At 32.1% G+C, this 57,015-nt stretch carries 64 protein-coding genes (2 of these 64 cut by a window edge); 46 read left to right on the top strand and 18 right to left on the bottom strand.

Annotation, left to right across the window (positions count from 1 at the left end):
* From FOD82_RS08090 to FOD82_RS08080, 3 genes are all read left to right on the top strand, one after another.
* Positions 1-251 carry the 3' portion of an SEC10/PgrA surface exclusion domain-containing protein gene (locus FOD82_RS08090; protein WP_144355925.1) on the top strand. The gene continues 619 nt to the left of window position 1, outside the view, so only the last 251 of its 870 coding nucleotides appear in the window; its start codon lies off the left edge, out of view; the stop codon is at positions 249-251.
* Positions 252-474: 223 nt separating this feature from the next.
* Positions 475-837, top strand: coding sequence for a hypothetical protein (locus FOD82_RS08085; protein ID WP_144355924.1), 363 nt, complete (start codon positions 475-477; stop codon positions 835-837).
* A gap of 10 nt (positions 838-847) precedes the next feature.
* A complete protein-coding gene (locus FOD82_RS08080) occupies positions 848-1,189 on the top strand; it encodes a hypothetical protein (RefSeq protein ID WP_144355923.1) in 342 nt (113 codons plus the stop codon).
* 89 nt (positions 1,190-1,278) lie between these two features.
* Here the strand turns inward: FOD82_RS08080 and FOD82_RS08075 are convergent, their stop codons facing one another.
* Complete coding sequence (locus FOD82_RS08075) at positions 1,279-2,148, bottom strand: helix-turn-helix transcriptional regulator (protein ID WP_144355922.1); 870 nt, start codon at positions 2,146-2,148, stop codon at positions 1,279-1,281.
* 153 nt (positions 2,149-2,301) lie between these two features.
* Between FOD82_RS08075 and FOD82_RS08070 the strand changes: the two genes are divergently transcribed.
* The 10 genes from FOD82_RS08070 to FOD82_RS08030 all read left to right on the top strand — a co-directional run bounded on the left by FOD82_RS08070 (position 2,302) and on the right by FOD82_RS08030 (position 8,729).
* Positions 2,302-2,715 (top strand): hypothetical protein, encoded by a 414-nt coding sequence (locus FOD82_RS08070; RefSeq protein ID WP_144355921.1) that lies wholly within the window; start codon positions 2,302-2,304, stop codon positions 2,713-2,715.
* A gap of 59 nt (positions 2,716-2,774) precedes the next feature.
* On the top strand, positions 2,775-3,587 hold the full coding sequence (locus FOD82_RS08065) for a hypothetical protein (RefSeq protein WP_144355920.1): 813 nt from the start codon (positions 2,775-2,777) through the stop codon (positions 3,585-3,587).
* Positions 3,587-4,165 carry a hypothetical protein gene (locus FOD82_RS08060; protein WP_144355919.1) on the top strand — a complete coding sequence of 193 codons (579 nt, stop codon included), beginning with the start codon at positions 3,587-3,589 and terminating at the stop codon, positions 4,163-4,165. The genes FOD82_RS08065 and FOD82_RS08060 overlap by 1 nt, the downstream gene beginning before the upstream one ends.
* Positions 4,166-4,174: 9 nt before the next feature.
* A complete protein-coding gene (locus FOD82_RS08055) occupies positions 4,175-4,774 on the top strand; it encodes an ABC transporter ATP-binding protein (protein ID WP_144355918.1) in 600 nt (199 codons plus the stop codon).
* Positions 4,767-5,246, top strand: a complete 480-nt coding sequence (locus FOD82_RS08050) for a hypothetical protein (protein WP_144355917.1) — start codon at positions 4,767-4,769, stop codon at positions 5,244-5,246. Before FOD82_RS08055 ends, FOD82_RS08050 begins: the two co-directional genes overlap by 8 nt.
* Before the next feature lie 111 nt (positions 5,247-5,357).
* Positions 5,358-6,002, top strand: coding sequence for a hypothetical protein (locus FOD82_RS09860; RefSeq protein WP_242450208.1), 645 nt, complete (start codon positions 5,358-5,360; stop codon positions 6,000-6,002).
* Positions 5,992-6,267: a hypothetical protein gene (locus tag FOD82_RS09905; RefSeq protein WP_186277725.1), complete on the top strand. Its 276-nt coding sequence runs from the start codon at positions 5,992-5,994 to the stop codon at positions 6,265-6,267. Before FOD82_RS09860 ends, FOD82_RS09905 begins: the two co-directional genes overlap by 11 nt.
* 6 nt (positions 6,268-6,273) lie before the next feature.
* Positions 6,274-6,696 carry a hypothetical protein gene (locus FOD82_RS08040; protein ID WP_144355916.1) on the top strand — a complete coding sequence of 141 codons (423 nt, stop codon included), beginning with the start codon at positions 6,274-6,276 and terminating at the stop codon, positions 6,694-6,696.
* Positions 6,697-6,805: 109 nt separating this feature from the next.
* On the top strand, positions 6,806-7,738 hold the full coding sequence (locus FOD82_RS08035; RefSeq protein ID WP_144355915.1) for an EamA family transporter: 933 nt from the start codon (positions 6,806-6,808) through the stop codon (positions 7,736-7,738).
* Between the two features lie 67 nt (positions 7,739-7,805).
* On the top strand, positions 7,806-8,729 hold the full coding sequence (locus FOD82_RS08030) for a DMT family transporter (protein WP_144355914.1): 924 nt from the start codon (positions 7,806-7,808) through the stop codon (positions 8,727-8,729).
* A gap of 34 nt (positions 8,730-8,763) precedes the next feature.
* Here the strand turns inward: FOD82_RS08030 and FOD82_RS08025 are convergent, their stop codons facing one another.
* The 3 genes from FOD82_RS08025 to FOD82_RS08015 all read right to left on the bottom strand — a co-directional run bounded on the left by FOD82_RS08025 (position 8,764) and on the right by FOD82_RS08015 (position 10,138).
* Positions 8,764-9,450, bottom strand: a complete 687-nt coding sequence (locus FOD82_RS08025; protein WP_144355913.1) for a cobalamin biosynthesis protein CobQ — start codon at positions 9,448-9,450, stop codon at positions 8,764-8,766.
* Positions 9,451-9,527: 77 nt separating this feature from the next.
* The gene (locus tag FOD82_RS08020) at positions 9,528-9,878 is read right to left on the bottom strand and encodes a type II toxin-antitoxin system PemK/MazF family toxin (RefSeq protein ID WP_144355912.1); all 351 of its coding nucleotides are present in this window, start codon (positions 9,876-9,878) and stop codon (positions 9,528-9,530) included.
* A complete protein-coding gene (locus FOD82_RS08015; RefSeq protein WP_144355911.1) occupies positions 9,875-10,138 on the bottom strand; it encodes an AbrB/MazE/SpoVT family DNA-binding domain-containing protein in 264 nt (87 codons plus the stop codon). The genes FOD82_RS08020 and FOD82_RS08015 overlap by 4 nt, the downstream gene beginning before the upstream one ends.
* Positions 10,139-10,241: 103 nt before the next feature.
* Between FOD82_RS08015 and FOD82_RS08010 the strand changes: the two genes are divergently transcribed.
* A complete protein-coding gene (locus FOD82_RS08010; protein ID WP_347337948.1) occupies positions 10,242-11,114 on the top strand; it encodes a helix-turn-helix domain-containing protein in 873 nt (290 codons plus the stop codon).
* Positions 11,115-11,234: 120 nt separating this feature from the next.
* Here the strand turns inward: FOD82_RS08010 and FOD82_RS08005 are convergent, their stop codons facing one another.
* From FOD82_RS08005 to thiD, 3 genes are all read right to left on the bottom strand, one after another.
* On the bottom strand, positions 11,235-11,567 hold the full coding sequence (locus tag FOD82_RS08005; protein ID WP_144355909.1) for a hypothetical protein: 333 nt from the start codon (positions 11,565-11,567) through the stop codon (positions 11,235-11,237).
* A gap of 818 nt (positions 11,568-12,385) precedes the next feature.
* The gene (locus FOD82_RS08000; protein ID WP_144355908.1) at positions 12,386-12,709 is read right to left on the bottom strand and encodes a hypothetical protein; all 324 of its coding nucleotides are present in this window, start codon (positions 12,707-12,709) and stop codon (positions 12,386-12,388) included.
* A 122-nt stretch (positions 12,710-12,831) separates the two neighbouring features.
* The gene (thiD, locus tag FOD82_RS07995) at positions 12,832-13,650 is read right to left on the bottom strand and encodes a bifunctional hydroxymethylpyrimidine kinase/phosphomethylpyrimidine kinase (RefSeq protein ID WP_186277739.1); all 819 of its coding nucleotides are present in this window, start codon (positions 13,648-13,650) and stop codon (positions 12,832-12,834) included.
* Between the two features lie 135 nt (positions 13,651-13,785).
* Here thiD and glpK point away from each other — a divergent pair, with 135 nt between their 5' ends.
* From glpK to FOD82_RS07970, 5 genes are all read left to right on the top strand, one after another.
* On the top strand, positions 13,786-15,288 hold the full coding sequence (gene glpK / locus FOD82_RS07990; protein ID WP_144355906.1) for a glycerol kinase GlpK: 1,503 nt from the start codon (positions 13,786-13,788) through the stop codon (positions 15,286-15,288).
* Between the two features lie 95 nt (positions 15,289-15,383).
* Entirely contained in the window at positions 15,384-16,154 is a 771-nt protein-coding gene (locus FOD82_RS07985) for a tyrosine-protein phosphatase (RefSeq protein WP_144355905.1), read from the top strand.
* Between the two features lie 10 nt (positions 16,155-16,164).
* Positions 16,165-17,115: a LacI family DNA-binding transcriptional regulator gene (locus FOD82_RS07980; protein ID WP_144355904.1), complete on the top strand. Its 951-nt coding sequence runs from the start codon at positions 16,165-16,167 to the stop codon at positions 17,113-17,115.
* 104 nt (positions 17,116-17,219) lie between these two features.
* A complete protein-coding gene (locus tag FOD82_RS07975) occupies positions 17,220-18,887 on the top strand; it encodes an alpha-glucosidase (protein ID WP_144355903.1) in 1,668 nt (555 codons plus the stop codon).
* A gap of 22 nt (positions 18,888-18,909) precedes the next feature.
* Positions 18,910-20,637, top strand: a complete 1,728-nt coding sequence (locus FOD82_RS07970; protein ID WP_144355902.1) for a glycoside hydrolase family 13 protein — start codon at positions 18,910-18,912, stop codon at positions 20,635-20,637.
* Positions 20,638-20,661: 24 nt separating this feature from the next.
* Here FOD82_RS07970 and FOD82_RS07965 read toward each other — a convergent pair whose 3' ends face one another.
* Both FOD82_RS07965 and FOD82_RS07960 read right to left on the bottom strand, forming a co-directional pair.
* Positions 20,662-21,906 (bottom strand): MFS transporter, encoded by a 1,245-nt coding sequence (locus FOD82_RS07965; protein ID WP_144355901.1) that lies wholly within the window; start codon positions 21,904-21,906, stop codon positions 20,662-20,664.
* Positions 21,890-22,870: a ThiF family adenylyltransferase gene (locus tag FOD82_RS07960; RefSeq protein ID WP_144355900.1), complete on the bottom strand. Its 981-nt coding sequence runs from the start codon at positions 22,868-22,870 to the stop codon at positions 21,890-21,892. Before FOD82_RS07960 ends, FOD82_RS07965 begins: the two co-directional genes overlap by 17 nt.
* 392 nt (positions 22,871-23,262) lie before the next feature.
* On the opposite strand from FOD82_RS07960, the gene FOD82_RS07955 reads away from it, so the two are divergent.
* From FOD82_RS07955 to FOD82_RS07920, 8 genes are all read left to right on the top strand, one after another.
* Positions 23,263-24,126: an Rgg/GadR/MutR family transcriptional regulator gene (locus FOD82_RS07955; protein ID WP_144355899.1), complete on the top strand. Its 864-nt coding sequence runs from the start codon at positions 23,263-23,265 to the stop codon at positions 24,124-24,126.
* A 193-nt stretch (positions 24,127-24,319) separates the two neighbouring features.
* Positions 24,320-25,426, top strand: coding sequence for a sn-glycerol-3-phosphate ABC transporter ATP-binding protein UgpC (gene ugpC, locus FOD82_RS07950; protein WP_144355898.1), 1,107 nt, complete (start codon positions 24,320-24,322; stop codon positions 25,424-25,426).
* 109 nt (positions 25,427-25,535) lie between these two features.
* Positions 25,536-26,756, top strand: a complete 1,221-nt coding sequence (locus tag FOD82_RS07945) for an extracellular solute-binding protein (protein WP_144355897.1) — start codon at positions 25,536-25,538, stop codon at positions 26,754-26,756.
* A 61-nt stretch (positions 26,757-26,817) separates the two neighbouring features.
* Positions 26,818-28,176: a sugar ABC transporter permease gene (locus FOD82_RS07940; protein WP_144355896.1), complete on the top strand. Its 1,359-nt coding sequence runs from the start codon at positions 26,818-26,820 to the stop codon at positions 28,174-28,176.
* 5 nt (positions 28,177-28,181) lie between these two features.
* Positions 28,182-29,039 carry a sugar ABC transporter permease gene (locus FOD82_RS07935; RefSeq protein WP_144355895.1) on the top strand — a complete coding sequence of 286 codons (858 nt, stop codon included), beginning with the start codon at positions 28,182-28,184 and terminating at the stop codon, positions 29,037-29,039.
* Between the two features lie 126 nt (positions 29,040-29,165).
* Positions 29,166-29,666 carry an O-acetyl-ADP-ribose deacetylase gene (locus FOD82_RS07930; protein ID WP_144355894.1) on the top strand — a complete coding sequence of 167 codons (501 nt, stop codon included), beginning with the start codon at positions 29,166-29,168 and terminating at the stop codon, positions 29,664-29,666.
* Between the two features lie 320 nt (positions 29,667-29,986).
* Positions 29,987-30,610 carry an ATP-binding cassette domain-containing protein gene (locus tag FOD82_RS07925; RefSeq protein WP_144355893.1) on the top strand — a complete coding sequence of 208 codons (624 nt, stop codon included), beginning with the start codon at positions 29,987-29,989 and terminating at the stop codon, positions 30,608-30,610.
* On the top strand, positions 30,597-31,739 hold the full coding sequence (locus tag FOD82_RS07920; RefSeq protein WP_144355892.1) for a hypothetical protein: 1,143 nt from the start codon (positions 30,597-30,599) through the stop codon (positions 31,737-31,739). The genes FOD82_RS07925 and FOD82_RS07920 overlap by 14 nt, the downstream gene beginning before the upstream one ends.
* A gap of 121 nt (positions 31,740-31,860) precedes the next feature.
* On the opposite strand, the gene FOD82_RS07915 is transcribed toward FOD82_RS07920, so the two are convergent.
* A complete protein-coding gene (locus FOD82_RS07915; protein WP_144355891.1) occupies positions 31,861-33,105 on the bottom strand; it encodes an MFS transporter in 1,245 nt (414 codons plus the stop codon).
* Positions 33,106-33,238: 133 nt separating this feature from the next.
* On the opposite strand from FOD82_RS07915, the gene FOD82_RS07910 reads away from it, so the two are divergent.
* Entirely contained in the window at positions 33,239-34,219 is a 981-nt protein-coding gene (locus FOD82_RS07910) for a cytochrome C5 (protein ID WP_144355890.1), read from the top strand.
* Between the two features lie 66 nt (positions 34,220-34,285).
* On the opposite strand, the gene FOD82_RS07905 is transcribed toward FOD82_RS07910, so the two are convergent.
* Positions 34,286-34,645, bottom strand: a complete 360-nt coding sequence (locus FOD82_RS07905; RefSeq protein ID WP_186277738.1) for an aggregation promoting factor surface protein — start codon at positions 34,643-34,645, stop codon at positions 34,286-34,288.
* 196 nt (positions 34,646-34,841) lie between these two features.
* On the opposite strand from FOD82_RS07905, the gene FOD82_RS07900 reads away from it, so the two are divergent.
* Both FOD82_RS07900 and FOD82_RS07895 read left to right on the top strand, forming a co-directional pair.
* Positions 34,842-37,373 carry a M1 family metallopeptidase gene (locus FOD82_RS07900; RefSeq protein ID WP_144355889.1) on the top strand — a complete coding sequence of 844 codons (2,532 nt, stop codon included), beginning with the start codon at positions 34,842-34,844 and terminating at the stop codon, positions 37,371-37,373.
* 160 nt (positions 37,374-37,533) lie between these two features.
* Positions 37,534-39,030, top strand: a complete 1,497-nt coding sequence (locus FOD82_RS07895) for a peptide MFS transporter (RefSeq protein WP_144355888.1) — start codon at positions 37,534-37,536, stop codon at positions 39,028-39,030.
* Positions 39,031-39,190: 160 nt separating this feature from the next.
* On the opposite strand, the gene FOD82_RS07890 is transcribed toward FOD82_RS07895, so the two are convergent.
* The 3 genes from FOD82_RS07890 to FOD82_RS07880 all read right to left on the bottom strand — a co-directional run bounded on the left by FOD82_RS07890 (position 39,191) and on the right by FOD82_RS07880 (position 42,234).
* Positions 39,191-40,150 carry a helveticin J family class III bacteriocin gene (locus FOD82_RS07890; RefSeq protein ID WP_144355887.1) on the bottom strand — a complete coding sequence of 320 codons (960 nt, stop codon included), beginning with the start codon at positions 40,148-40,150 and terminating at the stop codon, positions 39,191-39,193.
* A 106-nt stretch (positions 40,151-40,256) separates the two neighbouring features.
* A complete protein-coding gene (locus tag FOD82_RS07885) occupies positions 40,257-40,886 on the bottom strand; it encodes an SLAP domain-containing protein (protein ID WP_144355886.1) in 630 nt (209 codons plus the stop codon).
* A gap of 145 nt (positions 40,887-41,031) precedes the next feature.
* Positions 41,032-42,234, bottom strand: a complete 1,203-nt coding sequence (locus FOD82_RS07880; protein ID WP_144355885.1) for a L,D-transpeptidase family protein — start codon at positions 42,232-42,234, stop codon at positions 41,032-41,034.
* Positions 42,235-42,387: 153 nt separating this feature from the next.
* On the opposite strand from FOD82_RS07880, the gene FOD82_RS07875 reads away from it, so the two are divergent.
* Together FOD82_RS07875 and FOD82_RS07870 are read left to right on the top strand one after the other, a co-directional pair.
* Positions 42,388-43,191 (top strand): DUF4931 domain-containing protein, encoded by an 804-nt coding sequence (locus tag FOD82_RS07875; RefSeq protein WP_144355884.1) that lies wholly within the window; start codon positions 42,388-42,390, stop codon positions 43,189-43,191.
* On the top strand, positions 43,181-43,363 hold the full coding sequence (locus tag FOD82_RS07870; RefSeq protein ID WP_144355883.1) for a hypothetical protein: 183 nt from the start codon (positions 43,181-43,183) through the stop codon (positions 43,361-43,363). Before FOD82_RS07875 ends, FOD82_RS07870 begins: the two co-directional genes overlap by 11 nt.
* Before the next feature lie 42 nt (positions 43,364-43,405).
* On the opposite strand, the gene FOD82_RS07865 is transcribed toward FOD82_RS07870, so the two are convergent.
* Positions 43,406-44,050, bottom strand: coding sequence for a hypothetical protein (locus FOD82_RS07865; protein ID WP_144355882.1), 645 nt, complete (start codon positions 44,048-44,050; stop codon positions 43,406-43,408).
* Between the two features lie 63 nt (positions 44,051-44,113).
* On the opposite strand from FOD82_RS07865, the gene yaaA reads away from it, so the two are divergent.
* Positions 44,114-44,875, top strand: a complete 762-nt coding sequence (gene yaaA / locus FOD82_RS07860) for a peroxide stress protein YaaA (protein WP_144355881.1) — start codon at positions 44,114-44,116, stop codon at positions 44,873-44,875.
* Here yaaA and FOD82_RS07855 read toward each other — a convergent pair.
* Positions 44,872-45,627 carry an alpha/beta fold hydrolase gene (locus FOD82_RS07855; protein ID WP_144355880.1) on the bottom strand — a complete coding sequence of 252 codons (756 nt, stop codon included), beginning with the start codon at positions 45,625-45,627 and terminating at the stop codon, positions 44,872-44,874. The two genes, yaaA and FOD82_RS07855, sit on opposite strands and share 4 nt — an antisense overlap.
* A gap of 121 nt (positions 45,628-45,748) precedes the next feature.
* Here FOD82_RS07855 and FOD82_RS07850 point away from each other — a divergent pair, with 121 nt between their 5' ends.
* The 4 genes from FOD82_RS07850 to FOD82_RS07835 all read left to right on the top strand — a co-directional run bounded on the left by FOD82_RS07850 (position 45,749) and on the right by FOD82_RS07835 (position 48,729).
* Positions 45,749-46,348 (top strand): histidine phosphatase family protein, encoded by a 600-nt coding sequence (locus FOD82_RS07850; RefSeq protein WP_144355879.1) that lies wholly within the window; start codon positions 45,749-45,751, stop codon positions 46,346-46,348.
* 112 nt (positions 46,349-46,460) lie between these two features.
* Positions 46,461-46,991, top strand: coding sequence for a TetR/AcrR family transcriptional regulator (locus tag FOD82_RS07845; protein WP_144355878.1), 531 nt, complete (start codon positions 46,461-46,463; stop codon positions 46,989-46,991).
* Complete coding sequence (locus tag FOD82_RS07840) at positions 46,991-48,052, top strand: ABC transporter permease (RefSeq protein WP_144355877.1); 1,062 nt, start codon at positions 46,991-46,993, stop codon at positions 48,050-48,052. Before FOD82_RS07845 ends, FOD82_RS07840 begins: the two co-directional genes overlap by 1 nt.
* 2 nt (positions 48,053-48,054) lie before the next feature.
* The gene (locus tag FOD82_RS07835; RefSeq protein ID WP_144355876.1) at positions 48,055-48,729 is read left to right on the top strand and encodes an ABC transporter ATP-binding protein; all 675 of its coding nucleotides are present in this window, start codon (positions 48,055-48,057) and stop codon (positions 48,727-48,729) included.
* A 62-nt stretch (positions 48,730-48,791) separates the two neighbouring features.
* Here the strand turns inward: FOD82_RS07835 and FOD82_RS07830 are convergent, their stop codons facing one another.
* On the bottom strand, positions 48,792-50,201 hold the full coding sequence (locus tag FOD82_RS07830) for a C69 family dipeptidase (protein ID WP_144355875.1): 1,410 nt from the start codon (positions 50,199-50,201) through the stop codon (positions 48,792-48,794).
* 80 nt (positions 50,202-50,281) lie between these two features.
* On the opposite strand from FOD82_RS07830, the gene FOD82_RS07825 reads away from it, so the two are divergent.
* From FOD82_RS07825 to FOD82_RS07795, 7 genes are all read left to right on the top strand, one after another.
* Positions 50,282-50,524, top strand: coding sequence for a hypothetical protein (locus FOD82_RS07825; protein ID WP_144355874.1), 243 nt, complete (start codon positions 50,282-50,284; stop codon positions 50,522-50,524).
* 126 nt (positions 50,525-50,650) lie between these two features.
* Positions 50,651-51,274, top strand: coding sequence for a TetR family transcriptional regulator (locus FOD82_RS07820; RefSeq protein WP_144355873.1), 624 nt, complete (start codon positions 50,651-50,653; stop codon positions 51,272-51,274).
* Between the two features lie 121 nt (positions 51,275-51,395).
* Positions 51,396-51,935: an NAD(P)H-dependent oxidoreductase gene (locus FOD82_RS07815; RefSeq protein WP_144355872.1), complete on the top strand. Its 540-nt coding sequence runs from the start codon at positions 51,396-51,398 to the stop codon at positions 51,933-51,935.
* 13 nt (positions 51,936-51,948) lie between these two features.
* A complete protein-coding gene (locus tag FOD82_RS07810; protein WP_144355871.1) occupies positions 51,949-52,497 on the top strand; it encodes an NADPH-dependent FMN reductase in 549 nt (182 codons plus the stop codon).
* Between the two features lie 99 nt (positions 52,498-52,596).
* Positions 52,597-53,385 carry a tyrosine-protein phosphatase gene (locus FOD82_RS07805; RefSeq protein ID WP_144355870.1) on the top strand — a complete coding sequence of 263 codons (789 nt, stop codon included), beginning with the start codon at positions 52,597-52,599 and terminating at the stop codon, positions 53,383-53,385.
* A gap of 5 nt (positions 53,386-53,390) precedes the next feature.
* Positions 53,391-54,335: an FAD:protein FMN transferase gene (locus FOD82_RS07800; protein ID WP_144355869.1), complete on the top strand. Its 945-nt coding sequence runs from the start codon at positions 53,391-53,393 to the stop codon at positions 54,333-54,335.
* 132 nt (positions 54,336-54,467) lie between these two features.
* Positions 54,468-55,103 (top strand): hypothetical protein, encoded by a 636-nt coding sequence (locus FOD82_RS07795; protein ID WP_144355868.1) that lies wholly within the window; start codon positions 54,468-54,470, stop codon positions 55,101-55,103.
* A 49-nt stretch (positions 55,104-55,152) separates the two neighbouring features.
* Here FOD82_RS07795 and FOD82_RS07790 read toward each other — a convergent pair whose 3' ends face one another.
* On the bottom strand, positions 55,153-55,689 hold the full coding sequence (locus tag FOD82_RS07790; protein WP_144355867.1) for a CvpA family protein: 537 nt from the start codon (positions 55,687-55,689) through the stop codon (positions 55,153-55,155).
* A gap of 150 nt (positions 55,690-55,839) precedes the next feature.
* On the opposite strand from FOD82_RS07790, the gene rsmG reads away from it, so the two are divergent.
* Both rsmG and noc read left to right on the top strand, forming a co-directional pair.
* Positions 55,840-56,562, top strand: a complete 723-nt coding sequence (gene rsmG / locus FOD82_RS07785; RefSeq protein ID WP_144355866.1) for a 16S rRNA (guanine(527)-N(7))-methyltransferase RsmG — start codon at positions 55,840-55,842, stop codon at positions 56,560-56,562.
* Between the two features lie 17 nt (positions 56,563-56,579).
* On the top strand, positions 56,580-57,015 hold the 5' end (the start) of the coding sequence (gene noc, locus FOD82_RS07780; RefSeq protein WP_144355865.1) for a nucleoid occlusion protein. Its footprint extends 455 nt past the window's final position; the window shows 436 of its 891 coding nt (coding positions 1-436); the start codon lies at positions 56,580-56,582; the stop codon falls past the right edge of the window.

The following is a 57,015-nucleotide window of genomic DNA, read 5'->3' as shown; positions in this document are numbered from 1 at the left end:
TTAACGTAAAGCAAATGGTATTCGGCGGTTTCTACGGTAACGAAAGTGATTACAACAATGCTTCTCGTTACACTGAATGGGAACACGCAGGCGACTTGTTAGGTCTTCGTTCATCAAACGGCTTTGACGCTAAGACTAAATACTTCGGTGTAAGCTTTAGTGGCTTAAAGAATGACGATAGCAAGATCAGTGTTCACATGATGGGTGTAGCAAAGCGTTACATCAAGAACTACAAGAAATTTAATAAGTAATCTTAATAAGTGATATAGATATAAATATATTCTGACAGTAGTTCGAATTTAATAAAGTTTCCTAATCCGAGAGGTTGAATGGTTTAGTCCCCATCTGACCTCTCTTTTAATATGCAAAAAATTTAGAAGATAATTGGACAAAAATTAGAATTTTGGTGAACACTTGAGTATGTAAGAAAAATCAGTTATAGTTGTCATAATATTTATGTGAAGGAGAAGCTATATGAAGAAGTTTGTTTCAATGGTAGTTCGTATTCTAGTGTTTTTAGTGGGAATTGCACTATCAGGATTCTTAGTTTGGCAATTAATGAATGGAGCTTCATTACTAGATGTAAATATAGAGGCAAAAGGACCAGTAATTGTAGTTATCTTCAGTCTATTATTATTGATTACGCTTGGAACAGCAGTTAGTTTTTTAGCTAATAGACATATGGTTTCAACTTTATTTTTAGGAGCGCTTTTAGCTGTGATGGCATTTATTCTTTGGATTCGTCATCCAGATCAAGGTGATATTTATACATGGTATTTCGTTTATGGCTTAGCTAGTGGTGTGTTGAGTCCATTTGTAATAAGTAAGGAACAATAGTTTATTTATAATGAAAGAATTAGAAAAGTCTTTGCGCGTATTCTTCATGATTATCGCGCTTTTATTATTTAGTCAGGTAATTGGCACAGGACTTGATAGCAGCAATTATTGGTTGCTTACATTTAGTGCTGTGATTATTTTGTCAGGAATAGTTGGACTAATTAAAAATTTAGAAAAGATAGTTTTAGTTTTAGATATAATCATCTTAATTGGGACGATTATTTCCTGGGCAATACTTCATGGAGCATGGCCACTGTATTTAATGTATCTTGTTTATGGAGTGGTACAAGCTTGGATGAATTGGTATTGGATGAAGCAAAATAAAGAAGATAATGAAGAAGACGCATCGTGAGGGATGCGTCTTTTTATGTGTAAAAAAGTTGCGTCTCGCGCAACTTTGGTAGATATAGAAAAACGTTTCTTTATACTTGTAAGAGTGAATTATTTGGAGGAGTTTTGAACTTTAGATAATGTCAACTTTAGCTCTTTTGCGAGATTATCTCGATCAATTAATGAAGCTAAATTAGAAATAGAGTTAGCTATGTTGTAATCATTCTTATTATTGTTAGTTTGATAGGACAATATGTGAGATAGAAATTTTTTTCTTAAACTTGAATCAGTGTTAAAAGCAGAATAGGGTAGTTTATTGATTTTAGTTAATAATTTCTGTGCTAAAGTTGTTTCTTTTAAGGTTAGCATGTTTAATGCATTTAAGAGTGAAGTAGTAGCATAAATTTCAGTTTCTAATCCTAACTTTTGAATAGTGGAAAAGTTATTGGTTATGGAGCAAGAAAGTCTATAAACAAAATTTGAATCCAAGAGATCAAGAGTATTACTGAAAATACTTATGTAATATTGGCTCCAGAAGTCTACATTACTTAAAGCGATGTAGAGCTTTTGTTGATAATTTGTAGAAAGCAAATTTTTTTGTGTTATTTGGAAGTATAAATTGTAGCCAGTAGCAGCCAAAAATAAATCTTCGTTTTTATTAGTATTTTTGTACATATCTAACTGTGATCTTGATAATGACAAAATTAAATCTAAATCATTTTCAATAAAAGCTTTTTGAAGATTATTTATTAGTTGATTCTCTGGACGTAATTTTGTCCAATTTTCAAATTCACTAGGTAAGATATGGATATTATATAAGAGCTGATTTAATTTTGATAAAGGTATTTCTCCATCACCGGTTTCCCAATGTGAAACTCTTGATACAGAGAGATTATCAATATTTTGAGTAGCTTTAGTTAAGGTTATGTTTTGTAGTTCTCGAAGTTCTCTAAATTTTTTACCAATTTCATTTTTAATCATTGAGGAGGTCCTTTCGATTTGAATAAATTTGTTGAAAGTTTATTTTCGGTATTTACAATGGTACCGATGAAGTTCTTTTAGTAGTTAAAGATATTACTTGAATTCTAATATTAAATCAAGTAATGAAGTAAGATTTCGTTTTGGAGGAAAGATATGTTATTTTCAAAGAAAAAGATTGTAGCTAAGTCTGTTGCTGCATTGGGTTTGGCATTGACTTTAGGTGGTACTGCAGTTGCTAGTGCTTCAAGTTGGACTATTACAGAAGTAAATGTAGGAGCTGGTGGATCATGGAGCTCTTATGGTGATCCTAACTTAAAAACTACTAACTCTAATGTTGCTTCTTTTAATGGGGATGCTTTACCAGCTGTATTAGGATATAATGTTCGATTAATTAATAGTCATGCCTCTGGTAGATCTTCTTGGGTTGGTTTATATAAAGATAGAACTACACATGCTGATAATAATTCTGGAAAACGTAATTACTATTACTATTCAGATGTACGCTCTCAAACATTTGAACCTAATGAGACCCGCGTAAAACTTCACTTCAGTTCAGATCGAAAATAATAAGCGATAAGAGATCTTAGTAAGATCTCTTTTTGTACTTAATGAAAGAGGAAAAAGGGATGACAAAAAGAACAAAAAAGATAATTGTAATAGGGGCATTAATATATTTTGTATTAACGACTTATATGGTATTAGCTGCTATTAAAGAAGAACTCCGTCCTGGGTTAAAGTTCGATGTGGATAATGGAATATACATGTTTCTTGGTGTACAGCCATTTGGGTTTGCGGATGACGGATTTATTACAAGTATGATGCCATTACTTTTAATACCAGTATTCAGTTCATTTTATATTATTTTCATTAAGAATAATAATGGTATCACTAACATAATTCAGAGAATTGGCTACAAAAAATATTTACAGACATCAGTTTTACATGTTTTTTCATTTGCTAGCGTTTTTGCATTGGGTGTTCAGCTTTATGAAATAGTGTTAATTAATTGGTTTTATTCTCCGTTTGCTTTTACTTCAAATAGTCTAGTAGTAAGTCAACGACCCCATTTTACAAGTAATAGTTTGATTCATTTAATTGCATATTTGATTACTTCTTCCGTTGGTTGGGGAATATTTGCAGTACTAATTTTTGCAATAGGATTATTTATTAAGAAAAATGCTATTTACCTAATTTCAGGAGCTGTTGTAGGATTAGCGTTAATGCTATTCTTTGCTTTATTTCCAATTAATTCAATTACTGTGTTTGTAGCTAATATAACTACAATATTTAATTTGATAGCACCAGGTCAAGTTTCTATACATAGCCAATTCCCACCATTAGGATTACCTTTAACTTGGATAATAATTGCCATAATTTATGCATCTGTTTCATTTTTATTAATTAAATTATGGTATAAGAAGCAATTGCGAGGTGCCTAATGCAAGATAAGACAGAGAAATACTTTAAACAGACACTTCTTTGGATAGCTGGAATTGGTTTAGTTGCTAGCTTTTTCTTTAGTAATCAACATGATGATATGGTTGAAATTCCATATGCGTTTTTATATAAACATGGTATCTCATTATATTTTCAAACTGCAGTCTATTTGATTGTTTTTACTCAGATTCTACGACTTCGTCCAATTAGAAATATGATTGAAGTACGTAATAAGACTAATGAAACTATTTTAAAATTATTTAAATTAGTATTATTGGACTGGTTTATTTTTTGGAGTTGTCTATTGATTCCATATTGCTTGATTCATCGGACGAAATTATTTCAAGTTGGAGATTGGCGCGTGGGATTACTTCTATTAGTAATGCATATGCTATTAATGCTTATCGTAATGCTAATTATGATAGCAGCTTATAGTATGCCGTATCCATATTTGGCATTTGTTTTTGCACTACTTGTAACGCTGCTATATCACTATAACTTAGAACGGCCAATATTAATGGTTAAGTATAGCATTATCTTCGATCCATTATATCAAGCAATCCACCATATTTATTATTAAGGAGAAAGTATGTTAAAAGTTGAGAATTTAAATAAAAAGTTTGGCAAAAAAGAAGTCCTAAAAGATGTATCCTTTGAATTACAACCCGGAGAGCGACTTCATATTATAGGAAAAAATGGTTCTGGTAAGTCGACGATTTTTAAAATTATTACTGGAATTTTAAAGCAAAATAGTGGCACAGTTAATATTGATGATGGAGATGTAATTGGCGCACTTATTGAAAATCCAGGCTTTCTTGAATATGAAGCAGGTCTTGAGAATATGAAATTCTTGGCCGAACTTAATCATAATTATAATGAAGATCGCGTACGCAAGTTAATGAAGCGTCTATCGCTTGATCCAGATGATTCACAGGCTGTCAGTAAGTATTCAATTGGAATGCGTCAAAAACTTGGTATTATTCAAGCAATCATGGAAAAGCAGAATATTGTTTTACTTGATGAACCAACTCGCGGAATTGATAAAGAAGGAATTGCAGTTTTTGTAGAAATATTAGAAGAATTGAAAAAGCAAAATCGGGCTGTAATTATTGCTAATCATGATGACATTCCAAATCTTAAGTATGATAAAGAATTAAAGTTAGTAAATGGAGTCTTGGAAGGTGAATAGAAGGCGCGGATTTTGGATTTATGCATTTATTACAGCTTTAATATTATTTTTAGCTAGGATAAACTTACCAGAATTGACCTTGAATAAGATGCAAGTGGTTAATTTTGGTTTAATTAGTAGGCCTTTAAGAGTAGCTTTGTTAAATGCAAATGTTATTTTCTTTGATTATGCTTCTATTATTTTTGCAAGAAGTGAGGCAGATTCAATAGAGAGTTTTTTGCATTTTAGAAAAGTAGGTTTTGTCAAAAGATGGAAAGCATTTGATAAAAATTTTTTTGAATATTTAATACCAGTAATTATAATTCATATGTTTCTTTATAATAGTAGAAACTGGATTATTTCCTTGGAAATATTGGCTGGATTTATTATTATGTGGATAGTGTTAGTGGGACTGCCAATGTATAGATTGCCTAATTGGATAAGATATGTATTAGTGGCAGTAGTGATAGGAATATTTAGAGTTTTAGTGTAGGGTTTGAGAAAAATAATTTCTCAGGCTTTTTTATTTAAATTCAATGAAAGCACTTTATTTTTTGTAAACTAAGTATTATTATATTGATATAAATTACAAAGGAGTAAATATATGAAATTAAACAAATTAATAGCAAGCATAATACTGAATATAATAATATTAATTACTAGTAGTGGAAATGTATTTGCTTCCCCTAGTTCTGATAATTCAGAAGCTTTAAATCTATATAATCAGGGAATACGTGACGGTAAAATACAAAAATCTACTTATAATTATTCAGATTTTTTAACAGCTTATGATCAAGCTAAAGATATGTATCTAGATATTGATAATAATACTATCGATTTTGAAGAATACTTTGCCCAAGATAATAATTATGGTGCTATGCCAGATGGTTCTTCTCCTTTTGCAAATGATAAGTCTGATAATGATGAAGAGATATATTCACCATTTTTATCATTATATACCACATTGCGGAGAGCAAAATTTATGGGTAAAGTAAAAAAAGGAGATATTTTATTAGTTGGTGGAGCAGTGGGACATGCGGCAATAGCTACAACTGATAATTATATTTTAGAAATGCCAGGTGGATATAATGTTGTAAAGTGGTTGGTTACAGGAATACCTAATAATAATAGTCAGAAAACTAAAAGCCAATGGATAGATAAATGGTGCAATCATGGTAAAGCAAAAATTCAGATTTGGCGTCCTAAAAATAAAACTATGAGTTCTAAAGTTGCAAATTATGAGTTCTAAAGTTGCAAATTATGCTGATTATAAATTTTGGAGTAGTACGCACTCTAAAACTAAAAATAGATATATAACATATAAAATTACTCCTAGTTTAAGAAGCTTTGATCCAAATTATTGTTCTAAGTTAGTATGGCAATCATTTTATTATGGTTCAGGTAATTATAATGTTATTGGAACATGGTCAGCGGGATTAACATATGTAATGCCTAAAGCTTTAATTAATACTTTTAATAATACATATGCACCATATAAGGTTGCAACATACTAAATATCTATGAAAACTATAAAACCACGTAAAGTACTGTTGATTTTGTTAACATCTCCTGTTTGGATATTTATATTATTTTGCATTTTTAATACTTGCCAAGATATATATTTAGAGAATCAAAAAGCAATTGCATTACAACAAATGCAAAAAGTTACAAATCAACAAGGATATGAACCTATAGATTTTGATGCAGTTAAAATTAACGGAAAATTTATTACTATTTATGATTATCAAAGTTCATTTTCTACTAAAAAAACTTTGAAAAAGAATAAAATATTATTTCGAAAAAATAATATTCATCTAGGCAAATATGATGAATTAGATAGTCCATATAAGTATTCTATAAGTGCTGCTAAATTTTCCGGTAAATGGAAGGTTTATATTAAAGAAGAACCATTTGGAAAAGAAAAGGTATATACAGTAAGATAGTTTTAAAAAGCTTTGAGAAAAATAATTTCTCAGGCTTTTTTATTTTTAGCTTTTTTCTTAATTTTAAAATGTTAAAATTAGGTATTCACTTAAGTTTGGGAGATAAAAAATGGTTACGAAAAAACAGCGTCAGCTTTGGGCTTTTCTAGCCGCAGTGGCCTGCGTTATGTGGGGAATATCAGGTCTTTTTGCAAAAGCTTTGTTTAATTTGAGTCCAGCAATTACGCCAATGTGGTTAACGCAAGTCAGAATGGTCGTATCGGGTATTATCTTAATTATTGCAGCGGCAATTTTTAAGCAAAAGCCACTTAAAACGATGACTAATAAACGTGATGCTGTAGAAATTATTGCTTATGGTATTTTTGGATTGGTTCCATTTCAGCTTTTTTATTTTATAGTTGTACAAAAAGCAAATGCTTCAATTGCAACAATTTTACAGTTTGTGGGACCATTTTTTGTAATGGCATATTTAGCACTTCGTCGTCAACAGATTATTAGAAGACTTGATGCAATTGCAGCACTTGCAGCTTTTGTTGGTGTAGTACTCTTAGCAACGCATGGTAATTTTACTCATTTAGCACTAACACCTGATACTTTGTTCTGGGGATTTTTATCAGCCATTGGTGTAGCAACTAATACTTTAATTCCGATTCATGTATTAAAATTACGCAAAATCTCAAGTTTAGTAGTAACAGGTTGGGGGTTACTTTCTGCTGGGATCTGCTTAATGATAGTTCATCCCTCTTGGCCGCATGTTCCAAATGAACCGCGAGTATGGTTATACACTGCTGGGGTAATTGTGATTGGAACTTTAATTCCGTTTCAACTGATGACTAATTCACTTAGATTCATTCAAGCTTCAACTGCTAGCTTGCTTGATGCTTTTGAACCACTTGCAGCAACGATTGGATCAGTATTATGCTTTGGCTTAATAATGAAACCAATTGATTGGTTTGGCTCAATTCTTATTGTTTTGGCAGCGATGGCGTTAAATATTGTACCTAAATCTAAAATTCAAAATGCTGAAAATCTAGAAGATTAAACTAGCTACCTATTATTAGATAGTTTGCATGTTATGATTAATATTGTTGAAAATGAGGAGGAATTAGATGGATTCAAAAAAACAGCGCCGTTTTTGGGCAGCAATGGCTGCTCTTGCTTGCATTATGTGGGGGATTTCTGGTCTTTTTGCGAAAGCTTTATTTGATACTAGTCCAAGTATTACGCCAATGTGGTTATCACAAATCAGAATGGTAACTTCAGGAATTATTTTGTTGATTGTGGCAGGACTAGTTAAACAAAAGCCATTTAAAACAATGACAAATAAACATGATGCATGGGTAATTATAGCCTATGGAGTTTTTGGATTATTACCAGTACAATTGTTTTATTTTATTGTAGTTGCTAAAGCAAATGCTTCAATTGCAACAATTTTACAATTTGTAGGACCATTTTTTGTAATGGCATATTTAGCAATTACAAAAAAACAAGTTATGCGCACTATTGACATAGTTGCAGCGATTGTTGCATTTCTTGGGGTAGTACTTCTTGCGACTCATGGAAAGTTCAACACCTTTGCAATTACTCCTGAAGTCTTATTCTGGGGTTTACTTTCTGCAGTTGGAGTTGCAACTAATACTTTAATTCCAATTAATGTTTTAAAACGAGTTTCTAGTTTAGTAGTTACTGGCTGGGGGTTGCTTTCTGCTGGAATCTGCTTAATGATAGTTCATCCCTCTTGGCCCAAAATTCCAAATACACCTGAAGTTTGGTTTTATACAGGGTGCGTAATTGTAATTGGGACTTTGATTCCATTTCAACTGATGACTAATTCACTTAGGTTCATTAAAGCTTCAACTGCTAGCTTGCTTGATGCATTTGAACCATTTTCTGCAACTATTGGGTCAGTGCTTTGCTTTGGGTTAGTAATGAAGCCAATGGATTGGGTTGGTTCAATTTTAGTTGTATTGGCTGCAATGGCATTAAATATTACTCCTAAGAAGAAAAATAAATCTAAACTTGAAGAAAATTAAAAATCACGAAGCATTTTGCTTCGTGATTTTTGTATTATTCTGCTTTTTCTTGAGCATTGTTAATGCGTTCATCATGGCGCTGTAAGATCATTTCAACAATAGCATTTGCAACGTTAACATTCTTAAGAAGCGGACCATGTGAATATGAACCAATGAAATTGCGATAACGTAAACCTTCAACACCATCTTGAGGGTTGTTGCCGTAACCTTCAATCATTTCACCTAAGGGATGTAGTTTATCAGTATTATCAAAATAAGTTTGACCTGAATGATTTTCAAAGGCAGTAACTTCTCCCCATTCAGTTCGATACTTAGTATCACCAATCATACGTTTATCAGCTTTGAAGACAGTATGGAGTGGTAAAATTCCAAGTCCCTTAATAGTTACACCAGAGTTAGTCTTGTAGTAACTTCCCATTAATTGGTAGCCGCCGCAAATACAGAGCATTGGATTACCATCGTTAACATATTTGTCTAAAGTGACTTTATGACGTGGTAAGTCTTTAGCAACAACAGTCTGTTCAAAGTCTTGACCACCACCAAAAAAGACAAAGTCATAATCAAAAGCATCAAAGTCGTCTCCAAGTGAAATGTTATCAACTTGAGTATCATAGCCTTGATTTTTCAATAAAAAACTTAAAATTTTAACGTCTCCAGAATCTCCATAGGTGTTCATTAAATCTTCGTATAAATATGCAATCTTAACTAGTTTTTCGTTCATTTTTATATCCCTTGATTTCTATAATTAACTCTTTTTATTGTACCTACAAGTAGCCAGTTAATCAAAGGAAAGAGAAATTATTTTTGTCTTTTTTGCTCTCCTAATTTAGCTTGAATGAATTCAAATAATTGAATTCTGTCAATATCTGATAATTTACCTAAGGGCTTTTTTGCAAAAATTTTTTCTTGTGGTAAATTATATGTTCTATGTGTATCAACATATGATGGGTGGCTTAATCCTGCAGATTTCCATTCTTTTATAGGATAATATAGTTGCTTAATAACATTAGATTTATTTTTATATTTACTGGTAATTTTGAAAACATTCACTCGATTTTGTGAAACCTTAACTACTAAAGCAGGTCTAACTTTACTTTTATCTATATCATCAAAAGGAACATCTGCTATATAAATATCCATTGCTTTCATTCATTTGTCATCCATTCATGGAAATTAGGTGATTTTTTAGGATCATAATTTCCATTTTTATCGAAATCAACTTTTTCACTTGGAAGTTGATCTACCAAGTTTGCCCAATCTAATGCTGTTGGTAATTTTTTAATAGTAACGGAGTTATCTTTTACTTCAAAGGTAACTTTGGTTCCTTTTTCTAAACCTAATAATTTGCGAATCTTTACAGGAATAACAATTTGTCCTTTTTGAGAAACATGTCCAGTTAATGAATCCATATAAATCATCCTTTCAAAATATAGCAAACCGTCTTACATCTTACATCTTACTATATTATAATTGTTTTAGCAAAGTTCTTAGACAAAGAAAGAAGTAGATAACATCGATATATACGGAAATACTTATAAAAAGTTACGCAAAAAACATGGTTTAACCTTAAGCCAAGCTTCGAGCGGAATTGTTGATGCAGCGACCTTATCACGTTGGGAAAATGGCAAAGGTGATATGTATTTTGGTAATGTAATTGAGCTTTTGAAGAAAATAAATATGTATCCTGACGAATTCATTATGATTGCAAAAACAAATGCTAATAAAAAGAGGAATGTAATTTTTGAAAAACTGAAAAAACTATATTCAGAAAAAGATAGTAGAGGACTATATGGATTAGCTCAAACTCAGCTTAAAAATTATGAAAATACTACAGAAGAACTTGATTTGTTTTTAGTAGTAACGATTTGTTGCATGTATCAAGATTTGACTAATAAAAGCATTCTTTCTAATAAGTTGAAAGCAGAATTATATTCGATTTTTGATAGGGTTCAAAGTTGGAATGAATATTACAGTAGAGCATTTGGAAATGTAGTAGAAGTTATAGATAATGAGAGAATTTTTCAATATATGAAAAGTATAGTTATTGCTATAGATGAAATCTCAAATGTAGATGCCAAAAGAAAAAATTGCATGATTATAGCTTTACTTAATGCTTATACAAAACTTATTAAGACAAGTATAGTTTTAGCTAAAAAAGCAAAAATACTATTAGAGAATTTGGAGATTCCGCGATACTTAATGTATGCAAAAGTGAAATTGTCTTTCCTAAATAATCTACTTAATTATCAATTAGGGGATAATTTTGCAGTTCAAAAAATGGAAAAAGTTACTTCACTGCTGGGCGAAGTAGGTTATTCAGAATATGCAAATGAACTTGCATTATTGTGCAAGGATGTAGCTCAAAATAAAAGAAGCCCGAAATAATTCGCGCTTCTTTTTGTTAATGGATAAACGTTGAAATTAGGTGGGTCACAACATTTAGGTTCAAAACATCATATGCTGAAGTTAGTGCAATTGTTGTAATACCTGCAAAGACTTTCTTTTTCATTTAGATAGTCCTTTCGAGTAATAAGCAATAATTCCAATGAGTACAAAATTAATTATTGCAAAAGTAGAGATCATTGGATTCCAAGCAATAAATGCTGAAATAATTCCAATAATTAATAAAATTAAACTTGTACGTAGTTGAGTTTTGCAGAAGTTTAATATTGGCAAAGCTAGTAATAATATTGCTACTAGTCCTAAAAACACATAACGAATTAAGTCAACATTACTATGTATTCCGGAACCTAATGAAAATAATAAGTTGATAAAAATAAATCCAGATATAACAATATCTAAAATTAAAAGTATGAATTTTAAGATTTTGATTGACATGTTTTTTCCTTCAGAATTTTTAAAAGTAAAATTAACCCCAGTACAATAAAGTTATAATTCAATAATCCCGGGCCCCAGCCAATTGGTAAATATAATCCTACTGCAGTTAAAACAACTAATGTAAGAAGTATAACAATTACCTTATTAAATTTTTGCTTTTTAAAAGTAAAAATTAACTCAAAAATTAGTACTAATATAGCAACAACATGACCTATTATGGGAATGATAAAATCTTTAATTCCTATGATATTTGCAGAATTAATATAGTCAGATAGATTTATCGCTGTAATTGAAGTAATGAAGATTAAAAAAATTACAGTAATTGTTTGAAGTAGATATTTAATTATTTTCATTTTGGGTATTATTTTTCAAATAATAAATGCAAATTAAAGACGATAGTACATCGTATGCAAGAAAATAAGTATAAATTATTGCAATAGAAGGAAATTGAAACTAAAAGTTATTGTAATAATCATAATTAAAATATTTATTATCAAGCAATTTAATGATAATTTCTTAAATAGAATTAAAATAGCAAAAATAAACAAACAGAAAATAAATAATCATTTTTGGAAAAATTGGTGGTATTACTTTGAATAAAAATAGACAAAGTAATAGATGATAGAATTAATCCGATTATAGCTAAGATAATTAAGATAATTCTGAATATTTTTTGCATTAATTTATTGATCACGGATCTCCTTTCTTAAATTATTTGCATTATAACTTAAGAAAGCAATTCTCTTCAAATTAGATTAACGAAATCTTGCACCTCTGCAAAAAAGTCAAAACAAAAAAAACAATTCGCAATGAATTGGTTAATTGGTATCATTCTTAGTTTCTTTCATCAAAATTAGTGTTGTAGCAATCCCAATAAAGACACAACAGAAGCCAAAGAAGTATTCCGCAAACGAATCAACGTTGAATTGATAATAAATCATTGAAATCATCAATAATCCAATAAAAACTGTTAATAAACTTGAAATATATAGACCACGAATTTCTTTTTTTCTTTTGACAACATCATTCTTAATCAATTTAAAAAATGGTTTGTTTCTATTACTTGTATAGAGCCATCTACCACCTACGATAATAAAGACAACTATTAATGCCCATAGCATAGCACCAAAGATTGGATTCATAGTGATGCGCCTCTTTTCATCCATATTCTCAATTACTTATTCACTCTCACTATGGACCCAAACGTCTTTAATATCAAACATAATGAACCAAAAACTGCTTCCTTTTTTGGAAGCAGTTATTTTTATTCTTCGGTTTCTTTCTGAGCTGCCATATGGTTAATTGGTCCCCATTTAGAACCGACTTCAATTGGGTGAGAAATAGCATCATAAGTGAAGTCTTTGGCAATCTTTACACTATTTAAAATTGAATTACCTTTCGCAAGTTCAGCTGCAATTACTGCTGAAAGAGTATCACCAGTTCCATTTACGCGGTCAGTTTTAAAATAAGGCTTAGTAAAAGTATGGAACTTTCCATCTTCAGTTAATAATAAATCAGTTACTTCTGTTTGATTATCTAAATCATGGCGCCCTTTCATCAGAACATTTTTAGCACCCATTTCTTGTAGTAAATGTGCGCCTTTTTTAACTTCATCAAGAGTGTTTAACTCAAGTCCAGTAAGTTTTCTTTGTTCATAAAAGTTAGGTGTAATTACATCTGCTAATGGAACAAGTCGCTTAATGAAAGTATTATACGAGTCATCATCCATCAAGGTATTACCATGTTTAGTTGATATTACTGGATCAATGACAATTTTACCAAAGTCATATTTTTCTAAGTTGTCAGCAACGCAATTCATAATTTCAGAATCAGCAACCATTCCAGTTTTAGCGGCCTTAATATTAAAATCTTCTGCCAAAACATCAAATTGCTTTTGAATAAAGTCAACTGGCATTATTTGTTGGGCGTAAATTCCAGTGGTATTCCCTGCAACAGCTGCAGTCATAAGTCCCATTCCATAAACGTTTCTTGCATAAAAAGAATGGAGATCAGCTGGCATTCCTGCACTACCATCACTATCATTCCCTGCAATTGTTACTGCAATTGGTTCTTGCTCCATAATTACCCTCCGTTTTTAGTTTTTACTATATATAAGAGTAGTATAACTAATAATAGTAGAAAAAACAGGGAAAAGACTTTTTTTATATGATAAATTCTATTAAACTTAATTAGAAAACGTTTTCTTGGAGGGATTATTTTGTCAGAAAAATACATAATGGCTATTGATGAAGGAACCACTTCAACTAGAGCTATGATTATTAACCATGAGGGAAAAGAAGTAGCTTCAGCCCAAAAGGAGTTTCCTCAGTATTTCCCACAACCTGGCTGGGTAGAACATAAAGCAGAGGAAATATGGACAGCAGTACAAACAACGATTGCCACTTGCTTTATTGAGTCAGGTATTCGTCCAGATCAAATAGAGTCTATTGGTATTACGAATCAACGTGAAACAACAGTAATTTGGGATAAAAAAACAGGTAAGCCAATTTATGATGCAATAGTTTGGCAATCACGTCAAACTACTGCTTTAGCAGAAAAACTAAAGCGTGATGGTTATAGCGAAATGATCCGCAAAAAAACCGGCTTAATCATTGATCCATATTTTAGTGCCACAAAAATTCGTTGGATTTTAGATCATGTTGAAGGAGCACAAGAGCGTGCAGAAAAAGGTGATTTAATTTTTGGCACAATTGATACTTGGCTTCTTTGGAAACTGACTGATGGTCAAGTTCATGTAACTGATTATAGTAATGCATCAAGAACAATGCTTTTTAATATTCATGATCTTGATTGGGATGAAGATATTTTAAAACTTTTGAATATTCCCCGAGCAATCCTCCCCGACGTAAAGTCTAATTCCGAAGTTTATGGTTATACTAAGCCCTATACTTTCTTTGGTGGTGAAGTTCCCATTGCAGCAATGGCAGGTGATCAACAAGCAGCGCTTTTTGGTCAACTTGCCTTAAAGCCAGGTATGGTGAAAAACACTTATGGAACTGGTTCATTCATTGTAATGAATACAGGAGAAAAGCCAACAGAATCAAATAATAACTTATTGACTACGATTGCTTATGGTATTAATGGAAAAATTACCTATGCTTTAGAAGGATCAGTTTTTGTTGCAGGAAGTGCTATTCAATGGTTGCGTGATTCAATGAAGATGATTAAGTCAGCTCCAGATTCTGAAAAAGCAGCTTTAAAGTCAAAATCTGAAAATGAAGTTTATGTAGTTCCTGCGTTTACTGGGTTAGGTGCACCATATTGGGATTCTGAAGCAAGAGGAGCTATTTTTGGTGTTACACGTGGAACAACGAATAATGACTTAATCAAAGCTACTTTGCAATCTCTTGCTTATCAAACTAGGGATGTAGTTGATACTATGCAAAATGATTCTGGTATTAAAATTCCAACTTTACGAGTTGATGGTGGGGCATCTAATAATAACTATTTAATGCAATTTCAGTCAGATATTTTAAATACTAAGATTGAACGTGCAAAAGTACTAGAAACAACTGGCATGGGAGTGGCGTTTTTAGCAGGACTTGCAGTTAAATATTGGCAAGATATTGATGAATTAAAGAGTATTTTTATTGTAGGACAAACCTTTAATCCTGAAATGAATGACCAAGTTCGAAAGAATCTCTATGATGGTTGGAAGAGAGCAGTTAAAGCAACTAGAGTTTTTGCACATAGTGAATAGTATATAAATCTAGTTTTATAAATATATTGATAAATAGGGAAAATGGTATAATAGTTTTGTATGTTAACGGTTTCAAAAAGAAGGTGGAAAATAAGATGGCACATGATAGAATCGTTGCTTTAGATGGTCCGTTAAATTTTCGTGATTTAGGTGGATATAAAAATAAAGATGGTCAAACTGTAAAATGGAACAAAATTTATCGTTCAGATTCTCTAAGTTCTTTATCATTTAATGACAAAATAAAACTAACTAGAATGAAAGTTACTGTTGATTGTGATTTAAGGTCAAAATATGAACAAATCTCAGCACCAGATGTTCTTTGGCCTAATGTTAAATATATTGATGCCCATATTTATTCTGAAGATCCGCGAGAAAATAAAGGTGACAGTAAGTTATTTCGTTTTATTCATCGTATTCCTAATTTGGATAATTATATTGGACAAATTTATCAAAGAGTTTTACTAAATTCCCATAGCCAAGAAGAATTTAGTAAAATTTTTGCTTATTTATTGGAATTACCGGAAGATGAGGCGCTTGTTTTTCACTGTAGTGCTGGAAAAGATAGAACCGGAATGACAGCAGCCCTTATTTTGACATTATTAGGAGTTGATGATGAAACTATTGCTCGTGATTATTTATTAACGAATCAATTATACGATTTTGCAGTCTCTAAGCAATTACCATCAAATGATGAAATTTCAAAAATGGTTGCTAAAATGAATGTCACAAAAGGTGAAGGGACAGCCATTATTGGCATTACTGAAACTATTCGTTGTGGATGGGGAAGTCCAGATAATTTCTTTAAAAAAGAACTTGGCTTTACTCAAAATGATATTGATAAATTAAGAAAAATGTATTTAGTTTAAGAGGTAAAATATGGTAACTTTATCTGATGTTGCCAAAGAGGCTAATGTTTCTAAAATGACAGTTTCAAGAGTCATTAATCATCCTGAACAAGTTACAGAAGAGTTAAAAGTGTTAGTAGAGGCTGCAATGACTAAACTTGATTATCACCCTAATACTGTAGCGCAAGCTTTAGTCAATCATCGCAGTAATGTAGTAAAGTTTGTTACATTAGAAGATATAGATACTACTGAACCTTATTACATGAATTTATTATTTGGTTTTGCCAAAGGACTTACAAAAAAACATTATGCTTTTCAATTGATTACGAATTGTGATGAGATTGAATTAGGACGTGCAGATGGCTATTTAATTACTGGGGCACGAACTAAGAATTATGAATTGTTTGATCATTTAAAAAAGCCTTTTGTATTATTTGGTGAAAATCATCGTGGTTTTGATTTTGTTGATAATGATAATCAAACTGGAACTCGAATGGCTACTGAATATGCACTTTCGAGATTATATAAACATATTATTTTTATTGGAATTGATGTTAAAGAAGCTTTTGAATATTCACGGGAAGCTGGATATATTAACACTTTGCAAAAGAATAAACTAATACCGCAAATTTATCGAATTTCAAACCATAGCCATTCAGCGCAGAGTTTAATTAAAGAGCATTTTTCTGAATTTAAAAAAGATACCTGCTTTATATGTGCTTCAGACAGAATTGCAACTGGAGTAGTGCGTCAGCTACAAGATATGGATGGCCGAGTTCCGGAAGATTTTGGAGTAATTGGATATGATGGAGTGTTTTTAGATCAAGTATCTAATCCTAAATTAACTACAATTCGTCAGTCTATTTTTGAAATGGGCGAATTGCTTGCTCAAATGCTTCTTCAAAAAATTGACCAATCTGGCTCGCCTCAAGGAGAAATTTTAATAGACCCTACGTTAGTTAGAAGAGGATCTACAAGATAGAGACAATACTTAATAAGTATTATCTTTTTTGATAGCGGTAACATATATAAAAATCTTGTAAACGATTTCTATATTCAGGTAGACTGAATTTGGAGGAAAAAATTATGAAACATTGGTATGATCACGCAATTATTTATCAAATTTATCCTAAATCATTTCAAGATTCTAATAATGATGGAATTGGTGACTTAAATGGAATCAGAAAAAGAATTCCATATTTAAAGAAATTAGGAATCAACGCAGTATGGCTAAATCCAGTTTTTGTTTCTCCGCAGGTTGATAATGGATATGATGTTTCAAATTATTTTGCAATTGATTCACATATGGGAACTATGCAAGATATGGAAAATTTGATTCATGATCTTCATCAAGCTGGGATACATGTGATTATGGATTTTGTGCTTAATCATACTTCTGATCAGCATCCATGGTTTCAAGATGCAATTAAGGATCCTAACAGTATTTATCGTGACTATTATATTTTTGCTGGACATGATAATCAACGTCCCAATAATTGGGGAAGCTTTTTTGGCGGAAGTGTATGGCAAGCCGATCCAGCAAATACTGGTCAATTTTATTTCCACTTATTTGATAAGCGGATGCCAGATTTAAATTGGAAAAATCCTGAAGTTCGTCATGCCATGCTAGAAGTTGCAGAATATTGGCTCAAAAAAGGTATTGATGGTTTAAGATTAGATGCATTTATTCATATTGCAAAAGCAGACTTAAGACAAAGTTACCCAACTAAAAATAATAGTTCAAAACCAGTAGTTGCAGAACCATTTTTTGCTAATTTACCACAAGTACAAGAATGGCTTAGACCATTTTGTGAAAGAATCAAGCAAGATTATCCAGAATGTTTATTGCTGGGTGAAGCAGCGAGTGCAAATGTAAACTTAGCAGTAGATTATACCACTAAGCGAAATCACTTGATGGATAGTGTAATTACTTTCAGATATTTTACTGAAAAAGATGATGATGTTAATAAAGATTTTCCAGCAAATTATCAACCTAAACAGCTAGATATGACAGCTTTTAAACAAAATCAAACGGTTTGGCAACAAACTTTGGCTGGAATTTCAAGACCAGTACTCTACTGGGGTAACCATGATATGGCGCGCTTAAGAACTAGAGTTGCTAAGAATAATGTTGAAGCTGAAAGTTTAGCAATGTTGATGTATTTGCAGCGAGGGATTCCAATTATTTATTATGGTGAAGAGTTGGGATTACAAAATTTAAAGTTTGATAAAGTTGAACAGTTTAATGATAAGACTGTAAAAGACTTTGTTCAGGCTGCTCAAGATGCTGGTTTAAGTTATGAGGATGCTGTTGAAATGGCAAGCCAGACTCATAAATTGCCAGCTCGTGGTCCAATGCCTTGGAATAATGAACAGTACCATGGCTTTAGTAGCGTAACTCCATGGCTTGATGGCGAAAAACGTGATCAAGCATGTGTAGTAGAAGAAGAGAATAACTTAGAGAGTGTATTGAATTTTTATAAAAAAATGATTGCACTAAAAAAAGAACCACTCTTTCAAGATGGAAATTATTATATGTTAGCTACTGATGAAAAAAGCTATATTTATCAGCGTAAATTAGGTGATGAAGAAGCTATTGTAGCTGTTTCATTAAGCTCAGAAAAAGAACAAGTGACAATACCAACTGTTTTTAATAACGAATTATTAAAGGCTGGTCAATATAATTTAAATAATGGAAATTTAACACTGATGCCTTATGCAGGAGTTGTACTAAAAAAACAAAGTAAGGAATAAAGTAAGGAATAAGGAGAAAATTATGCAATTAGCAGCATTAAGACATAGAACTGAAAGTGAAGATTGTTTTGCTTTAGATAATAAACATGTCCGCGTTCGTGTACATACAGGCAAGGATGATGTGGCAGAGATTTTTGCATATTATACAGATAACTATATGCCTACTGAATCAGTTAAAAAAATTGAACTAAAAAAAATCGGTAGGGGTCAAGTTAGTGACTATTGGGCTGCAACTTTAACAGCACCATATCATCGTTTGAAGTATACTTTTGAAATTGTTGGTAAAGATGGTACAAAAGTTATTTTGGGAGATCGTGGGATTAGCGAATTTTCAAAAGAAAATCTTAATGAAGATGGATCATATTTTAAGAGACCTTATTTACATGAAATTGATATGACTAAAACCCCCGATTGGGTCAAGCAGACTGTATGGTATCAGATTTTTCCGGAGAGATTTGCTAATGGAGATAAAAGTAATGACCCTAAAAATGTAAAACCATGGAATCCACAAGACCATCCTGGTCGAGATGATTTTTATGGAGGAGATTTACAAGGAATAATTGATCATTTAGATTATTTGCAAGAATTGGGCGTAACTGGATTATATATGTGTCCAATTTTTAAAGCACCATCTAATCATAAGTATGATACTATTGATTATTTTGATATTGATCCAGATTTTGGAGATAAAGAGTTATTTAATAAATTAGTAAATGAAGCTCATAAACGTGGAATGAAAATTATGCTGGATGCAGTTTTCAATCATTTAGGTGACGAGTCAATGCAATGGCGGGATGTTGTTCAAAACGGAGAAAAGTCACGCTTTAAAGACTGGTTCCATATTAATTATTTCCCAGTTGAACCTTATAAAGATCCATCAAAAGGAGAAGGTGAGGCTCCATATGATACATTTGCTTTTGAAAAGCATATGCCAAAATTAAATACTGCAAATCCGGAGGTTCAAGAATATTTATTAGAAATTGCGACTTACTGGGTTAAATATTTTGACATTGATGCTTGGCGTTTAGATGTAGCAAATGAAGTAGATCATCATTTTTGGAGAAGATTCCATGATGAACTTGTAAAGATTAAACCTAATTTCTATATTGTTGGTGAAATTTGGCATTCTGCACGTCCGTGGCTTAATGGGGATGAATTTTCTGGAGTCATGAATTATCCTTACACTTTACAAATTGAGGATCATTTCTTTAAAAATAAGACTAGCGCAGAAGATTTAGTAGAGCATTTAACAGATCAATTGATGATGTATCGTGATATGACTAATCAAGTAATGATGAATATGCTTGATAGCCATGATACTGCTAGAATTTTGACAGTTGCTAAAGATGATCAAGCATTAGCTCTTCAAGGGTTAACTTTTATGTTTTTACAGCCAGGTAGTCCATGTATTTATTATGGAACAGAAATGGGAATGAACGGTGGAAATGATCCAGATTGCCGTAAGCCAATGGATTGGAGCAAAAAAGATAAAGATACTTGGAAGAAGGTCCATAATCTTATTAAGTATCGTTTAGATAATAGTGAAACCTTGAGTAAAGGCAGTATTTTATTATCGGTAACAAAGGATGGACTTATTGAGGTTAAACGTACCGGTAATCAAGAAATTGTTGCATATTTTAATACAACTAATAAAGATATAAAGATAACAGTCGATGATAATCTTAGCCAAGGATATAAAAATGGCATCCTTACTCCTAAAGGCTTTGTAGTTTCTAACAAGGAAAACTAGAATAAATAACAAAGAGCAGACAATTTAGTCTGCTTCTTTAATATTTAATTTTGTAATGGTGGGTGAATTAAGATGGCTATAAATAATCAAAGCTAGTCCTATAATTAGTGAAAATATTCCAGTTCCAATCCATAAATAAAGAGTGGAGATTTTAAGAAAGGAGCTGAAATAACTAACTAATGAAAATAATGAAAAAGTTGAAGTAACAAGTGCGTGCATAGAACTCATGTCCTGTGATGAGAATGACCGATACATAAGTTTTTCAAAAATATTACCACTAAGTCCAGTAGTCAATGAAGAAATTAGCAAAAAGAATAATCTAATGATATCAGGCATTCCAGGAATCCCTATAACAATAAAACTACCTCCGGTAATAATATAATCAATTATAAAAAAACTATGAGCATTTAATTTTATAAATGGAGCCAGCAATCCACCGCAGACATCACCTGTTTTTTGAATTGAAGATACTAATGGAAATAAAGCGACTGCTAAACCAAGTTCTTTCATAGTTATTGGTAAAAGTTGCAATAATAGTCCTGTTAAACCGCCAAGAATAGCTTCTGATAAGATTATTAAAAATGCAGGTAAAGTATGAGTATATGTATAAAACTTTCCTTTTAATAGTGATAAGTATGTTTTTTCAGTGGTATCGTTAATAATATTAGGTTCTTCTTGTTTAGGAGTATGATAATTTATACCTAAATAAAAAAATATACCTATAAATGGTAAAAGAATACTGAGTATTAGTAGTAATGAACTTCCAATAGTTATAATTACACCTGAACTAATTAATCCTGTTAAAATTGTTAATACAGAACTAGTAACATAGCTAATGTTGACAGTTTTGTCTATTTCAGATTGATCTTCATATAAAATTATAGGTATATAGCCGATTTCAATAGAACCAGATATTGTAACAATAAGTTGAAGCAAAAATTGTAAAATTCCAATATATATCAAATTAAATTTAAATATTATTAAGCATACTTCTGTTATGAGAATAAGAATTGCTGAAGCTTGTAAAAATATTAGTAAAAATTTTTGATTCTTAATAGTTGCAAGTTTAGGTACTAATATTGCTAATAGCATTGAGGGAAGTATTGCAATTATTCCAAATATTCCTAGAATACTAGAATTTGCATGATAATTTTTTACTAAAGTGTAAAGTAGTAAAATTTCAAATATTGAATCACCAATTGTAAAAAGCGATTGACCTAAAATTAGTTTCCAGAAGTTTTGATTTTCAATTTTATTTTGATACGTCATATTTAAGAATGTCCCAACTATCGAAATCTATTTGTATTGCTGTTTTAGGGATACGTAATTTAGTGAGTAATAAAATGGCGTTGTAAGCAACTAAACCAGCGGCCATATATGTTACTGGAGCTATTACAGCGGTTGGAAATTCACACTTTACTAAAGTATCAGCTTCAATACCATTTTCTCCTACAAAATCACTATAATTTATAGTAATTTTAGGAATTTTTACAAATACATTAGCACACGTGGAAGCATAACTTCCAAAGATAACAGGAATATTAAACTGATTAGAGATACTATCAAACCACCTATCTATATTCTTGGGTCTGTCCATGCAATTTATAATTAAGTCTACTTTAGTATTAGAATTAAGTAATTTTTCTATATCTTGTTTAGATTTAATTTGAATATTAATAGTTTTAATTGAAGTTTTACTATCAATTGAACTAAGATAATTTTTGCAAGCCTCTGTTTTAAAGATGTTAATATCTTGTTCAGTATAAGCTCCTTGTCGAGTTAAATTAGAATAATCTACTTTATCAAAGTCTAATAATGTGAAGTGTTTGATTCCTGTGCGTATAAGTTGTTCTGCAACGTTAGATCCTATACCACCTAATCCAAAAATCATTACATGAACTTGTGATAAAATATTTTGGTATTTTATTGGATTAACATTTTTAGAAATATCAATCCATTCATAAAAATTATAATTTCTAGAATACCTATATTGTGTTTGATAATCATTTGTGGTTAAAATGCCCAAATTTGTAAATTCCTTTATCTTTTCTTTCAGTTCTGCGTCTGTTATATTAATTTCAGAACGTGTAATTTCATCATTAAGAAATTTAATGAGATTACGATTGATAGATGTATTAGAAATTTTTCTAACTAATGTTGGATTACCGTATCCAAAAACAATTTCATCGTTTTCAATAGTTGGTTGTAATGTTTTCTTTAATTTAATTTCCATGTTTTTATTCCCTTAGATAAAATAAAACTAACAAGTTAGACTTGTTAGTTAAAGTACATTATTAACGACCACCGTTGCGCCATTGACGAGTTGTCATAAAAATCATCTCCTTTCAAATTAATATAAAAACTAAGATAGTTTTGCCAATAATTGAATAAGAGTAGTTGGCAAGACATATAAACTTAATAGTGTAATGAAATATTTCCTGATTTTCATTTTTTCTCCTTTCGTTACTTGATACATATAGTGTAAAATAAATAAAATTTAATTTTAATTTTATTTAAAATACTAAAGTTTACTTTATAAATAATAGCTGAAATGATTGGTATTAAGAGAAACTAGCTTATAAAAATAGGCTGTATAAAAAGTAGCAAGAGGAGATAAGAACGAAAATGTATGGAGAAATTTATAAAAAATTGCGTGTTCAACAAAATATTTTGCAAAAAAATGCTGCTAAAAATATAGTATCAGTTCCGTTGTTATCGTTATGGGAAAATGGAAAAAGTGATATTACTTTTGAAAAATTTGTTAAATTAATTAAGCGAATTAATTTAACTCCTGAGGAATTTTTTAAATTGGCTAAAATTGCAACACCTAGTTCAGTAGTTAAAAAAATAGAATCTCTGTATATGACTAAGGATAATGAAGGTCTTGAAACCTTAACTACAAAACGAATAAAACTTTATCAAAAAAGACGGTCTCTTGATGATTTATATTTGGCAGTAATCTCATGTAATTACTATTATGATTTAAGTGGTAAAAATTTATTATCATCTAAGTACCAAGAGAAATTAATCAATAAGTTATCAGATGTTAAATTGTGGACTAAAAAATATATTAGTATTTTAGGGAATAGCATTGTTTTGCTATCTGATAAAAATATCTATGGATTAACAAGCCTATTAATATCTAATTGGTCTGATATTCAAGTATTGGATGATATAAATCAAGATGGAGTAGCAACTTATAGTATTGCATTTCATACATTATTAAATGCATTAGATATTTTAATTGTAAGAAAAAATTATCTTTATGCTGAAAAATTGGCTATAAAAATCAAAGACATACCAATAAAACGAGATTTTTTGTATATAGAGTTACGGAGACAGTTTTTAATTGAATTATTAAATTATAAAAAGGATAAAAATAAGGATCTCTCTAAACTTAGTGAGTTAATTAATATAGCTTCTAGTCTGAATCAAAGAGATACAGCCTTTGAATTTATGGATGAAATTAAAAGACTAGAGAATAAATAACAAAAGCAGACAATTTAGTCTGCTTTTTTAATATTTTGTTATAAATTCTGATACCGGTAACAATAAAAAAGCTATTGTAAAGCGTTTTCAAAACATTCATAATGTAAGCGTAAACAAAAAGCAAAATACTTGATTTATCCAGAAGCTAAAACAGTTTTTGAAAAGAGATAAAGATAGAAAGTAGGGGGAGAATATGGTTGAAGTTGATTTAAACCATATCTATAAAAAATATCCAGGAAATGATTACTATTCTGTAAATGACTTTGATTTACATATTAAAGATAAAGAATTTATCGTTTTTGTTGGACCATCTGGTTGTGGTAAGTCAACTACCTTAAGAATGGTAGCGGGACTTGAGGATATTAGTAAGGGTACGTTAGAAATCGACCATAAAGTAATGAACGATGTTGCTCCAAAAGACCGACACATTGCTATGGTATTCCAAAACTATGCCTTGTATCCTCACATGTCAATTTATGACAATATGGCATTTAGTTTAAAGTTGCGTCATTATTCAAAGGACGAAATTGAAAAGCGAGTACAACATGCTGCTGATATTTTAGGATTGAAGCAATATCTTGATAAAAAGCCAGGAGAATTATCTGGTGGTCAACGTCAGCGTGTAGCACTTGGACGTGCAATTGTGCGCGATGCTCCAATTTTTTTGATGGATGAACCACTTTCAAACCTTGATGCAAAATTACGTGTATCAATGCGTGCCAATATTGCCAAGCTTCATCAACGTCTTGGCACAACTACTATTTATGTAACTCACGACCAAACTGAAGCCATGACTTTGGCTGATAGAGTTGTAGTTATGTCAGTTGGTAGAGTTGAACAAATTGGCACTCCCCTTGAGGTATATAACCATCCAGTAAATCAATTTGTAGCTGGATTTATTGGATCTCCTCAAATGAACTTTTTCAATGTTCATTATAAAAATCAGCGTATTACTGATGGTAAGGGTCTTAATATTGAGATTCCTGAAGGAAAAGCCAAGATGCTTGAAGAAAAAGGTTACGCAGATAAGGATGTAGTATTTGGGATTCGTCCTGAAGATATTCACGCTGAAGAAGCCTTTTTGGAAACTTGGCCAAATGCTGTAGTTGAATCAGAAGTTGTTGTTTCTGAACTTTTAGGTGCAACTATTCAGCTATATCAAAAAGTCGATGGTACCGAATTTGTTGCTATTGTAAATGCTCGTGATTATCATGAACCCGGCGACAAAGTCAGAATGGGCTTTGATGTTAATAAAGCTCACTTCTTTGACAAAGATACTACTAAGGCTATTGTTAACTAACTTGTGCTGAAGACGCAGTATAAGAATTTAATATTGATAGCAATCCGCAGCTAATTCTGCAGTTGTTAAGAAAAATGTTTTGTTTTTGATTTTATACGGAGGAAATATTATGAAGTTTTGGAAAAAGATGGCTTTAGGAAGTGCTGCTGTACTTGCAAGTGTAAGTTTAGCTGCTTGTTCTAATTCAAATAATTCATCTACTTCATCAAATAGTAATAAGAAGGCTAATTTGACTTTATGGGTTGATACTCAACAAGTTCCATACTACAAGCAAATTGCTAAGGAATTTACTAACAAGAATAAGAATATCAAGGTTCGTGTTGTTCAAAGTCCAAATGGTTCAGCTAATGCCAAAACCGATGTTGGTAAGGACCCATCAAAAGCTGCAGATGTATTTGAAGTACCAAATGACCAATTGGGGCAAATGGCAGAAGCTGGTTATATTAATCCACTTTCACCATCTGCAACTAAAGACATTAAAGCTAACTATGTAAGTGTTGCTTCAAAGGGTGTAACTTGGAAGAATAAGATTTATGCATATCCATATGCTCAACAAGCACAAACTATTTACTACAATAAGAGCAAACTTTCTGCAAATGATGTCAAATCTTGGAAGACTATGACTTCAAAAGGTGTAGTAGCTACTGACTTTACAAATGCTTACGTAATGTGGCCAGTAATGTTCTCAGCAGGTACAAAATTATTTGGTGATAATGGTCAAGAGCTTAAGGGTTCAACCTTTAATTCACAAAACGGTGTTAATGGTTTGAAGTGGTATGCAGCTCAAAAGAGCAATAAAGGTGTAATGCAAACTTCAAATGCCTTAAACCAATTAAAGAAGGGTAACGCTCAAGCTATCTTAGATGGTCCTTGGAATGCAGCTAATATTAAGAAGATTTTAGGCGATAACTTTGCTGTAGCAAAATATCCAACAATTGAAGTTGGCGGTAAAACTAAGCAAATGGAAGCATTTCTTGGTATTGAAGGCTTCGCTGTAAACTCACACACTAAAAATGCTAAAGCTGCTTCAGACTTAGCTGCTTATATTACTAATAAGAAAGCACAATTGATTGCCCATGATAAAGCTGGTCAAATTCCAGTATTGAAGGCTGCTGTAAACTCTAGTGCTGTTAAGAAGGATCCAGTTGCAGATGCTGTAATTGAAATGGCTAAACCTGGTAATTCTGTTCTTCAACCAATGCTTCCACAAATGGCTGCATTCTGGAACGGTTCAGCTCCACTTATCAGCGGTGCTTATGATGGTAAGATTAAGCCTAGTCAATATAAACCACAACTTGCTAAATTAGAAAAAGCAATTGAAAAGAAGTAATAAATTTTAAACATTGGGCTGGCTTATTACAGTCAGCCTTTTGTTTAGAGGGGGAGAAAATATGTTTAGAAGGAAAAAGCATGTAGCTCCTAAAGCAACTTATAAAGAAGTTTGGTCTAAAGGTGACCTTGCTACAAAGCTTTCATTTTTCATAATGGGATCAAATGCCTTAGCTAATAAGCAATGGGCAAAAGGATTCTCATTATTGATTTCAGAAATTGTCTTTTTAGTCTGGTTCTTCTTTAGTGGTATTTCCACTTTAAGTTTGCTTGCTACACTGGGTACTAATAAAACTAAGAAAGTTGTCTATGATGCGGCTCAAGGTGTTTATGTTACACAACAACCATCAAATTCTGTTTTAATTTTACTATTTGGTGTACTCGCAATTATTTTATGTATTGCAATTATTTGCTTATACATTGTTAACTTGCGTTCAACACGTCATAACTTTATTTTGAAGCGTGATGGGGAACATATTCCAACTAACATGCAAGAAATTAAAAGCCTATTTGATTCACGTCTTCATGCAACTTTAATGGTAATTCCACTTCTTGGAATCTTATTCTTTACCATTTTGCCAACAGTATTCATGATTTCAATGGCCTTTACTAACTATGATAGAGAACACCCAATTGCATTTTCATGGACTGGTTTTCAAGCTTTTGGAAATGTTTTAAGCGGTGACTTAGCTGGTACCTTCTTCCCAGTTCTTGGCTGGACCTTGATTTGGGCAGTGGCAGCTACTGCAACTACTTTCTTCTTCGGAGTTTTGCTTGCATTATTAATTGAGTCAAAAGGAATTAAGCATAAAGGATTTTGGAGAACTGTTTTTGTTATTGTATGGGCAGTGCCACAATTCGTATCACTTTTAATGATGGCCCAATTCTTAGATTATCAAGGTGCGCTTAACAATATCTTGATGAATATTGGAATGATTTCTCATCCAATTCACTTTATTGATAATCAAGCTTCACCATTGGTAGCTAGAATTACAGTTATTATTGTTAATATGTGGATTGGTATCCCAGTTTCGATGCTTGTTTCAACAGCTATTATTCAAAACTTACCGCAAGATCAAATTGAAGCTGCTAAAATTGATGGTGCAAATGCAGTACAAATTTTTCGTTCAATTACTTTCCCTCAAATTCTCTTTGTAATGGCCCCATCTCTTATTCAACAATTCATTGGAAATATCAACAACTTCAATGTTATCTTCCTTTTAACAGGAGGTGCTCCAATGAATAGTAAATATAACGGTGCAGGATCAACCGACCTTTTGGTAACGTGGCTGTATAACTTAACTTTTGGCCAAGAGCAACGTTATAATGCCTCAGCCGTTCTGGGTATCTTGATCTTTATCATTAGTGCTGTGGTATCGTTGATTGCATATCGTCATACTAATGCTTACAAGGAGGGCTAATAATTATGAAGTCTTATAAAAATCAGAGACGGCTCTCATTGATATTTCGCTATATTCTTTTAATTGCTTTGGCAATTATCTGGGTATTACCAATTGTGTGGATCGTCTTAGCAAGTTTTTCATATAATGATACTGGATTTGTTTCAACATTTTGGCCAGATAAGTTTACACTGCAGAATTATATTGGTATCTTTACTAATTCACAGTATCCATTTGTAAACTGGATTATTAATACTTTGATTGTTTCAATTGCTTCAATGATTGTTTCAACATTTTTGACGATTTCAGTAGCTTATGTATTATCACGTCTTCGTTTTAAATTTAGAAAGCCATTCTTACAAATTGCATTAGTTCTTGGAATGTTCCCAGGATTCATGTCAATGATTGCTCTTTACTACATTTTAAAGGGACTTAACATGTTGAACTTATTTGGTTTGTTCCTTGTGTATGTTGGTGGTGCTGGACTTGGCTTTTATGTTGCAAAAGGATTCTTTGATACTATTCCCCGGGCAATAGATGAAGCTGCAGAAATTGACGGTGCTACTAAATGGCAAGTATTTGTACATATTGGATTGCCACTTTCAAAGCCGATGATTGTTTATACTGCCCTTACTGCATTTATTGCACCATGGACTGACTTCATTTTCTCAGGTATTATTCTCTCCACTTCAGGAAATGCTAAGAATTACACAATTGCCTATGGATTGTACAACATGGTTCACACCGCAAAGGGTAACGCGACTGCATACTTTGCACAATTTGTTGCTGGGTGTGTTATCATTGCAATTCCAATCACAATCTTGTTTATCTTCATGCAAAAATTCTATGTAAATGGTATTACAGCAGGTGCTGATAAAGGATAGTATGATGAATAAAAATAAAAAAGTTTCTCATATTTTTGAGAAACTTTTTTATTTTTGCCTATTTTTTTACAGTTAGTGTTATTATAAAAGAGAGGACTGGAAGAGTGTCAGAAAGAAGTAAGAAATATGAGTAAGTTTCAAATTGTACAAGGTGACATTACTAAAATGAAAGCTGATGCAATTGTTAATGCAGCTAATAATTCTCTTCTTGGTGGTGCTGGAGTGGATGGAGCTATTCACAAAGCCGCTGGTCCTAAACTTATTGAAGAATGTATGACTTTAAATGGTTGTCGTAGCGGGGATGCAAAAATCACTAATGGCTACAGATTACCAGCAAAATATATTATTCATACAGTAGGACCTGTTTATGCTGGAAGAGAAATTGATAGCAGGGTTTTAAAGTCTTGTTATATCAACTCTCTTAATTTAGCAAAAGAAAAAAATCTTCACAGTATTATTTTTCCAGCAATTTCCACAGGAGCTTATGGCTATCCTGCTAAAGATGCTACTGAGATTGCTTTTGACACTGTTAATCGTTGGATTCAAGAAAATAGTAATTATGATATTGATGTAACTATGTGCGCTTATAATGACAAGATGTATCGCTTGTTTGAAGAAGTTGCGTAACAAATATTTTTGAGTAAAAATAAAACCATTTCCAAAGAATTATTTCCTAGGAAATGGTTTTTGATTTTACATATTTGAATAAGAAATGCCATGGGCAAAAATTAAAATTAATATGAAGTTGATGAGTAAAGTAAGTCCCGTAATCCAAAGTATAAAAAATAATTGACATTATGTGCAAATATATGTATTATGTTTTTTTACAAAAGCAATAAACGTTATCTGCACACTAATTTTTATAAGGGTGGATATTAATTAATAAAAATAAAAGGATAGAAAATCACAATTTTCTATCCTTTTAAATTAAACCAAGAGGAAAAGTTATGATTTCAGTAAAAGAGATGACCTTAAAGACTAGAGAAAAAATTTTAGATAATTTTAGCTATACTTTTGAAAAGAAAAACTTTTATCATATAGTTGCTGAAAATGGTGCAGGTAAGACAAGTTTTTTACGTGCATTAACTAGTTTAATCTCATATGATGGTCAAGTAACAATTGATGATGAACCTTTCGCAGAAAAGAAAAATAAAGTATTTTTCTTTGAGTCAAATGAGTGGCTAAATCCTAATTTAACAGCTAAAGATTATCTACAAATGATTGAGTTTCAGTGGAATTCATCGCTTTCTATTAAGAAGGAAGCCCATTTGTGGGGAGTAGATGAATATTGGAATGTTCCAATAAAAAAATATTCTTTAGGAATGAAGCAAAAACTTATTATTGCAATGTATTTTTTGAGTGATGCCGATTATTTTTTAATGGATGAAATAACCAATGGATTAGATCAATCCAGTCGGCAAAAATTTTATGATCAATTAAAACAAAAACTGCAACATAAATGTATTATTTATACTTCTCATTATGCTGATAAAATTGAAGTTACTCCACTAATTAGATTGAATTTAGAAAATCTAACAATGAAGGAACAAAAAATTGATGAATTATCTTAAATTTCAAATAAAAAAAGTAACAAAAAATAACTTAATAATTATTACTGTAGGACTGTTAATCGTATTAAGTTTTGTAGTACTAATTTTAAATAAAAACGCTGCTACTCAAATGTCCTTAGAAAGTGAAGCCTATGGAAATCAAGCGTTACAACAGAAGAATATTAAAGAAAGTAAAGCTGATTTAAAAAATTTCCCTAAAAATAGTGAGCGTTATAAAGTTGCTCAAGAAGATTTAACTAGCAATGAGGCAGAGCTTGAAAAAACTAATACCCTAATAAAAGAGTTAAAAAATAAAAATTGGGAAAAAGTTTATAAAATTAAATATAGTAACTTATTAAAGGCAGATAAATATACTTTTCAGGATAAAAGTGCTACACAAACCGAAAAGTTTTACTTGAATAAGAATTTGGCTTTATTTGCCTATTTAAAAAGGCATCCTTTACCATATCAAACAGATCCGCCTAGTGAAGGTTATATGTTTTTAACTGATTTAAATCAGCTATATTTACCTATAATATTTAGTGTAATTGCAGTTTTTATGCTTACGCAATTATATACTTCAAGTTATAAAAATAAAGTTGATATTGACTCCTTAATTCCTTTGCAAAGTAATAAGAAAATTTTATATAATTCTTTGTCTGGAGTCATCATAGTAGGTTTTATCTATATATTAGTTAATTTATTAGTATTTATAGGTTCAAGTATATTATTTGGAACCGGTAGTATCGACTATCCTTTTTATATTTATACTAGCGAATCAGCGGGTTACTATACTCCAGTAAGGAATATATTTATGCCTTCAATAATATTAAGTTTTTTAGGTATTGGTTTCATAGTGGTAATGATGCAATTGATTTCTAAATTATTAAAAGATCAATTACCAACTTTATTTATAGGAATAGTATTACTAGTTGGTTTTAATATGGCTACTGCATTTATAGTACCTTTGAAAAATATTGCTCCTTATTTACCGACTACTTACTTAAATAGTATAAAGACAGTATCTGGAGAATTAGCCTTTCAAATTGGTAATTTTAATGTAAATTACACGAATGGAGTAATTAGTCTTTTTACTGGAATAGTAATAGCTAGTGCTTCATTACAATTGTTAAATTTAAAAAATAAATAAAGAGTATAAAATCACAAAAATCGTTAATAGTCTTGGTTCCATAAGCCTAGATATATTAACGATTTTATTTTTGGTTTTTATTTAAATTTAGTTGAAATAGTTTTTCTGTAGATTCTGTTGTTTATCTATTTGAATAAGAAATGCCATGAGCAAAAATTAAAATTAATATGAAATTAATGAGTAAAGTAAGTCCAGTAATCCAAAATACAGTTGCATAATTTGAAAAACCTGAAATAGCTGACCCCATCAGAGATCCCATAACAGAACCGACAGCCTGGAATGATTGGTTATATGAAAAGATACGTCCAAAACTTTCACTTGGTGTATTTAAAGTTAGCACAGTTTGTGCGGCTGGAAGCATTCCCGCACTAGCAATTCCAAGCAAAAATCTAAGTCCAGCCAACACCCATGGTGAATTAGTTATTGCCATTGGAACAAATAGAACAAAACCAACAACAAGTCCAATTCTGAGAACTTTAAGTGGTCCTATTTCGTCCATTTTATGTCCAATCTTGGAAGCTGCAATCGATGTTCCCAGACCAGGAGTAGCTGCAACAATACCAGCAACTAATGCAACATCTCTACTATTAGGCATCATGGACTTTACGTATAATGAAACAATTGGATCAATTGACATAGTAGAAGATTGAACAAGCATTGTAGTTATAAACATAATTATAATAAGTTTTACACTTGGTAAACTTTTCATAATTTCACCAATTGGTTTCATCTTTTCACGAGAAATAGGAGTAAAGTCTTCATGAACAAAGAATGTAGTTCCTAGAAATACTAAGAACATTAAAACACCAGTGATAAAGAATGGAATTCGATATCCCCATGCACCACCAAGCATATTTCCAAAGAAACTAGAAAGCGTACCTCCAAGAAGAGGACCAACTAAATTACCAGCAGTTCCAGCGGTCATCATTTGACTCATTACCCAGCCACTACGATTATGAGGCGTTTCTCCTGCCATTAATGCTGTCGCATTATTAATATATCCGGAAAAAGACCCCTGAATAAAACGCATAACAACAATATAAACTGCATTAGGTGCAAATCCGGTTAAGGTAATAGTTAAGGCCATTACGCCACTTGCTCGCATACACATTAACTTTCGCCCTTTTCTGTCAGCTAAGCTACCCCAATAAGGTGAAACAATAGCTTGAGCGATAAAAGTCATGGCAAAAGCCAATCCTGAATAAAGATTAATTTGAAGTTTTGTATAGTTTCCTAAATCTGAAATAAACAATGAAATAAATGGCATTGTCATTGAATATCCCATTCCTGTGATAAAGCAACCTAGCCATAAAGTATAAAAAGCTTTATGCCAACCTGTAGGTAGTTTTGACTTCTCTTGAGTCACAATTTCATCTTCTTTTTTTAAAATACTTAGCTTTTATTGTAACATATTTCAAAAATTACTAAATTTCACTTAATTGTTAACTTATTGCAAATAAACTATGCTAGCATATTTTCTTAGAAGGGAGTGCTAGCTTATGGCACATATGTCGCGTCGCGAATATAGAATGAAAAATGCAAAAAATTCGCAAGGAACAAGCAGTTCCAAGGCTAATTTTGCTAAAAATAAAAGTATTAATAGGGAAGAGTTTAGAAATAGTCGTCAAAAACCTCAAATGAGTTCAGCAAATATTGCACAAAATATTACAACTCGAGAAGATAAGCGTCATACTTTAAACTTTTGGGACATTTTTGCAGATCGTCCATATGTTGCAGTAGCGGTAATAGTAGTTGCAATTATTTTAATTATGGTTAAGCTCTGGTGGGGACTTTTAATTCTAGCTGGAATAGTTATCATAGGAATCAGTGTGATAGGTAATAGTCATCATCCTAACCAAGTCTTAAGTTTAGAGTTTAAGATGAAAGCTTCCAGAAGATTGAGTATGCTTCGTGCAATTCAGTTTGGTGGGTCAATTTTGATGTTTTTAGCAACTTATATGAAACAAGTAGTATCAGTAGACTTTTCTTCAGCAGGTTCTACTGATAGTTTTCAAGTTATTACGGGACTTTTATCTAATCGTGGTGGGGCATATGGTCAACAGGGAACATATTTTTTAAACTTGCTCAATACGTTCACCGGAGGACAATTATGGAGTTCATATCGTTATGCAACCAATAGTGCTCAAATGATGAGTTCACCATCTGGACGCTGGATTGTAATGTGGATATTTGTTTTGATGATTGCGCCAGCTTTTTGTGTACTTTCGCAATTCTTTAAGGAACCATATTCACGCAATTCTGCACTTATTGCTTCTATTATTTCTGCAATATCTTTTGTTTTAACTCCAGTATTAATGCGTCATTGGGTAGTTGCTTACGCTATGGAAAACAATATGAGTCAGCAAGCGGCAAATAATGCTGTTAAAGTTGGAGGTATGGCTTATGTAGCAATTATCTGCTCAGTTGTTGTTTTATTAATTTCACTATATCGTTTTATTAAACAAGATAAATTTGAATAAAAAAATACAGCCTGATCAAATTGATCAAGCTGTATTTTTTATTACTGGGAATTAATTTAAATTGTATTAATACCAGTGGTGACTAAGCCAAAATCTCTTAGCATTTACCCATGAACCATAACGACCATAAACGTAGTTATCAGCAGTTCTTTCTTGGTTCTTCTTTGAGTAATCACCATGCAAGTAACCAATGTTTAATTGATAGCGACCATAACAAACACCATTTCTTGCAGTGTAGCTGCCGCCACTTTCACGCATTGCAATCCAATGCTTAGCTGCTTTTTCTTTCTTAGATAATTTTCTAGTAGCAGCTTGAACAGTAGTGTTTGAACTGTTAGCAGTAATGGTTTGAACTGCAACAACAGCAGTGAAAGCTAAAGCGATAGCTGCGATTAATTTAACAATAGTAGATTTAAAATTATTCATTATTCTTAATTTCATTCCCCGTAAACTTAACTATTTCTTAATGACTATGCTTATATATTACATGGTGAATATGACAACAATGTTACAAAACGACCACGAGAGGCTTACAATCCTATGTTTTTAGCGTTTTTAATGTAACATTTAAAGTTTTTTGCTAAAATTAAGAAAAATAGTTCCGTATATAGGAGGTTAAAAAATGGCAGTAAAACGTTTTTACGAAACTTTCCACCCAGAACATTATGATCTTTTTATTGATGTCAACCGGGGCAAAAAATTAATTAGCGGTACTTCAACTATTACTGGTGAAGCACAAGATGACACAGTTTTTATTAATCAAAAATACATGACAATTTCCGCAGTTCGTGCTGATGGAGAAGATGTAGAGTTTGAAGTTAGTGATAAAGATGAAGCAATTAAAATCAATTTAGGTAGAACTGGTAAGACTACTATTGCAATTGATTATACTGCTCCACTTACTGACACAATGATGGGGATTTATCCTTCTTATTACGAATTTAATGGTGAAAAGAAGCAAATTATCGGGACCCAATTTGAAACTACATTTGCTAGACAAGCTTTCCCTTCAGTTGATGAACCTGAAGCAAAGGCTACTTTTACTTTATCTCTTAAGTGGGATGAAAAACCTGGTGAAATCGCACTTGCTAACATGCCTGAAACTGAAGTCGTTGATGGTGTCCACCATTTTGAAGAAACAGTTCGCATGTCAACTTATCTTGTAGCCTTTGCCTTTGGTGAACTTCAATCAAAAATCACCGAAACTAAAAATGGTATCAAGGTTGGTGTATTTGCCACTAAAGCTCATAAACCAAAAGAACTTGATTTTGCTTTAGATATTGCAAAACGTGCGATTGATTTTTATGAAGAATTTTATGAAACTCCATATCCATTACCACACTCATGGCAATTGGCACTTCCTGATTTTTCAGCAGGAGCTATGGAAAACTGGGGTCTTATCACTTATCGTGAAGCATATCTCCTTTTAGATCCAGATAATACTACTCTTGAAAATAAAAAGCTGGTTGCAACAGTTATTACTCACGAATTAGCTCACCAATGGTTTGGTGATTTGGTAACTATGAAGTGGTGGGACAACTTATGGCTTAATGAAAGTTTTGCTAATATGATGGAATATCTTTCAGTGGATCATTTAGAACCAAATTGGCATATTTGGGAAATGTTCCAAACAAGCGAAGCTCCTCAAGCACTTCAAAGAGATGCTACCGATGGGGTACAGTCAGTTCATGTTGAAGTTAATGATCCGGCTGAAATTGATGCCCTGTTTGATCCAGCAATTGTTTATGCTAAGGGATCAAGACTTCTTGTCATGGTTCGTTCACTTTTAGGCGATGAAGCTCTTAGAAAAGGACTTAAATACTACTTTGATCATCATAAGTTTGATAATGCCACAGGTGACGACTTATGGAATGCTTTGTCTACTGCAACTGATTTGAATATTGGTGAAATTATGCATTCTTGGCTTGAACAACCGGGCTATCCAGTTGTTACAGCTAAAATTGATGACAACGGGGACCTTATTTTAAGTCAAAAACAATTCTTCATTGGTGATGGAGAAGATAAGGGAAGAACTTGGCAAATTCCTTTGAATGCTAATTTTGATGCACCAACAATTATGAAGGATAAAGAAATTAACTTGGGTAATTATAAGGATTTGCGTGATAAAGCAGGTCATCCTCTTCGTTTAAATGTTGGTAATAATTCTCATTTTATTGTTGAATATGATAAGACTTTGCTTGATGATATTTTAGCTGATACTGATGAACTTGATTCAATTGCTAAGCTTCAAATTTTGCAAGATTTAAGACTTTTAGCACAAGGTGGACAAATTTCTTATGCTACAATTGTTCCGCTTCTTGCAAAATTTGCAAATTCTAAATCTAGTTTAGTAATTACTGCTCTTTATGCAACTGCTGCAAAATTACGTGAATTTGTAAAGCCTGGTTCAGGGGATGAAAAGAATTTAAAGAAGTTCTATGATGACCTTTCAGTAGAACAAGTTGCGCGTCTTGGCTGGATTCCAAAGAAGGGCGAAAGTGATGAAGATGCACAAATTCGACCACTTGAACTTAGTGCAAGTATTTATGCGGGCAATCCTGAATCAATTAAAGAAGCCCATAAGATTTTTGTTGAAAATGAGGATAACTTAGAGGCAATTAATGCTGATATTCGTCCTTATGTTTTGATTAGTGAAGTCAAAAACTTTGGCGGTCATAATTTAATGGCAATGCTAATTAAAGATTACCAAAAAACTTCTGATGCTTCATATAAAGCCGATATTCGTCTTGCATCAACTAGCTCTGTAGATATTGCTGAAATTAATAAGATTGTAGGCTACTTTGAAGATGCTAATGTAATTAAGCCACAAGATTTACGTGGCTGGTATCGTGGTGTTCTTGCTAATTCTCATGGTCAACAAGCTGCTTGGAATTGGCTTCGTGAAGATTGGGATTGGCTTGAAAAGACAGTTGGTGGCGATATGGAATTTGCTACATTTATTACTGTTACTGCTTATGTATTCCATACCCCAGAGCGACTTGAAGAATTTAAGAAGTTCTTTGAACCCAAAATTAATACTCCAGGTTTAACTCGTGAAATTAAAATGGATATTAAAGTAATTGAAACTAAGGTCAACTTGATTGAAAAAGAAAAAGATGCTGTGAATGGCGCAATTGAAGTTGAAATTAACTAAAAATAAATAATAACTAAAAAAATAGAAACTTATGTATAAATAAGTTTCTATTTTTGTTTATATACAGTATACATATACAGCATATATTGACTAATCCCCTACTAATCAAATATAATTAACATTAATACTCACTTACCTAATTTAAGGGGGAAAATTGTTAATGAGTAATAAAAAGAATATTGATACGGCTTTCTTTGGTCAACCGAGAGGTCTTTCCACACTCTTCTTCACAGAAATGTGGGAAAGATTTAGTTACTATGGCATGAGAGCCATTCTGCTCTTCTACATGTATTATGCAGTAAGTGCAGGCGGACTTGGAATGAGCCAGACAACGGCAGCTAGTGTAATGTCGATTTATGGTTCACTTGTTTATTTATCTAGTGTTGTAGGGGGCTGGCTTTCAGACCGTGTATGGGGACCTAGAAGAACTGTTTTCTTCGGTGGTGTCCTCATCATGTTTGGTCATATTGTTTTAGCCTTTCCATGGGGATTAGCAGCACTTTATAGCTCAATTGCCTTAATTGTTGTAGGTACTGGTCTTTTAAAGCCAAATGTATCTGACATGGTTGGTAGTCTTTATTCAGAAAATGACCGTCGCCGTGATGCAGGGTTCAGTATGTTTGTTTTCGGTATTAATTTAGGATCTGCAATTGCTCCTATCTTAGTGCCATGGGCATCTAATGGCTTTGGTTTCCATGCTTTTGGTAATCATTATAATTTCCATGCTGGATTCTCACTTGCAGCAATCGGTATGTTTATTGGACTTGTTCAATACTACTTCGATGGTAAAAAATACTTGCCAGAAGCAGGAATGTATCCAAACGATCCAATTGAACGTAAAGATTTAAATAAGATTATTCAAAAAGTAGTTATTGGTGTTGTAATTGTAGTTGCTCTTTTAGTAGTAATGGCATTAATGGGACAATTGAACATTGATAATATCATTAATTTGCTAACCATTTTAGCAATTGCGATTCCTGTTTACTACTTTGTAATTATGCTTCGCAGTCCAAAGGTGTCTAAGGTTGAACGCTCACGTGTATGGGCTTATGTACCTTTGTTTATTGCTGCAGCAATTTTCTGGGGAATTGAAGAATCTGGTTCTGTTGTTTTAGCACTTTTTGCTGAACAACGTACAGTACTTCATATTGGAAACTGGCACTTTGCAGCTGCTAACTTCCAAACTTTAAACCCTGTTTTCATCATGATTTTGACACCATTCTTTGTATGGCTTTGGGAAAATTGGAAAAAACAACCAAGTGCACCTACTAAGTTTGCGGCAGGGTTGGTATTTGCTGGACTTTCCTATATGTGGATGGCAATTCCAGGTTGGTTGTTTGGTACTAGTGACCGTGTTAGTCCATTCTGGCTTGTTGGTTCATGGTTTATTGTTGAAATTGCAGAAATGCTTATTTCACCAATTGGACTTTCTGTAACAACTAAGCTTGCACCAAAAGCATTTAAGTCACAGATGATGAGTATGTGGTTCTTGGCAGACGCTGCAGGACAAGCTGTAAACGCACAAATTGTTAAATACTACTCAAGTGCTACAGAAGTACCTTACTTCTTGATTGTTGGTATTGTTAGTGTAATCTTTGGTATTGTGATGCTATTCTTTGCTAAAAAGATTCACTCACTTATGGCTGGAGTAAATTAAATAATAAAAATAATGGTCAAACTTGGCCATTATTTTTTTGCAAAAAAATCCCATATATGGGTATTCTTAAAGCTTAATTAGTTAAATAGTGAGATAATAATTCTTTATATAAAAAATCCTCTCCCAGAGTTGATTGCTCTGGGAGAGGGATTAAAACTACTTACCATGTAATTCTAAATATTTGATTTCCAATGGTACTGTTACCGTCTTTACTATGATATGCAACGGTCAAATATAAATCGTTGTTTCCTATTACTTGGATACCTTCAAGCTCAGTAGGATATCCAACAAAATTAGTATCTAATCGACTATCTTTAGTAAGGTTATGTATTTCCCAATTATTGAAGTTTTGCCAATTAAATTTTACTAATTTTCTTTCAGATGCGTTAGGTTTATCTGGAGAATATTGACTAGAAATATAAATATTTTTACTGTCATCAATATCATAACCTTGAATAGAATTAATGCGCCCTACAAAATTATCAATGTCAATATAAGGAGCTACTTTATATGGAGATAAATCACTGATAGTGACATTGCTAGAACCGTTATTATTTAATGCGTTATTAACTTTAGCAAGATCATATAAAGCAAAATGGCCAGAATTATTTGTCCAAACTGTGGCTATCATTAGATAGTGGTAACTTGGGGACACAGCGGCTTCTACTCTGTAGATATGTTGTCCACTCCAATTACCGTTAGTAATCTCTACTAAGTTTGAGATACGAGATATTTGAGTATTTTTACTATAAGTACCAGGATATGTTAATCTACCTATTTGAATAGTCCATTTTTTGTCATTGGATTTAGTTCCGATAAACCATCCTCCATTAAAGTTATTTTGATTTTTTCCTCCTGCGTATTCCCAAGTTTGAGTGTGACCACCAGCGGCATCTTTATGAGTATTATTATTTATATCTTGAGTAGTGCGACCAATCATTTTTAATCCTGGAGATGGGAAGTTTAATGTTTGACCATTATAAGTTGCATTATATGTTCGACTTACATAGGTATCATTTTTATACATTTGTAAGGCATAAGTATATTTTGAACCTATATTTGCTTTTTGAACTACTCGTGCAAAGGGAGTATTTAACTTAGCTTTTAATGTAATTTCCATTTGAATTACCTTCTTTGATTATAAATCTAAGTTTTTATCTCTACTTTTATTATAATGCAATTAAATAAAGATTCAAAAATAACGATTTGTTTTCATGAGTTAATTTCTAAATACTTTCCTTAGATTGAAGAAGAAGAGGAGTACGTGGTTGAATTACATCATATATTAGTAAGTAATGATTAGTTCCGTAGACACGATAAAAGTTTCTTCCTTGTGGCCAGTTTGGTTTTAAATTAAATAAGCCATTAACTTTAAGAATTGTGTTTTTCGCTACTCTTTCTTTTGTTTTATTACCGTTTATATCGTAAAAATAGGTATCTTTTTTAATAATTATTTTTCCTGAAGTGGCGATTAATTCTTGGTTATTAATACTTTTTACATTAGCTACTTTTATATATTCGTTATCCTTGATATTATAATACGCATGTTTATTTATTATAGTATATGGGAGCCAAAGTTTAGTAATTTTTCCAGAAGAATAATAAAGTGTATAGTATTTTTTATTTTTACTAAGTTTTACAATTCTACCTTTAGCTATAGTGGATTCGTTTTTTAAATACTTTTTATTTTTCATAATTCTTTTTCCGTTTTTATTATAAATATAAGAATTATGATTAAAAGTAATTGGTGTATTATTAGTTGATGCTATAGCAGGCGTTTTTAGAAAAATTAATAAAAAGATTGAAAAAATAATAAATATAAATGGTGCAATTATTAGTGTATTTCTTTTATTCATTTGTTATAAATCCTTTCTAAAAATATAATGGTAATTCATCTTTATTTTACAATACAAAGGGAATAATAAGGATGAATTTGACTTCTTTATACAAAAATCCCTTCCCAGAGTTGATTGCTCTGGGAGAGGGATTTATAATTTCTTATTAATAAATTACAACTGGTTCATCCTTGATTACATTGCTCCATACGCTGTGGATTTCGCTTGGACGAATATTTACACATCCATGGGAGCCTCCAGAAAGATATGCTGACTTAGACCAGTTAGTTCTCCAGCTTGCATCATGGAAGCCACATCCACTAAGTGTAAATGGCATCCAGTATTGAACTGGGGATGAATATCTTGAGCCATCATCATTAAACCCGCGCAATGTACTTGGTGACTCTTTGTACATTACGTACCAAACACCAACAGGTGTTTTATTATCGCCACTGTTAGTTCCAGTTACGACATCGTTTAAGTGAACTGCAACTTTGCCTTTTCTAACAACCCATAATTCTTGGTTCTTAATAGAAACAACGGCATAGTTTTCACCAAGACCATGGTTGCTCTTGCCATAGCCATGTTCATATGTACTAAAGCCATCTCCATAGAGGTACTTACTACCATCTAAAGTCTTATCACCATTCATAAATGCTTGTTCAACAGCTGCTTGGGCCTTTTTAACGTAAACTCCCCAGCCATAGCTTTCATTTTTAACAGTGATGGTTTTACCTTTTACACTATTGCCAGATGGAACTTGAACTTTGTAACTCTTATGAAGAGTGGAAACTTCTTTGTTAATATCGTTAAGTTTCTTAGTTAAATTCTTCACATCAATGAATTGATACTTACCATTTTTATAGTTGGCTTCGGTAATTAAATCCTTAGCCTTTAAGTTATATTCTTTACCATCAATCTTATAAGTTACACTTGCGTTATGAACTTTTGTAAGCTTTTCTTTAGCTTGATCGTATTCTTTGGAAGTATAATTGTACTTCTTGTTAGTTGGCATATCAGTATGCTGTTGATCAAAGTACTTTTGAACTTGTTCTTTACTGATCGTGGTAATTTCAGGATCACGTTCTGCTACTACTTTATCATCTTTTAGATGAATGACATTGGTAGCTTTTTTGTTGATTTTTTCGGTTGCTTTTGCAACAGTTAGATTGCCAACATCTATACCATAGATTTTTACATTAGGATTGAAGTGTGTAGTCGCAAATGTGCGTGCCTTCGCTTCTCCTTTGACATGTTCACTATGAATCATAAATCCAGCAGCAATAGCTACCACTAATACTAGTGCACCAATAACCAAATAAAGATTATTGCGCTTGTTTTTCTGTCTTAAGTTTTTTCTAGAATCCATTATGTTTAACACCCACTAATTGAGAATATGCGTTTGCTTAACAGTTTATCAGCTAATTGCTTTTTGGTAAAGGCATTAGCTTTTATAAGAATATTTTAGTCTTTTTCTACTATAATAAAAAGTACAAAATGAAATTATAAGGGGATATTGATAATGAATAATGATCCAATTGTCTTTCAAATGGAGCAGGCCAAAGGTAAGCCACAATCTTATCGAAAAAGTAAGCACAAAAAGATATGTCCATTTTGCGATATTGATAATTTAACTGATATTTATGAACAAGATGGTGAAATTATTTGGCTAAAAAACAAATTTCCCACTTTGCGTGATACTCTTCAAACTGTATTAATTGAATCAAGTAATCATCATGGAGATATTTCAACGTATTCAATTGAACATAATCGAAAAGTTATTAAGTTTGCACTTCATGTTTTTGAAAAGATGAATAGTAGCAAAAAATTCCAATCAGTAGTTTGGTACAAGAATTATGGTCCCAATTCTGGTGGGTCCTTGATTCATCCGCATATGCAGATTGTGGGACTAGAGCATGAGAATGGTTATAAGTATATTCATCCAAATAATTTTGAAGGTGAAACTTTATTTAATAATGGAAATGTAGAAGTAAATATTGCTCAACATCCAGTTCAAGGCTACACTGAACTTAATATTAATACTTTGAATAAAAACAATCTTGATTTATGGGCGGATTGGATTAGAAGTGGTGCTAAATATATGCTTAATGTTATGTATGATGGCAGATGTGATTCTTATAATCTTTTCTTTTATCCACGTGAGCAAGACGGTTATTGTGCAAAATTTATTACACGCTTTAATGCTCCACCATATTTTGTTGGGTATAAATTATCACAAGTTAATGATGAGATAACATTAGATAAAGAAGCTCATCGTTTTAGAAAGTTTTTTGATGAAGGGTCAAAGTTAGAAAATGAAAAATGATTGGAAGTCTAAAATAATTTTTGCAATTCAATTCATAATTAACGAGCTTTTTGCTTTTGAGCTATGGCTAGAAGTTAGTGCTTATGTTAATGAGATTATTTCAATTATTGTACTAGTCACTTTGCTTGCTCTAGGATATGCTTTGACAGTTAAATTTGAGAATGAAAAATAAAAGCTGCTACATCCACTTTTTTTAGTGGTGTATCAGCTTTTATTAAAATTTAGTTTCTAAAATATCATCTTCTGGACGGTGTGCTTGAATGCGAATTACTTCCCAGTCAAATTCATCATCAGGTTTTACAAGTTCAATTTCTAACTTTTCATCAGTATAATTGAATTTTAAATCTACACGATTTTCAATCCATTCAACTCGATTTGGTTCTTCATTTAATCCTTTAACTGCAATTTTTTCAGGGATAGGACTCTTTAAGAAGATATACTTTTGATAATTTGCATGACGATTTTCTAAAATAAAGCCATCTTTATCAACGCTTAATTCACTTGGAATTCCCTCATTAAACGCATGTCCAAACATGTGCATCCAAGAATTGATTTTTTCAAGCATTTCTTCGTCAGAAGCAGAAATTTTTCCATCTTCTAAATTGATATTAATAACAGTTTTATCGCCATTTTTACGATTTTCTACAATTGCATTGATGACGTTGTCTGTAGTTAAATTTTCACCATTTTGTTCATCTATTAACTTAATGGTGTATTTGTCACAAGCTTCTTGAAAATCATTACTTGCACTAATAGCACGTACACCAATATCACGCGCCTTTTTTACAAGTGAGTCAAAGTCAACATTTTTAGCATTATTTAGGTTAAAATTTAAGACGATTGCAAAATCAGGATTCATATTTTTTCTCCTCTCAATTAATACTTATTAATTGTAACTTATTAGAAAGGCGATGCCAAAAAAATGCAGATTATTATTTCCCCAGCTAAGAAAATGCTTGTTGATAGAGATTCTTTTAATGTTGAGACAATGCCGAAGTTTTTAGATAAAAGCCGAATTTTGGAAAAATATTTAAAGTCACGCTCTCAAGATGAATTACAAAAATTATGGAAATCTAGTGACCGTATTACTAAAGAGGGTTTAAAGCAGCTTGAGGTGATGGATTTAGATCATAATTTAACTCCGGCTTTAGTTGCTTATCATGGAATACAGTATCAATATATGGCAGCTGATATATTTTCTCAAAAAGGATTAGATTATGCCAAAGACCATCTTAAAATTTTGTCAGGATTCTATGGGATTTTGCGTCCTTTTGATGGAGTAACGCCATACCGATTAGAGATGAATGCTAAAATGACAGGTTTTCGTGATTATAGTTTGTATCATTATTGGGGCGATTTAATTGCAAAAGAATTATATAAAGATAATGATATAGTAATTAATTTAGCTTCTAAAGAATATTCTCGTGCAATACGTCCTTATACGGATTCACAACGAAAAATGATTGATATTGATTTTTTAGAAGAACGCAATGGAAAATGGAAGACGATTGGAACTCATGCAAAAATGGCGCGAGGAGAAATGGCACGATATATTTGTGAAAACCAAATAAAAAATCCTACAGAATTGCAGGATTTTCATGATTTTGAATTTATTTTTGATAAAGAAAATAGTACGGAAACTAATTATATTTTCCGTACAAATTTTGACTTTAAGCGCCGTTAAAATAGTGGCTTTAGAAAATCACTAGCTAGTTTTGCAGCGATTCCTTTATATTCTCCACTAAAGCGATGATCTGCATCTTCAATCATATGAAGTTCACTATTTGAATAAACATCATTATATTTTTTAGAATATTTTGGATCAACTACTTGATCATTTGTACCATCAATTATTGATACAGGTCCAGTAAAGCGACCTGCTACTTCATAGATAGGTAAGACTTGAGCTGTTCTAATATACATTCCACCAAGCTTTAGACCAGACTTTTCTCCAATTAAAGGGATTTTGTTGGGTACATGATAAGGATCATAGATTGCTCCCTGAGTATTCCCTTTTAAAGCATCATCTTTTAATGAAGCAGCAGGCGCCATTAAGACAACCTTTTTAACAATATCAGGATATAGTCCAGCCAGCATTGAAGCAACTACGCCGCCTTGAGAGTGTCCTACTAAGAAAATGTTTCTAACATGTGGATCAGTTCTTACATAATCTAGAACTGCTTTTGCATCAGCGATTTCATTTGGAACAGTCATGTCTTCAAATTTACCATCGCTTTCGCCATGACCATTAAAGTCAAAACGGACACTTGCGACATTTTCATCACGCAGATTATCAGCAATCTGTTTTAATAAATCAGTATTTCGATTAGCAGTAAAACCATGCATGAGAATTGCCATATCATAAATTTCACCAAATGGTTCTTCGCGGTCTCCAACTAAAGTTAGACCGTCTCTTTGAATTGTTACACGAGACATAAATTTTCTCCTTAAATACACTGTATATTTATATTTTAATCCTTTTCAAAGTGAAACAAGTTAAGAAAATGGAAAGAATTCGTATAAAATAGTAAGATATTTTTAAAGTGAGGATGATAATATGGAAATTGTATTCATTAGACATGGTCAAACAGATGTAAATAAAACAGGTAGGATTCAAGGATCAAATATTGATGCTGAACTAAACAGTGTAGGGAGAAAACTGGCCCAAGAATCCTCTGAAAATTTTGATGAAAGTCAATTTGATGTAGTTTACGCAAGTCCTATGAAAAGAGCTTTTGAAACTGCAAGAATTTTTACTAAAGGTAAAAAAGACATTATTTTAGATAAGCGTTTGCTTGAGTTTGATTATGGTGAATGGGACGGTGCATTATTAACTGAAATGGCAGAAAAGTATCCTGATGCCATTGACCCTTGGGGAAAAGCTAATGGCAATTATGTTAAGTATGCTCCTCATGGCGAAAGAATGAGTGAGCTTGAAGCAAGATGTGCTAGTTTTTTAGATGAAATGATTAAAAAATATCCAGATAAAAAAGTATTAGTAGTAGCTCACGGAACTTTAATTAGAATGATGGCTGCACATTTGATTGCAAATGGAAATATTGATGCTTTTCAAACTATGGAAAATTGCGGTTTAGCAGAATTTTCTATTCGAGAAGGAATTAATCGTTTAGTATATTACAATCGGATTTTAATGTAAGGCGAAAAAATCGCCTTTTTTAATACTTTTCTATTGACATTGTGTCATTTTCTTCTTATTATAATGCTGTAGATAATGACAAAATGTCACCAAAGGGAAAGAGGATAATATTATGGTTAAAGCAACTTTTACACGTTTACCAGAAGTTAAAAAAAAGCGCGTGACTGCAGCTCTCTTGAATGAGTTCAGCCATCACGCTTTAACTGATAGTCAAGTAGCAAGGATTGTCAAGGATGCTGATATTGCTAGAGGCGCTTTTTATAAATATTTTGATGACTTGACTGATGCTTATATGTACCTTTATCGAATTGCAATTCAAGATATTCATATCAATATGAGTCCTGGGGATAAATTTGATCCAGACTTTTTCTATGAAAGGGTATTAAAGTTTATTGATGAAACTCAGCACAGCAAGTATGAACCAATGATGAAATTGCATATGCTTCAAAATGAGGCAGCTCTTCCTAATAGTATGCGAATTAATTCAGAGCAATTGCTCCATATGTCTCCAGAAATGTGGAGTGCAATGGTATTAAGTCATGAAGTAATTACTGCAGTATTTGCTGATCCTGATAATAAGGAAAAAAATTTAAAACGTTATAAAGAAGCACTTTATTTATTAGATAAGGGGGCAAAAAAGTAATGTTTTTAGCATTTAAAGAAATCCAGCGTGAAAAGTTGCGCTATGGATTAATTATTTTGATGATTTTCCTAATAAGCTATTTGATTTTTATGCTGTCATCTTTAGCAATTGGTTTAGCTGATGAAAATACGCAAGCAATCAATGCTTGGGATGCTAAAAAAGTAGTTCTAAATAAAAATGCAAATATTAGTATGTCTCAGTCAATCTTAACTGCAGATGATTTAAAAGGTGTTAAGCTGGGTAAAGATGAAGCCTATATTGGACAAACTCCAGTAGTAGTAAAGGCAAAAGATGAGGCATCAGTATCGGCACAATTTTTAGGAATTGAAAAATCACAGTTTATTTATAAAAATCAAAATCTAATTTCTGGTAGAAAGGCAAAAAATGGTAATGAAGTAACTGTTGATGAAGCTTTTAAAATTAAAGGATATAAACTAGGCGATAAAATTAAACTTAATGATTCTGATAAGAAATATAAAATTGTTGGTTTTGTTAAGAATGCAAAAATCAATATTGCTCCTATTGTTTATGGAAATTTAGCTACTTGGAAATCTCTTCGTCAGGGGATGAATAATGTAAAAGTTTCGGCGATTATTTCTCAAAATGCAAATTATAAATTTAATCATAAAAATGCTAAAACTTATAATATTGCAACATTTATTAACAAATTACCAGGCTATACTGCTCAAAATATGACTTTTGAATTAATGATTGGATTCTTATTTGTTATTTCATTAATTATTATTGCAGTGTTCTTATATATTTTGACAATGCAAAAGATGCACAATTTTGCAGTAATGCGTGCTCAAGGAATCCCATCTAAGACCCTTGTTGGGGCTACAGTAAGTCAATCAATTATTTTAGTTGTAGTTGGTGTAGTTATTGCCCTTATTATGATGTGGATTACAGCATTGTTATTACCAGCAAGTGTTCCAATGAAATTTACCCCTGCAATTATGTTAGCTGGAAGTATTGGAATGCTTTTGATGGGAATAATTGGTAGTTTGATTCCAGTAAGATCAATTCTTAAAGTAGATCCTGCGAAAGCGATTGGTGAGTAATTATGGCAGTAATTGAATTAAAAGATGTGAACAAGTTTTATGGAAAAGGAATTGCACGAGTTGAAGCATTAAAAGATGTTGACTTTCAGGCTAATAAAGGTGAAGTGGTCTTAATCATGGGCCCAAGTGGAGCTGGAAAGAGTACATTTTTAACAATTGCTGGCTCACTTCAAAAACCTACTTCAGGTATAGTTTTAATTGATGGTAAAGATATTACAAAGTTTTCAGCTAAGCAAAGCAATAATTTACGATTAAATAAGATTGGCTTTGTATTACAAGCTTATAACTTAGTACCATTTTTGGATGTTCATGAACAATTTGTTTTAGTTGATAAAGTTAAAAAGCAAAATAATTTGTCTAAAGAAGATTTAGATAAATTATTAAAAGATTTAGGTATAGAAAAACTAGTTAAAAAATATCCTAATGAATTATCTGGTGGTCAGCAGCAACGTGTTGCGATTGCTAGAGCTTTATATGCCAATCCTGATATTCTCTTGGCAGATGAACCAACTGCATCTCTTGATACTAAGAACGTAGAAGAAGTTGGAAAATTATTTAAAAAATTAGCTAAAGAACGTGATAAAGCAATAATCCTTGTTACTCACGATCCTCGTCTTGAAAAATATGCTGATCATATTTATGAAATGATGGATGGTAAGATGAGTAAGAAGAAATAATACTGTTATGAGTATATAAAAAATAACCTATTTCAATTATGAAGTAGGTTATTTGTTTTTTGTTATAAATTAGGATCCATTTGAAAACGTAATGGTGAATCTGCAGTTTGTTTTGTAATTAATTTAGCATTTAATTCACGGAAAATATCTAATGCAGTTTTTGCCATTTTATTATTTGCTTCATTAACTAAATTGATTCTTTGCTTGTCGTCAGTTTCTTTAGCTAATTTTTGGTCAAATTCATAACGGATTCTGTTAACTTTTTGATTAGCTTCACTTTGTGCATTGGCTAAGTCAGTTCCATACTTACTCCAATCACGATCAACTAAGGTACTAGTAAGTTTAAATACCCAATAAGCTGAATTTTGGCTGTAAGTTTCTTTTCCATATTTATACATTGTAGGAACTTTTGTACCTTGTGGATAAAATGGAATATAAACACTTTGAGAAGCTACTCCCATTGCAAGCCAGTGAATCATATTTTCGCCGTTTAATTCAAGTAAATGAGACTCTTGTGTAGTAGCTACTGAAATAGGACGGAAAGTAGCATTGTCTTTATTCTTTTTATTTGTTAAATCATAGGGTGTATTTTGATAATGATTACTTAAAACAGCTTGGGCATCTTGTGCTGATAATGGTTTGTCTGGTTTTTGAGTAAACGGTAAGTCAAAACTTTGAGGTTTTTGTTCTATTGTAGGAGTTAGTAGCCTTTGTCCTACCCAGACACGTGGAGTGTTATAATGCAAGTCACTATCATCGTGAGTGCCAAAAATTTCACGGAAATTAAAAGGTCTATTTTCAGGCCATAATTTGTTATTATAAACAAAATCACGAATACCTTTAGAATACATAAAGTTATCACTGTTAAAGTCAATTTCCTGAATTGCTAGTTGATTTGCAACTACGGCATATGAATCATCAGGAATGCGCTCAGCTACCCAATGATGACCTGAACCAATTTCCATGTACCAAGCTTCATCAGGGTCTGCAAATAATATTCCATCAGCTTCTGCAGCTCCGTGTTTTTCTACAATATCGCCTAAACGTGCTACACCATCGCGAGCCGTTTTAATATAAGGCAAAACTACACTTACCATGGCTTCTTCAAGAATGCCCTTTTCAGTATCAAATGGGTCTGCTGCTTGAACTCGGTCGTTTGCATATGCACTTTCAGTTGCGCTCATTGCAACATGATATTCGTTAATTCCATCTTCTTCAAATACTCCATATTTATCTGTCCATTCAGGAGTTGAAGAATAAGCAAGTTTTTCATTTGGGAGATCCATTTCAAATTTGTTATCTTTTGACTTAAAATGATTATTTGAAATAGTCTCATGTTTATTAAAAGCTAAATGCTTAGGCCATGCAGTTTTAGCATCTTCATTGCGTCCAATCATTACGCTGCCAGAAATGGAAGCTTTTTTACCGATTAAGATTGAAGTACATGATGAACGACCAACTTTTGTTTCCATAGATTTTCACACTTTCTGCTAAATTGAATTATAATTATTATAACTTGAAAAATATTTTTTGAAAAAATAGAGGTACTATTATGGCTGAAGAAATTGAAAATAAGTCAATTGAATTAGAGACTGATTATAAGAACCAGGCAATAAACATGAAGTTTTCAGATAATTTATCTGATTCACGTGAACGCGGTTACATATTGTCTGCAGCGCTATTTGCATATTGTGCATCTCAAGGGCTGGATAAGCAGGAAGTTATTGAAATGGTTAACTCCAACTATGACCAATTTACTGGTGGTACGAGTACATCACTATTTTCTAGATTGTAAAAATAAAAAACATTTGTCATTTAACACTTGCATTTGTTATTTTATAGCGTTATTATAGTTGTGAAGAGAAAAATAACGACTGTAACTGAAAAGCACAGCTGAGTAATTCTGATTGAGGTGTTTAAAATGGCAAGAAAGAAAGAAATTAGTAGAGATAAAATTTTAGATGTTGCTTATAAGATGGCAGTTAAAGATGGTATTGAAGGTTTAACTGCTCGTAGCATTGCAAAGACTGGACACTTTTCAACCCAACCTTTGTATCTTGAATTTAGCAACATGAATGACTTGCGTGAACAAGTACTTGCAAGAATTTCAAATGATTTGAAGACTAAGACTTTGCAACAAAAGTTTACAGGCGATGCTTTAATTGACTTAGACTTATCATACATTGATTTTGCAGAAAAGCATGTAAACTTATTCCGTGCAATGTTTGTAGACGGTAAGTTTGGTAGCAAAGTTATTTCTGATACTTTGATGGAACTTGGAACTGAAAAGTTCAAAGAACAATACAGCAATACAAATTACGATGACGAAAGAGTTCGTGATATTGTAATTGCTAACTGGATTTCTACTACTGGTATGGCTGCTTTAGTAGTTAATAAGATTGCTACTTTCAACCAAAACCAAATTGTTAACGTACTTAATGCACAGATTCACGATGCAATGCTTAACGATCGTCTCAGCGAAACTCAAGAAAACCCAATGTTTGCTTCTGGCGAAGATGCATCACTTAAGGATCAATTAGCCTAAGTCAATCTGAATCACTGTGCTTTCAGTCTAAGAAAAAGCGCTTCCTATTTAGGGAGTGCTTTTTTGTTTAGTTAAGTTATAATAAATAATAGGAATTAGTTTTCGAAAGGTGGTTTTTTTAGTGAAAATCCTCGCATTATCAGGTTCAAACGCCGAAGGCTCATATAATGAAGCACTTCTTAAGTATATTATTAAGCATTTTGAAGACAGATACGAATTTGAATTAGCTACTGTAAAAGGATTACCAATGTATAAAGAAGGTGTTGATGCACCAGCTAATGTATTGGAACTTGGAAAGCAAGTTGAAGATTCAGATCTTATCTTGATTGCTTCTCCTGAACAACAGCACTCAGTTGCAAGTAGCTTGAAGAGCGCACTTGAATGGTTATCTAGCTCAGTTCATCCATTTCATGGAAAGCCAGTAGTGATTGTTTCAACTTCACCAATGCCTCAAGGTGGTAGTCGTTCACAAACTCATTTAAAGAATATTTTGGCAGCTCCTGGCTTCAGCGCTCATGTATTCAATGGTGATGAATTTATGATGGGCAATGCACCTAAGCAATTTGATGAAGAAGGAAACTTAGTCGATGAAGGTACCATTAAGTTTTTAGGTCATTTCTTTGATGAGGTTGATGTCTGGTACGCACAACTTACTAAGTAGAAAGGGATAAAATATGAAATTATTAGCTATTGTTGGTACAAATGCACCATTTTCATATAATCGCTTTTTGGCAAAATATATTGCTAAGCGTTATGGCGATAAAGCAGAAATCATTGTTAGAGAAATTGATGATATAAAGCCTTTTTGCCGCACTGATGAACCAGATGAAGCTACTAAGTCATGGATTGAAGATGTTAAAATGGCAGATGGTATTATTTTAACTACTCCAGAATACGACCACGCAATTCCAGCTTCACTTAAAAGTGCTTTAGAGTGGCTTGGTTCACATGCTGGTCCTAATGTTATGAAAATGAAGCCAGCAGCGGTTGTTGGTACTTCTTATGGTATTCAAGGTGCAAGTCGTGCACAAGAAGATGCTCGTGAAATTTTACTTTCACCAGATATGAGTGCTAATGTTTTGCCTGGCAATGAAATTTTAATTGGTGGTGCCGCAAATAACTTTGATAAAGAAACTGGCGACTTAGTCAATCCAAATTATATTGAACAATTGGATGGAGTAATGAGTAACTTCTTTAAGTTTGTTGAACAAGCCAATAAATAAAGTTTTGCCACAATTTTGGTAAAGGTTGTAAAATAAAGTCTGAGAATTATATCTCAGACTTTTTCATTTTTTAAATTTTAAAGATGGGAAGTGAAGTGGATGGAAGTTAACATTTTACCGCTTAGAACTGTTAGAAATCCTCGTGATCTTGGAGGTTATGTGGGGATTGACGGACGAAAAATAAAAATGCATAAACTTTTAAGAACTGGAAAAGTAAATAAATTATCTGAACATGATAAAAAGTTCTTGCAAGAATATGGTTTAAAAAAGATAATTGACCTCCGTTCTAAACAAGAGCGAGAAAAATGCCCCGATGATAAAATTGACGGTGTAGAACATTTATCTATTCCTTTGTCTGAAATTGATAACACTAAGGGTGGCAAAGGAAATATTGAAAAAACTTTTGCAAAATATCGCAAAGATCCATATGCTGGCTTTAAGATGATGTGTGAGAGATATCATGGTCACATTTATAAAGAACATGCTCAAAATGCAATGAAGAAAATCTTAGAAACTTTGGTAAATACTCCTAATGGAGCTGTGCTTTATCATTGTTCTGAAGGAAAAGATAGGACAGGTCTTGTAACTGTTATGATTCTTTATCTTTTAGGAGTTGATATGGAAGTCATTCGGCAAGATTATCTATATTCAAATATAATGCTTAATAATTATCGAGCTAAAAGAGATATAAAATTTAAAGAAAATGGTGAAAATTTGACTTTCCGTTCTAATATGCGAACATTAGGATCAGTAAGTGATGCATTTTTAGATACTTCGCTTATCACTATAGAAAAAGAATTTGGTGGAATGGATAAGTTTATAAAAAATCAACTAGGTGTAACTCCTGAATTAAAAGAAGCGTTACGCGATATTTATTTAGAAAAGTAGTAAAAATGAGTAAAGATAAATTTATTAAAGATTTAGCTCTGCAGCAAACTATTGGGCATCATCATGCGTTGGGGACCTCAATTACTTTACAGACTTTTGGTACAACTGATGATTATGCAATTCAAAAATCCTTTGAATTAATTGACCATTATGAAGATGTCTTAACAGTTAATCGTGATCAATCAGAAATTATGGATATTAACCATGCAGCAGGGGATCATGCAGTGCAAATTTCAAAAGGTGCTTATGATTTAGTTAAATTAGCAATTGAAAAAAGTCGAGAACGCTTTGGTTTTAATGCGCTGATTGGACCAGTTGTGAAATTGTGGCATATCGGATTTAAAGGAGCCCATGTCCCAACTAAGAGCGAAATTGAACAAAAAATGCTTTTGACAGATCCATACAATGTAAAACTTGATGATGTAAATCAAAGCGTATTTTTGCTTCAAAAAGGGATGGAGTTAGATCTTGGCGGAATTGCTAAAGGTTGGATTGCAGACCGTGTAAAAGACCTCTGGCATGCTTACGGAATTAATTCTGGAATTATTAATTTAGGTGGCAATATTTTGCTTGTAGGAGATAGTCCTAAACGTGTAGGTGGTCAATGGGCAATTGGTATTCAAGATCCCAAAGAACCACGTGGCGACAATATTACTTCTGTGATGGTTCCAGAGTGTTCTGCAGTAACTAGTGGTACTTATGAAAGATACTTAGTTGTTGATGGTAAAAAATATCACCACTTGATTGATCCAAGAACTGGTTATCCTGTTCAAACTGATTTAGCAGGAGTTACTACTTTTACAAAAACTTCAGTAGAAGCAGAAATTGAATGTAAGCGGCTGTTTTTTGCAGGCAAGCCTATCAAAGGCTGGAGTGATGATCCAGATAGAATTGGCGCAATCTTTGTCTATAATGATGAAAAAGTTGTGTATGATAATTTTGGTAAATAAAAAATAGTGTGTAGTGAAAAACTATACACTATTTTTATTTATTTCATATATTCATTGAAAGTACATCTTATATTTGGTAATACATATGTGTAAGTTGTAAGGTTTATAGTTTAATGATTTAAGGGAAGCAAAATGAAATTTAGGAAATTATTACTCATAACAGTTTTAACAGCTAGTTCAGTAGCTTTTTTGTCAACAACTCCTAAACAAGCTGAAGCAACAACTATAAAAGACTCATCAGTTGAAAAAATCACATCAAATAAAAATCTTACCAAACAAGGCTATGTTTTAAATGTGAAAGATCCATCTGGCAAGATTTATGTTGGTAAAGCAGATTATAAGCATGGATTAAAGACATCTGAACCATTTAAGGGCAAGACAATTAACTGGAAAAAAATAAAAAATATTAAATTCAGAATTGAAAAAATGGCTACAGCTAAAAAGGCAGCGATTTTTGGAGCACCTCAGTATTTTGTAGCTTCTAAAGATAAAAAATATAGTGGCTGGACTACTCGCAGTGGTTTAAGTTATTATTTTGCTAATACTAAAGCCATGAAAAATGTAATGAAGCCACTTAAAATAATTATTGATAGAGACTCCAGTAGTTTAAAGAATGCTAAAAATAAAAAGGATTTCAATTTAGCTCTTAAAGCTGCTAAGAAATTACCAGCTAATCAAAGAAAACTAGTAATGCAATCTCTTAATCAAATTAAAAAAGATGGCAATTTAGAAAATCGTTCAAAAAATATCTTACTTTTTGAATTTTAATGAAATTTGAAATAATAAAAAAGATTGGCTTTTTTCGAGCCAATCTTTTTTATCCCACAGTCTTACCAATACTAAAGATACTATTAAACATTCCATTGGAAAGACCAGGAGTATTATAAATGATAAATTTTAAAATCGGTGAGTCAACTGTTTGTTGCATGAACCATGGGTTTTGAATTGCATTAAGCATCGAAAGCAAAACATAGATAAAGAAATAAGTTGCAATAAATGAAGCAAATCCTCCAAGCACACTATCTAAGACGCTGCCCACGTTTGTAGCATTTGGATTTTTGCTAGGAATCCATGATTTAAAAATTTGTACAACTTGTCTTCCAAGAAACAAAATAATAAAAAATGCCGCAAATCTAAAAAGCATTAAACTAGTTTCAATAGTTAGATTTGCTTTAATTTGCTGACCTGTAAATTGTGAATACATCCAGTTTCCTAGTGGATTTTGGAAGAAAATTGCAATCATAAATACAAGTGCCGCAAATATTAGGTTGATGATGTAACGAGTAAAGCCTGTCTTATACCCATTGTAGGTTTCCCAGGCAAGATATAGCAAAACAATAAGTGTAACAATCATAAATTTTTTCTCCTTTTGAAAGATTATACCTCATTTTAATTTTGACGAGTGAATAAAAATAATAGATAATAAATGTTGAGTTTGGCTTTACAGAAAGCCAATAATAGCGTTAAATTTAAGGAGTGTGAAACACCGTTTCACAGGTGAAAAATGGATCCTCAACAATTTGTACAAGAATTATCAAAACATAATTTAAAAATAACTAAAGAGCAAGAAGAACAATTTAAGATATATTTTAAAGAATTAGTTGAAACCAATAAGGTTGTTAACTTAACTCGAATTACTGAAGAAAGCGAAGTGTATCTTAAACATTTCTTCGATAGTGTAACGCCGCTTTTTACTTTTAGTGAAGTTTTCAAAGATGGACTAACTCTTTGCGATGTTGGTGCAGGGGCTGGCTTTCCTTCAATTCCACTTAAGATATTGATGCCAGGCCTTAAGGTCACCATTGTTGATTCGCTTGCAAAGCGTTTAAAGTTTTTAGAAAGTTTGGTTCAAAAGCTAAACTTAAAAAACGTTGAACTGGTGCATGGTAGAGCAGAAGATGTTGGACAAAATCCGCAATATCGTGAAAGCTTTGATTTAGTAACAGCACGTGCCGTTGCTAATATGACAGTTTTGAGTGAATATTGTTTACCCCTTGTTAAGAAGAATGGATACTTTATAGCACTTAAAGGTCCTAAAGCATCAGGAGAGTTAGAAGATAGTCAAAAAGCTTTGAATGTTTTAGGCGGAAAGCTAATTAAAGATATAGAATTTACTTTACCAGACAGTGATGAAGAGCGTACTTTAGTTTTAGTTGAAAAGATCAAAACTACACCTAAGAAATATCCACGGCAAGCAGGGACCCCCCGTCGTAAACCAATAGTATAAACTAGGAGGAGTTATAAATGGCATTATTTTCATTTGGACATCGTGATGAAGTTCCAAAGAACAAGCAAATTAAAGATTTAGAATTAGATAAAATTACCCCTAATCGTTATCAGCCTCGTCACACTTTCAGTGATGAGTCTATTCAAGAATTAGCTCAAACTATTAATGAAGAAGGATTACTTCAACCAATCATTGTACGTGAAGATGGTGATGGTTATGAAATTATTGCTGGAGAACGTCGTTTTCGTGCTGTTAAGAGTTTAGGTTGGGATAAAATTCCTGCAATTGTTAATAATATGGATGATGACAAGGCAGCTTCTCTTGCAGTAATTGAAAACTTACAAAGAGAAAACTTGAATCCAATTGATGAAGCTGAAGCTTATAAGAGTCTAATGGAGCTTAATGATTTAACCCAAACTGCGCTTGCAAAAGATATGGGTAAGTCACAATCTT

It is taken from the genome of Lactobacillus sp. LL6, from assembly GCF_007570935.1.
GTDB lineage: Bacteria > Bacillota > Bacilli > Lactobacillales > Lactobacillaceae > Lactobacillus.
This window is presented reverse-complemented; position numbering and strand designations above follow the sequence as displayed.

Coding starts and splice junctions, on each gene's coding strand:
- FOD82_RS08085 (WP_144355924.1), top strand. CDS start 475: ATGAAGAAGTTTGTTTCAATGGTAGTTCGTATTCTAGTGTTTTTAGTG.
- FOD82_RS08080 (WP_144355923.1), top strand. CDS start 848: ATGAAAGAATTAGAAAAGTCTTTGCGCGTATTCTTCATGATTATCGCG.
- FOD82_RS08075 (WP_144355922.1), bottom strand. CDS start 2,148: ATGATTAAAAATGAAATTGGTAAAAAATTTAGAGAACTTCGAGAACTA.
- FOD82_RS08070 (WP_144355921.1), top strand. CDS start 2,302: ATGTTATTTTCAAAGAAAAAGATTGTAGCTAAGTCTGTTGCTGCATTG.
- FOD82_RS08065 (WP_144355920.1), top strand. CDS start 2,775: ATGACAAAAAGAACAAAAAAGATAATTGTAATAGGGGCATTAATATAT.
- FOD82_RS08060 (WP_144355919.1), top strand. CDS start 3,587: ATGCAAGATAAGACAGAGAAATACTTTAAACAGACACTTCTTTGGATA.
- FOD82_RS08055 (WP_144355918.1), top strand. CDS start 4,175: ATGTTAAAAGTTGAGAATTTAAATAAAAAGTTTGGCAAAAAAGAAGTC.
- FOD82_RS09860 (WP_242450208.1), top strand. CDS start 5,358: ATGAAATTAAACAAATTAATAGCAAGCATAATACTGAATATAATAATA.
- FOD82_RS09905 (WP_186277725.1), top strand. CDS start 5,992: ATGAGTTCTAAAGTTGCAAATTATGCTGATTATAAATTTTGGAGTAGT.
- FOD82_RS08040 (WP_144355916.1), top strand. CDS start 6,274: ATGAAAACTATAAAACCACGTAAAGTACTGTTGATTTTGTTAACATCT.
- FOD82_RS08035 (WP_144355915.1), top strand. CDS start 6,806: ATGGTTACGAAAAAACAGCGTCAGCTTTGGGCTTTTCTAGCCGCAGTG.
- FOD82_RS08030 (WP_144355914.1), top strand. CDS start 7,806: ATGGATTCAAAAAAACAGCGCCGTTTTTGGGCAGCAATGGCTGCTCTT.
- FOD82_RS08025 (WP_144355913.1), bottom strand. CDS start 9,450: ATGAACGAAAAACTAGTTAAGATTGCATATTTATACGAAGATTTAATG.
- FOD82_RS08020 (WP_144355912.1), bottom strand. CDS start 9,878: ATGAAAGCAATGGATATTTATATAGCAGATGTTCCTTTTGATGATATA.
- FOD82_RS08015 (WP_144355911.1), bottom strand. CDS start 10,138: ATGGATTCATTAACTGGACATGTTTCTCAAAAAGGACAAATTGTTATT.
- FOD82_RS08005 (WP_144355909.1), bottom strand. CDS start 11,567: ATGTCAATCAAAATCTTAAAATTCATACTTTTAATTTTAGATATTGTT.
- FOD82_RS08000 (WP_144355908.1), bottom strand. CDS start 12,709: ATGAATCCAATCTTTGGTGCTATGCTATGGGCATTAATAGTTGTCTTT.
- FOD82_RS07985 (WP_144355905.1), top strand. CDS start 15,384: ATGGCACATGATAGAATCGTTGCTTTAGATGGTCCGTTAAATTTTCGT.
- FOD82_RS07980 (WP_144355904.1), top strand. CDS start 16,165: ATGGTAACTTTATCTGATGTTGCCAAAGAGGCTAATGTTTCTAAAATG.
- FOD82_RS07975 (WP_144355903.1), top strand. CDS start 17,220: ATGAAACATTGGTATGATCACGCAATTATTTATCAAATTTATCCTAAA.
- FOD82_RS07970 (WP_144355902.1), top strand. CDS start 18,910: ATGCAATTAGCAGCATTAAGACATAGAACTGAAAGTGAAGATTGTTTT.
- FOD82_RS07965 (WP_144355901.1), bottom strand. CDS start 21,906: ATGACGTATCAAAATAAAATTGAAAATCAAAACTTCTGGAAACTAATT.
- FOD82_RS07960 (WP_144355900.1), bottom strand. CDS start 22,870: ATGGAAATTAAATTAAAGAAAACATTACAACCAACTATTGAAAACGAT.
- FOD82_RS07955 (WP_144355899.1), top strand. CDS start 23,263: ATGTATGGAGAAATTTATAAAAAATTGCGTGTTCAACAAAATATTTTG.
- ugpC (WP_144355898.1), top strand. CDS start 24,320: ATGGTTGAAGTTGATTTAAACCATATCTATAAAAAATATCCAGGAAAT.
- FOD82_RS07945 (WP_144355897.1), top strand. CDS start 25,536: ATGAAGTTTTGGAAAAAGATGGCTTTAGGAAGTGCTGCTGTACTTGCA.
- FOD82_RS07940 (WP_144355896.1), top strand. CDS start 26,818: ATGTTTAGAAGGAAAAAGCATGTAGCTCCTAAAGCAACTTATAAAGAA.
- FOD82_RS07935 (WP_144355895.1), top strand. CDS start 28,182: ATGAAGTCTTATAAAAATCAGAGACGGCTCTCATTGATATTTCGCTAT.
- FOD82_RS07930 (WP_144355894.1), top strand. CDS start 29,166: ATGAGTAAGTTTCAAATTGTACAAGGTGACATTACTAAAATGAAAGCT.
- FOD82_RS07925 (WP_144355893.1), top strand. CDS start 29,987: ATGATTTCAGTAAAAGAGATGACCTTAAAGACTAGAGAAAAAATTTTA.
- FOD82_RS07920 (WP_144355892.1), top strand. CDS start 30,597: ATGAATTATCTTAAATTTCAAATAAAAAAAGTAACAAAAAATAACTTA.
- FOD82_RS07910 (WP_144355890.1), top strand. CDS start 33,239: ATGGCACATATGTCGCGTCGCGAATATAGAATGAAAAATGCAAAAAAT.
- FOD82_RS07905 (WP_186277738.1), bottom strand. CDS start 34,645: ATGAATAATTTTAAATCTACTATTGTTAAATTAATCGCAGCTATCGCT.
- FOD82_RS07900 (WP_144355889.1), top strand. CDS start 34,842: ATGGCAGTAAAACGTTTTTACGAAACTTTCCACCCAGAACATTATGAT.
- FOD82_RS07895 (WP_144355888.1), top strand. CDS start 37,534: ATGAGTAATAAAAAGAATATTGATACGGCTTTCTTTGGTCAACCGAGA.
- FOD82_RS07890 (WP_144355887.1), bottom strand. CDS start 40,150: ATGGAAATTACATTAAAAGCTAAGTTAAATACTCCCTTTGCACGAGTA.
- FOD82_RS07885 (WP_144355886.1), bottom strand. CDS start 40,886: ATGAATAAAAGAAATACACTAATAATTGCACCATTTATATTTATTATT.
- FOD82_RS07880 (WP_144355885.1), bottom strand. CDS start 42,234: ATGGATTCTAGAAAAAACTTAAGACAGAAAAACAAGCGCAATAATCTT.
- FOD82_RS07875 (WP_144355884.1), top strand. CDS start 42,388: ATGAATAATGATCCAATTGTCTTTCAAATGGAGCAGGCCAAAGGTAAG.
- FOD82_RS07870 (WP_144355883.1), top strand. CDS start 43,181: ATGAAAAATGATTGGAAGTCTAAAATAATTTTTGCAATTCAATTCATA.
- FOD82_RS07865 (WP_144355882.1), bottom strand. CDS start 44,050: ATGAATCCTGATTTTGCAATCGTCTTAAATTTTAACCTAAATAATGCT.
- yaaA (WP_144355881.1), top strand. CDS start 44,114: ATGCAGATTATTATTTCCCCAGCTAAGAAAATGCTTGTTGATAGAGAT.
- FOD82_RS07855 (WP_144355880.1), bottom strand. CDS start 45,627: ATGTCTCGTGTAACAATTCAAAGAGACGGTCTAACTTTAGTTGGAGAC.
- FOD82_RS07850 (WP_144355879.1), top strand. CDS start 45,749: ATGGAAATTGTATTCATTAGACATGGTCAAACAGATGTAAATAAAACA.
- FOD82_RS07845 (WP_144355878.1), top strand. CDS start 46,461: ATGGTTAAAGCAACTTTTACACGTTTACCAGAAGTTAAAAAAAAGCGC.
- FOD82_RS07840 (WP_144355877.1), top strand. CDS start 46,991: ATGTTTTTAGCATTTAAAGAAATCCAGCGTGAAAAGTTGCGCTATGGA.
- FOD82_RS07835 (WP_144355876.1), top strand. CDS start 48,055: ATGGCAGTAATTGAATTAAAAGATGTGAACAAGTTTTATGGAAAAGGA.
- FOD82_RS07830 (WP_144355875.1), bottom strand. CDS start 50,201: ATGGAAACAAAAGTTGGTCGTTCATCATGTACTTCAATCTTAATCGGT.
- FOD82_RS07825 (WP_144355874.1), top strand. CDS start 50,282: ATGGCTGAAGAAATTGAAAATAAGTCAATTGAATTAGAGACTGATTAT.
- FOD82_RS07820 (WP_144355873.1), top strand. CDS start 50,651: ATGGCAAGAAAGAAAGAAATTAGTAGAGATAAAATTTTAGATGTTGCT.
- FOD82_RS07810 (WP_144355871.1), top strand. CDS start 51,949: ATGAAATTATTAGCTATTGTTGGTACAAATGCACCATTTTCATATAAT.
- FOD82_RS07805 (WP_144355870.1), top strand. CDS start 52,597: ATGGAAGTTAACATTTTACCGCTTAGAACTGTTAGAAATCCTCGTGAT.
- FOD82_RS07800 (WP_144355869.1), top strand. CDS start 53,391: ATGAGTAAAGATAAATTTATTAAAGATTTAGCTCTGCAGCAAACTATT.
- FOD82_RS07795 (WP_144355868.1), top strand. CDS start 54,468: ATGAAATTTAGGAAATTATTACTCATAACAGTTTTAACAGCTAGTTCA.
- FOD82_RS07790 (WP_144355867.1), bottom strand. CDS start 55,689: ATGATTGTTACACTTATTGTTTTGCTATATCTTGCCTGGGAAACCTAC.
- rsmG (WP_144355866.1), top strand. CDS start 55,840: ATGGATCCTCAACAATTTGTACAAGAATTATCAAAACATAATTTAAAA.